The following is a 57,279-nucleotide window of genomic DNA, read 5'->3' as shown; positions in this document are numbered from 1 at the left end:
GCGCGCAAGCGCTGGACGTGGCCGCTCAGCCGAATGCTGGCCCGAACAGAAGGGGGCTTACTCCCCGCAGCCATACGAGCCTTCGAGCGGCGGGTCCGATGGTTACAAGCCCGCGCCGGCCACAGGCCAGAGTATGACCGCAGCCGACCTTATCGACGCAGTTCGTGACGACCAGCAGACGGAACTCTCCCGACTGGGCTCCTCGAAGACGCTGTACGCCGACACCCGCGGCGAGATGGAACCGGACGTGGTACTGGCGGCGGCGGCCGCCCGCGAGCAGGCGGCCCACGAGACGTTCGATGCCTGGAGCGACGACGCGAACGACGACGCGGCCGCGCTGTTTGCCGATGCGGCGGCCGAGACGGCCGAGCGCCGTGACAGCCTCGACGCCGAGCCGGCCGACCGAACGCCGGGGATGCACGACGTACTCGACGACTTCGACGGGACCGTCGAGCGCCTTGGCGGCTTCGTCGGCTGGACGCTCGTCGACAAGAAGGTAAAGGAGCAGTACACCGGCTTCTTCACCGGCCAGGCGGACCCACAGACCGCGAGTACGTTCCGCAGCGCCGGCAGCGACGTGGTGGCCCTCCGCGACGAGGCCGCTGAACTACTTGATGCTGTCTGCGAGGATGACGATGACTGGGACGCCGCGGAGGCGGCTGCTATCGACGTAATCTCGACGGCCTACGACGAGTACTTCGAGACGCTCGAAGACCTCGGCGTGAACCCGAAACCGGTCTGCTGAGGGCGCGTTTCGCTCTGGCTGCTGGCCGTTGGGACGACGCCTCATACTGTTGGCCGTACCGTCGTGACGACATTCGTCACTGCGACATTTTTTACTCGTGTACAGCTGACAGTCTCAGTCGTGGCCACCGACGCTGTCGCCGCTGTCGGGTCGTCGGTTGTCGGCTTCGCCCTGACCAGGCTGTGATGTCGCCCATTCCGCTCGCTCTGGTTCCCGACCGAGGAGGCGGTCGGCCAGCCCGCCGAGCCACTTGTACGCGACGTTGACGTAGAGGCCAACGAGAAACGGGACACCGGTGACGAGCTGTGTCGCCCCCAGGCCAGACGAGCCGATGGCGAGGCTGCCGAACTGATACACGCCAGCGGCAAGGAGCCACGCTGCGGGAATCCGCAGCCCTATCTCGGCGAGCTTTTCGAAATCGGCCCACTCGTCGTACTCGTCAAGCGATGTCATCAGTTTGGTGAACACATACCCCAGTGCACCAAGCGTCGCGTACAGGAACACGGCCAGCGGAACAGTGACACCGGAGCCGTCACCGCCGACTGTCTCAGTGAGGACGCCACGGCCGAACAGACCCGCTGCCATCGCGACGCCGACCACGGTAAAGACGAAAAACACGCCGATAACTGCCCAGTTTCCGATTGACCAGCGGCTTGTGGCGAGTACGTCCTCGCTTTCGCTCGATGGCTCCGTATCTGCCTCTCCCATATCAAATACTTAACAGTAAAAGAGTATAAAATGAACTGACTGTTCAGAACCTGGATAGTGCCGTATCGGCTGCTTACTTCCGGTACTACCGAATCAAAACACGAGGGCGTGATAAATATCTCAACTTTACAATACAAGCATACCAGCCCCACATTCACGTGAACCACGCGGCTCAAGTCCATCCAGCCCGATGTGTAGGTAATGAGCGACACCGGCGGCCCCCTCTCTATCGACCGACCAGATGTCGACCGCGAGTTCCGTGTCGACGCCCCGTTCGACCCCGCGGGCGACCAGCCCGAGGCCATCGAACAGCTGGCGTCGGGCTATCGTCAGGGGATGGACCGGCAGACACTGCTCGGTGTGACCGGCTCTGGGAAGACCAACACCGTCTCGTGGGTCGTCGAGGAGATCCAGCAGCCGACCCTCGTTATCGCTCACAACAAGACCCTTGCAGCACAACTGTACGAGGAGTTCCGCGAGCTGTTCCCGGACAACGCCGTCGAGTACTTCGTCTCGTACTACGACTACTACCAGCCCGAGGCCTACGTCGAGCAGACGGACACCTTCATCGACAAGGACGCCTCCATCAACGACGAAATCGACCGTCTGCGCCACTCCGCGACGCGCTCGCTGCTCACCCGAGACGACGTCATCGTCGTCGCGTCGGTGTCGGCCATCTACGGGCTCGGTGACCCGCGAAACTACATCGACATGTCCCTCTCGCTCGAAGTGGGACAGGAGATCGAACGCGACGAACTGCTCGGTCAGCTGGTCGACCTGAACTACGAGCGCAACGACGTGGACTTCACGCAGGGGACCTTCCGCGTGCGCGGGGACACGCTCGAAATCTACCCGATGTACGCCCGCTACGCCCTTCGCGTGGAGTTCTGGGGCGACGAGATCGACCGGATGCTGAAAGTCGACCCGCTGGAGGGCGAGGTCAAAAGCGAGGAGCCAGCCGCGCTGTTGCACCCGGCGGAGCACTACTCGATTCCGGAACAGCGGCTCCAGCGGGCCATCGACGAAATTGAGAAACTGCTGGACCAGCGTATCAGTTACTTCGAGCGCCAGGGCAACCACGTCGCCGCACAGCGCATTGAGGAGCGGACCACGTTCGACATCGAGATGATGCAAGAGACGGGCTACTGCTCGGGCATCGAGAACTACTCGGTCCACCTCTCGGACCGCGAGACAGGCGAGGCCCCCTACACCCTGCTGGATTACTTCCCCGACGACTTTCTCACCGTTGTCGACGAGTCCCACCAGACGCTCCCCCAGATCCGCGGCCAGTTCGAGGGTGACAAGAGCCGCAAGGAGAGCCTCGTCGAGAACGGCTTCCGCCTGCCGACGGCCTTCGACAACCGCCCGCTCACCTTCGAGGAGTTCGAGGAGAAGACTGACCAGACGCTGTACGTGAGCGCCACGCCGGGCGACTACGAGCGCGACCACAGCGACCAGGTCGTCGAGCAGATTGTCCGCCCGACACACCTCGTCGACCCGGCTGTCGAAATCGCCTCGGCGACGGGGCAAGTCGAGGACCTGTTAGAACGCATCGATAACCGCGTCGACCGCGACGAACGGGTGCTGGTAACGACCCTGACAAAGCGGATGGCCGAGGACCTCACAGAGTACTTGGAGGAGTCCGGCGTGAATGTCGCCTACATGCACGACGAGACGGACACGCTGGAACGGCACGAACTCATCCGCTCGCTCAGGCTGGGCGACATCGACGTGCTGGTCGGCATCAACCTGCTCCGGGAAGGACTGGACATTCCGGAGGTCTCACTCGTGGCGATTCTCGATGCCGATCAAGAGGGGTTCCTGCGTTCGGAGACGACGCTCGTCCAGACGATGGGCCGGGCCGCCCGGAACGTCAACGGCGAGGTGGTGCTGTACGCAGACGAGCGCAGCAACGCCATGCAGTCGGCCATTCAAGAGACCCAGCGCCGCCGGCGCATCCAGCAGCAGTACAACGAGGACCACGGCTTCGAGCCGACCACCATCGAGAAGGAAGTCGGCGAGACGAACCTGCCCGGGAGCAAGACCGAGACCGGCGGCATTTCGAGTGACGGCGCGAGTGACGCCGATGAGGCCACCCGCCAGATCGAACAGCTGGAAGAACGGATGCAGGAGGCCGCGGACAATCTGGAGTTCGAACTGGCGGCGGACATCAGAGACCGTATCCGGGAACTGCGCGAGGAGTTCGACCTCGACGGCGGCGACGACAGCGACGGCGTGCCGGCACCCGGTCCCGAGTTCTGATTTCTCGGTTCACGGCGCCCCCGATACTGGGTAACCGATTTGTACCCAGATGCGAAATGGTACGTATCTCGATGGTAGCGCTGTCGGGGTTGGACTATGTTCGAGTACATCCGTTCCGTGGGTCGTGGCTTCTCGTCGACTGGACTCGTTGTCGCCGGCCTCGGCTTCTTCCTGACCCGGTTCACGGTCACGCTGGCGGTTAGCGACGGCACGATGGCGTTCGTCTTCAGTGGCGTGTTGCCACTGGTGCTCGGTCTGGGGCTGTCCGCGTTCGGTGTCGCTCTTGCCGTTGGTGAGTTCGAACACGCCTTCGTTCGGACGGTCACGCTGTGGTGTCTCGCAGGCACTGGCGCGATGTTCGTCCTCGTTCTGGTGACACTGATTGGTAACGGCAGCATGGGGCCGCTGTCAACCGCGGGGAGCCGGTCGTACCTGTCGAACTTCCTCATTGGGGGCGGTGTCGGCGGCGCACTCACTGGCGTCTACGCCGGGCGGTCGAACCGACAGCAACACGAACTCGAACAGCAGGCTGCCAGGCTGGACCTTGTCAACCGCATCCTTCGAGACAGAGTCCTGAACGCACTGACGGTCATCCAGGGCCGGGTAGAGATTGCGGAATCACGGGACGGTGTCAGCACGGCCGACATCCTGTCAGTCATCGACGACCGCTCGGCCGGCGTCCAGCAGGTCGTCGAGAACATGAAACACATCACCCACGGCGGCGCCGACCTGTCGCTGGACGCCGTGCCTGTGGTCCCATGCGTGGAGTCGGGAGTCGACGCCGTCCGCGAGACACACCCGTCGGCCGACTACGACCTGCGGGCCGACGTGCCCCCGGACCTGCAGGTGCGGGCCAACACGATGCTTGACAACCTCGTCGCGCATCTGGTCGAGAACGCGGTCGTCTACAATGACAGCGACAGCCCTCGCGTCGAGGTTGGGGTCACCGCCACCGAGGACACTGTCGCCATCAGCGTCAGCGACAACGGCCCGGGACTGCCCGAGCGACAACTCGACTTGCTTGCCCGCGGTGAAATCGGTTCCTACGAGGACCGCTCAACCGGCTTCGGGCTGGACCTCGTTCGCTTGCTCATCCGGAGCTACGGTGGGCGGACGGCGGCCACCGTCACGGATGACGGAACGACAGTCACGCTGACATTGCCGCGTGTCTCTGCCGAAGACGGCGTCGTGAGGGCTACGCCCGACGATGTGCTGGGACTCTCGCCACGCCGCCTGAGCGTGGCTGTCGGGGCGTCGCTCGTCGCCGCCGTCGTCATGGGCGTCCCGATGCAGGTCCTCTCCGGGGGCGTCCCGGTCGTCGGGGCGCTGTACGGCGTCGAGAACGCGCTGGTTGGCTGGCTCACACACGGGTTCCACAGCGTCGTCTTCGGACTGGTGTACGCCGCCTTGGTCCGAACCGCGCCAGCCCATCTCCCCGACCGGCTCCGATACTACGGAATCGCCCTCGGCTGGTCGCTCGCACTCTGGTTTGTGGCAGCCGGGCTCGTCATGCCGGTGTGGCTCTCGCTTGTTGGTATCGAGGCGAGCCTCCCGAACCTCAGCGCAGCGGCGCTGCTGTCCCATCTCCTCTGGGGTGGCTCTCTCGCCGCGCTCTACCACTACGGCTGCCGTGTCTGGCCTCCCTGACCCGCGTATGTGACCAACGTCGGTCGCCGAACCCTGCTATCATCCGCACTTGGACTAATACAACCAAAATTGTTTTACGCGCTACTGTAGTTGTATAGCGTGATGTCCCGCGTCTCGCTCCCACACGATGCGAAGGCCGGTCCCACCAAGCCGGAGGTCCGGGCCGTCCTCGCCAGCAAACTCGCTCTCACCGGGTCCGACCACTTTGCGGAGGTCGGTTCCTGTACCGGTGCCGTCACCATCACGGCGGCGCGCCGGGCCGGGCGTGTCACTGCGCTCGAACGCAAGGGGAATCGACTCGACGTGACTCGCAAGAACCTCGCCGCCAACGACGTTGACGCTGATGTCGAATTGCGCGAGGCCGAGGCCCCGGAGGGCTTGCCGGACGACGCCGACGTCCTCTTCCTCGGCGGGTCACGCAACTATGAAGCCATTCTCGACCACGCGGTCGAAACCGGCGTCGACCGAATCGTGATGAACGTCTCGCGGCTCGAAGTCGCCGGCGCGGCGACAGAGGCCTTCCGCGAGCGCGACATTCTGGAAGAGGTTGTCCAGTTTCAGGTGAGCCACGGCTACGAACTCGCCGGCGCGACGAGCTTCAACTCGGAGAACCCGGTGTATATGCTTGTCGGCAGCGCCAGCGAGGACGTTGCCGCCGACGGCGGGTCACCGACTGAGACTGAGGCGACCGACGGAGGCCAGCGATGACACTCTACGGCATCGGCCTCGGCCCCGGGCAGCCCGACCTGGTAACCGTCCGTGGGAAGCGCGCGCTGGAATCCGCCGACGTGGTGTACTCGCCGGGGCGGCTCTCGCGGTCGGTCGCGACCAAGCACGTCCCCGAGGAGCGCATCGGCGACCTCGACTTCCCCATGACACGCGACGAGGAGAAACTCCGGGCGGCCTGGAAGGAAGCCGCCGCCGAAATCGCGCCGACCGCCCGCGACGGCGACGCCGCCTTCGTCACGCTTGGAGACCCGAACGTCTACTCGACCTTTGGCCATCTCCGGCGGACGCTCGCGGCGTTTCACCCCGAAGTCGACCTCGAAGTGGTGCCCGGCGTCAGCGCTATGTCGGCGTTTGCGACCGCGCTTGGCGTCGAAATCACCGCCGGGTCGAGCTTGGCGCTGCGTGAGGCCGACCGCGGCGCGTCGCCGACCGGCCCCGACCGGATGATTCTGTTCAAGGTGACCGACGCGCCGGCCACTCACGAAGGGCTGGTTGAGGCCGGCTATGACGTGGTGTACGGCCGCCGGCTGTTCATGGAACAGGGCGAGACGGTCGTGACCGAAGACCCGACCGATATCGATGAGCGAGACTACTACACGCTAGCCTACGCCGAGAAGCCCGAGACGCGCGTCGAGCAGGCGACCGACGCCTTCCTCGAAGCGGCCGACGAGAGCGGTGTCGTGACCGACGGCGGCGAGAACGGGTCCGGGGAAGTAGTGCGACAGGAGCGCTCTGCAGCCGCCCTTTGCGGCGACGAGGTGCAGCATGACTGACGAGACTGACGAGACGGACCCACAGACGGCAATCGACTCTGTCGCTGGGAACCGAGACGACCGCGTCTACGAGTACAGTGCCGGCGACGAGCAGGAGGGCATTCCCTTCGTCGGAGCCGGGCCGGGCAACCCCCGGCTGCTGACCGTCGCTGGCCGGGAATTGCTGGCTGACGCCGACCTCGTGGTCCACGCCGGCTCGCTCGTCAACAGCGAACTGCTGGAGGAGTACTGCGAGGACGCCGAAACGGTGTCCTCTATCGGCAAGGACCTCGAAGAGCTGATTCCGCTGATGCGGGACGCCTACGAGGCCGGCGACACCGTTGTCCGCCTTCACAGCGGCGACCCTGCCATCTACGGCGCGGCTCTGGAGCAGATGGACGCGCTCGAACACGAGGGCGTCCCGACCTACATCGTCCCCGGCGTCACCTCTGCCTTCGCCGCCAGCGCGACGATGCGAACCCAGTTGACACTGAACGAGGTCGCCAACCACGTCGCCTTTACGCGCCCGCAGGGCAAGACGCTGGACGAGGACGAGGACCACATCTCCGAGTTCGTCGGTATGGGCGATGTCACGACCTGCATCTATCTGGGGACCCACGCCGTCAGCGAGACGATGGACCGGCTGCTCGAAGACGGCCACGACCCCGAAACCCCAGTGGCGGCCATCTACCACGCGTCCTGGCCCGACGAGGACGTCATTGAGGGAACGATAGCCACCATCGGCGAGAAGCTGGCGGACGCGGGCTATCGCGCTTCCGCAATGGTCGTCATCGGTGATGCTGTCGGCGGCGAGGACTACGAGCGGTCGTTCCTCTACGGCGACTGGGCGAATCGCGGGAGCGACGCGGATTCACAGGAGGCTGATGACTGATGAGCACCGACACAGACGACGACTCCGGTTCGCATGGTTGCAAAGCACCTGACTCAGACGGCGAAGTAGCAGAGAATATTGCCATCGTGGCCTTCGAGCGGAAGATGGACACGGCCGAGGACATCGTCGACGGTATCGGCGACCGCTACAAGTCCATCGATATCCTCGAATACCACGGCGACGTGTTCGAGGAGTACTGGGGCGAATACGACTGCTTCATCGGCCTGATGGCGAGTGGCATCGCGATGCGCAAGACGGCCCACTTGCTCGACGACAAGTGGGACGACCCCGCAATCTGTGTCGTCGACGAGGAACTTACGTGGGCCATCCCAATAACTGGCGGCCACCACGGCGCAAATCAGGTCGCTGACGACCTCGCAAGCATGGGCGCGGTGCCGGCGATGACGACCGCAAGCGAGGCTGCCGACAAGCAGGGCGTGGAGAAGCAGGCCAAGGCGCTGGACGCTCACGTGGTCAACGGCGACTCGACCGTGGCGACGAACCTCGCCGTGCTGGACGATGAACTCGGCCCTATCGAGCGCCTTGACGGGCCGAAGGCCGTGCTGGTCGACGACGACGTGACCGTCCTGAAGCGGAACAAGGACGACGGCGTCGTGCTCGGTTGTGGCAGCGTTGCCGGCGCGGATGTCGAGCAGTTCCACGCGGCCTGGAAGCAGGCGCTGGACGAGGCCGACCTCGACCGCGACGATGTGGAGTTCGTCGCAACGGGCACCCGGAAAGCCGACGAGGAAGGCATGCTCGCCGCTGCTGAGGAGTGGGGACTGGGTGTCATCGCCTTCGAGAAGGAGACCTTGGAGGGGTTCGAGGGGCCGACCCCCTCGCGGTCGAAGGAACTCATCGGGTGGCCGGGCATCGCTGAGGCGTCGGCCATCGCCGCCGGCAGCGAACACGACCTGCTGGCCGAGAAGACCCGCTACGACGAGGCTGTGACCGTCGCTATCGGGCGCTAACCTCGCTTTTTGTCAGCCATTGGGTTTTGGTTCCAGCTTTTCGCAACCGAGCAGCTACTGAACTATCCTTAGCAGCGAGTCCACAGCTGTCCCGAGTTCCTGTCACCGTACAACTCTAAACTTATTTATTATGTGCGCCTGTGATGACAAATGGCGCATGACAACACTACTCGAAGACAAGGTGGCGGTCGTTACGGGCGGCGCAAGCGGGTTCGGCCGGGCCATCTGCCGACGGTACGCGGAGCACGGCGCAGACGTTATCGTTGCGGACCGACAGCAGGACCCCCGTGAGGGCGGCAAACCGACCCACGAACTGGTCGAAGCTGAGACCGACCGAACGGCCCACTTCGTCGAGTGTGACGTGACCGACCCCGACGACCTGGAGGTGGCCGTCGCCGCGGCAGAGGAACTGGGCGGTATCGACATCATGGTCAACAATGCCGGCATCTCTGAGATAGCGGATTTCTACGAGACCACGGAGGAGGACTACGACCGGCTGATGGATGTGAACACGAAGGGTGTATTCTTCGGCGCACAGGTCGCAACCGAGGCGATGCGGGAGAACGGCGGCGGCACCGTGATCAATATGTCCAGCTCCGGCGGCATCCGCGGCACCGGCCTGCTGGTCAACTACTGCACTTCGAAAGGCGCAGTTCGGCTGTTCACCTATGCGCTCGCAGACCGCCTGAGCAACTACGACATCCGGGTCAACGCCATTCATCCGGGCTACAGCAAGACCCAGATGTTCGAGGACGAGCGCATCGACGACACGACGAAGATGATGCTGAAGGAACTCATCCCTTCGGGCCGCTTCGGCGAACCCGAGGAGATCGCTGACGTGGCGACGTTCCTCGCCAGCGATATGGCCTCCTACGTCAACGGCGAGAGCGTTGTAGTCGACGGAGGACTGACGAACACCTGACCGAGAGGTACCGAACTGTTTGCGCTGCGATTCGTCGACGTGAGTACGGTTGCACAGCCACCGCTCTCGACTCTTCCCCGAGCTCGTATACAACCAAACTACCCCTTCCCAACACCTGCGCTTGGACTAATACAAGCACAATTGTTTTATGCGAAAGCGGCGTTGTACTCACCATGCGCCACAGTATCGAGATTCGACCGGCGGCCCTCGGAGACTCAGGATGAGCAGTGACGGACGCCAGTCGACAGCGGCCGCGGCCGAGGCGACGCGTCCGGCCGACTACGGGACGCTGTACGTGGTCGGCATCGGGCCGGGCCTCCCCCACGACATGACCCAGCGGGCGAAAGACGTCATCCAGTCCGCTGACTGCATCATCGCCTCGAACCTCTATCAGGAGTTCCTCCGGAAGGACGGGACGCTCCCGCCCCAGTCGGCTGAACTCGACGGCGAAACCGACGACGGCGAAATCGCTGGCGAAGAAGGGGCTGTGCTGGAGCGGCCCGACGGCAGCCGACAGACCCTCATCCGGTCGTCAATGGGCAAGCAGGTCGAACTCGCCCGCGAGGCATTCGAGCGGGTCCGCGCCGGTGAAGACATCGCCCACGTCTCCGGCGGCGACCCGAACGTCTACGGGAAGTCCGACCTGCTGTTTACGATGGCCGATGCCGACGACGCCGACGACGTGCCAATCGAAATCGTCCCCGGCGTGACCGCGGCGCTGTCCGGCGCGGCGAACCTCGGAGCGCCGCTGTCGAACGACTTCTGTACGATTTCGCTGTCCGACAAGTGGCGCGGCTGGGACGAAATCGAAGAGAAGCTCCGGGCGGCCGCTATCTCGGGGTTCGTCGTCGTCCTCTACAACTGCTGGCGCGACTACGAGCGAGCCGTCGATGTTCTGCGGGAGGAGCGAGCGGACGATGTGCCCGCTGCTATCGTCAACGACTCTGGCCGCGGCGAGGCCGGCCGGAACCTCGACGACGAGACGGAGACCATCACCACGCTCGGCGAACTGTCCGAGCACGACGACAAGGTCGGCGGCATGGGTTCATCCATCGTCGTCGGCACCCATGAGACCGAAGTCTGGCGCAACGACTACCAGGAGTTCCTCGTCACCCCGCGCGGCGGGCGTGACGTCGACGATTTCTGACAATGAGCACTGACAACACCACCGACGCAAGTACCGAGACAGAATCGAAGTGTGGCGCAAGCGAGGCTGGCGAGGCGCGCAGCGCCTCGAAGAACGCGAGTAGCGCGGAACGGAGTTCCGCGGACCGTTCGAGCGGGCAAGGCCCGCGAGAAGACGGCACGGCCGCGAGCGAAGCGGAAGCAGAGACCGATACCGCCTCCAAGTGCGGCGCGAGTTCGGCGAGTTCGTCCACAGAAACGACACCGGACACGAGCGACGACAGCGCCTCGAAGTGTGGGGCCTCGTCGTCGTCCGAATCGTCATCCTCGTCCAGCAGTAGTTCCTGCGGCGCGTCCTCGTCCAGTGAGTCGGACGAAGAGGAGGAAGTCGGTGCGACCGTTGACGACTTCGACGCCGAGCCGGGCCAGCTCATCGCCGTCGGCCTCGGCCCCGGCCAGCCGGAGGGGATGACTGCCCGCGCCCGCTCCGCGCTGCTGGACGCCGAACACATCGTCGGCTACACGACCTACGTCGAATTGCTGCCCGACGAGATTACTGAGGGAGCCGACGACATCTACAACACGCCGATGTGCGGTGAAGTGTCTCGAACCGAAGAGGCAATCGACCGTGCGCTGGCGGGCAACGACGTGGCCATCATCGGCAGCGGCGACCCGAACGTGTACGCGCTGGCCGGCCTCGCACTGGAGATAATCGAATCTAAGGGCGCGACGGCGACGATGCTCGATTTCGACGTGGTTCCGGGCGTCCCGGCGGCCCAGTCCTGTGCGGCCCGCGTCGGCGCGCCGCTGGTCAACGACACCGTTTCCATCTCGCTGTCGGACCACCTCACCGACATGCCGACAATCGAGTCCCGGCTCCACGCCGCCGCCAAGGAGGGCTTTACCATCACCATCTACAACCCCTGGAGCCGCAAGCGCCGGGACAACTACGAGAAGTGCTGTGAAATCCTGCTGGAACACCGCGACCCCGAGACCCCTGTCGGCGTCGTCCACGCCGCCGGCCGCGAGGACGAGCAGGTCGAAATCGTCGAACTCGGCGAACTGCCCGAACTCGGCGAAACTGACCTCGTGGACATGACCACCACCCTCCTCGTGGGCAACGAGGACACCTACGTCTGGGACGACCGGATGGTGACCCCGCGGGGCTACGAAACCAAGTACGACTACTAATGTACCGAATCACTATCGACCGCGACGCCTGCGACGGCGTGTTTGCCTGTCTCGTCCGCGACGACCGCTTCGTCGAGGATAGCGAGGGACTGGCGGCCATCGAGACGGACGACCGGACGGCAATCGAAGCCACCTTCGACGACGACCGGCGGGACGATGCCGAGCAGGCCGCTGCGGCCTGCCCGCTCGATGCGATTCACGTGGAGTCCGTCGAGGAGGACGCCGGGGCCGCCGATACACCTGCCGCCACCGACCACGAGGAGGTCCAGCCATGAGCGTTGAAACCGGTGCGCCAAACGATATGCTCGCAGCCCACCCCGAGACGGCGTACTTCTGGGGTCGGGTCACCGGCGACGGCGAGTGCGAGGACGGCTGTATCACTGTCCGGACGAACGACGAAACGGCCGCTCGGCGGCTCGCCTCCATCGCCGGTGCGGAGCGGGCCGACCGCCGCATCGTCGAGCGGGCGTATGCCCACGACACCTCGATTACCCGTCAGGAGGAGGAGTTCACGGTGCAGGTCGTCGGCAGCCTCGCTGACCGCGCGAGCGCCGCGCTTGGCCTCCCGTTCGACGGCGAGTCGGGCGGCTACCGCTTCGACGCGCTGGCCGACTACGACCGCCAGCTCCTCCGCGGCCTGCTCGAAGGCTGTGGCACGGTGTGTTTCAAGTCCGACGACGAGGCGGTCGGTATCTCCTTCGTCCACGAAGACGAGCGACTCCTCCGGACGATACAGACGCTGCTCGACCGCTGTCCGGTCGACGCGCCCTACGACGAGCTCTCGGAGACCTCGTCGGGCTACTGGTTCGGTGTGGCCGACGACGCGGCACCTGTCCTCGGTGACTGGCTGTACGAGGGCAGCGAAGAGACGGGGCTGTTCGCGCCGAGCCGCCGGCGCAAGCTCCAGAAAAGCATTGAACGAGTCCGATGAGTGAAGCTATCACCGCGCCGGAGACGCTGGACGACGAAGCGGTGCTGCTGGTCGGCCACGGCTCCCGGCGCGAGAAGTCGAACGAACAGGTCCGCGACCTTGCGGTCGAACTGGAGGGCCGACTCGGCATCCCGGTCGACGCGGCTTTTCTCGAACTGGCCGAGCCGGCTATCGACGAGGCCATCGCGGGGCTGGCCAGAGCCGTCTCGCAGGTATCGGTGGTCCACCTCTCCCTGTTTGCCGCCAGTCACGTCAAAAACGACGTGCCGCTGGCCGTCGAGCAGGCCCGTGAGGCCCACCCTGAACTGACCATCAACAACGGCGCGCATCTCGGTGTCCACCCGGCCCTGCTGGACTTGCTGGACGACCGCGCGGCGGCCGTCGAGGCCGAACTGGGCGTCGACCGGGAGGAAGACGATGTGGCCGCCGTCGTCTGCGCCCGTGGCTCCAGCGACCCGGACGCCAACGCCGACGTGCACAAGCTCGCTCGCCTGCTGTACGAGGGCCGCGAGTTCTCGCGGGTCGAGGCGTCGTTCATCGGCGTCACCGAGCCGTTGCTCGATGACACGCTACACGACATCGCCAAGACGCGACCCGACGCCGTTGTCGTCATCCCGTACATGCTCGGGGACGGCGTGCTGACCGGCCGCATCAAAGACGGCGCACGCGAGTTCGACGAGGAATACCCCTACGTCGACGCCGCGCCGGGCGAACCGCTCGGGACCGACACGCGCCTGCTGGACGTGCTGGGCGACCGCTGGCAGGAGGCCCGAACCGGCAGCGTCGAGATGTCCTGTGACACCTGCAAGTACAAGGTCGAACTCGACGGCTACGAGGAGGACCAGGGCGGCGCTCGCGCGATGCTCCGGGCGCTGACCCATCAGGCCGAACACGCCGACCGCGAGAACGTCGACGACGACCCGCACGTCCACGACGCCCCGGAAAAACACGTCGCCGTCTGTACGAACCAGACCTGCGCCCAGGACGGCGCGCCAGCGGTCCTCGAACGCCTGCGGCAGGCCGCCCGCGACAGCGACCAGTGCGACGCCCGCATCACGCGGTCGTCGTGTCTCGGCCGCTGTGGCGAGGGGCCCATGGTCGCCGTCTACCCGGACGGCGTCTGGTACGGCGGCGTTGAGGACGAGGACGCCGCCGAGATTGTCTCCTCACATCTGGACCGCGACCGCATCGTAAGCGAACTCGTCGACCAGACCCTTTGAGCACACACCCAATTCATTACACACATGAGCTGCTACGAAATCGAGGCCCTCCGACTGGGTCTCATGAACGTTCTCGGTACCGAAGACGACCACGCGCGCCAGCACGCGGAACAGGAGCTGGAGGGCCACATGACCGGCCCGATAGAGGCCCTCGCCGGCGCGAAGACGCTCGCCGCCATCGAGCGCCACCTCGACGCCGCGCTCGTGGACCTCGAAGAAGAGATCGCCGCAACCCCCGAAGACGACCCCGAGTACGACTACCTCCGGGGTCGACTCGTCGCTGTCCGTGACGCCGAGCGGGCGGTGTCGCGCATCACCATGCAGGGCGAGGATGTCCTCGCCGGGCTCGGTGAGGCCCACGACGTGCTTCACGAGGCCTTCCCGGTCGATGAGTAGCCAGCGCGCCCCGACCGTCGGCCTCGGGGACGTAGCGCCGGCCCGCTCGCGCCATCAGGGCCGCCGCTCGGCGGTCACGCTGACCAGTAGTCTCGCGGTCGTCGGCACCGCTGATGGGGACCTGCAGGCGTTCGACGTGTCGGCGGACGCCGGTCCGCTACACCGGCGCTGGCAGTACGGCACGGATGGCGAACCGAGTGTCGTCGCGGCGGTGCCTTTCGACGGCGGTGTCGTCACTGGCGAACGCAGCGTCCGCGGCGAGATCCGCTGTCACGATGCCGGCGGCGACCTGCGATGGCGGTACGAAACCCGCGGGGACCTCGGCGAGGCCCAGCAGGAGACGCGCTTCTTATTACCTTTCGTCGCCAGCCTCGCCACCGACGGTGACCGCTGCTACGCCGCAGCCCGGCGATACGAACGCCGGACCGACGACGACGGGAACGACCTTCGCCACTTCGAGAGCGTCGTCTACGCCTTCGGAGCTGATGGCTCCATTGACTGGACATACCGGACCGACGGCTCACCCATCTCACTCGATGCTGACAAGAACCGCGTCGCCGTCGCGTACAACCGGTGTCCTGGCGACCACCAGCACGGCCTCGTCGTCCTCGACGCCGACGACGGTGACCCGCGCTGGATGTGGGACCCCGGGACCGACGGCCAGCGCCGTGTCGGCGACGTTGCGCTGCTGGCTGACGGCGCTGTTGTCTCCAGCCACGGCGATTACCGCGGCTACCGGCTCGACAGCGGCGGCCGGGAGCGCTGGCGCGTCCCACTGGCGACGCCGACCGACGTGGCCGGTGACACCGTCTACGCGTACCCGAACCACGTCCACGCGACGGACGAGGGCGCGGTGTTCGTCACCGGCAACACATATCCAGAGGACGGCCGTGAAACGGACGCCCGCCACCCGAACGAGCACACCGCCGCTGGTGTCTCGCTCGATGGTGACCGCCGCTGGGACGCGCCCGTGGGCGGCTTCGCTAGCGGACTGGGAACTGATGGCTCGCTGCTGGCCGTTCCCGGCGCGCAGAACTTCCGGGACCGCGACGCCGACGACCACGCGCTTCGACTGTTCGATGTTGTCGACGGCCCCCTCGACACGTTGGACACCGACGGCGTCGTGACGGCAGCCGCAGTCTCCGATGGGACCGCTGTTGCTGTCGAGGAACCGGTCGTTTACCACGACGAGGGCCACGAACGTGGCGCGTACCGATTGCATCGAATCGAGACACCCGTCGCTGACGCGTCGACGTAGCGATCTCGGCTGTAACGGCACTCCAGACGACTTTTTGCTGTCCCCGGTTTGGCTCCGATTACTGTGTTATGTGGTGTCAAACTAACCGTTCGATAGCCGTAGCGTCTCGGTATAGGAGCCCAGTATGGCTGATAACACAGACCCGGACCACGAGGAGGCACAGCCGGCGGCGGACTACGAAGCCGACGACGACAGCACCGTCGATGACAGCGCCGACGACAGCGCCGACGACAGCACCGTCGACGACCGCCCAACCGAGCGCGAACGGGAGTTCGCGCAGATGCAGCGCCGGCTCAATGAACGGGAGATGGGCCTCGATCAGCGGAGCGCAGAGCTCGACCGGCGCGAAGAGAAGAGTGACGCCCGCGAGGAGGAACTCGACCGGCAAGAGGCGGAACTGGACGAACGGGAGTACCGGCTCGATGAACGCGAAGCCGCGCTTGACGACCGCGAGACCGACCTCGACAAGCGCGAGGCCGAACTGACAGAGTACGACGCGCAGCTTTCCGAGCGCGCCGCGGAACTCGACGAGCACGAGGAGACGCTGAACACCTACCTCTCAGAACAGATGTCAGACCTAGAGGAGACGGTCACCGGGACGATGTACGACGCATTGGAGCGGTACGAGAACCGGTCGGCTGGTCGGTTCGGCCCGACCGGTACGATGCTCGTCGGGCTGGCCGGCGTGGCGCTCGTCGTCGCCGGAATCGGGTTCGGCGCACTGGCGTCGGCTGGTACGGCCCCGTTCAGCGCCGGCGGGACGACGGCGAACCTCGTTATCGCCGCGGTCGTCGCTATCGTCGGGCTGGCGCTGAATCTCGGGACGGTTGCCGGAAAAATCTGAATCGTGTCGTTCCGTCAGTCTGCTGTCGCTGGATAGTCCAGCTCGTCCGCAGCCGCGGTGTCGTTCTCGCCGAGCCACGTGTGTACACCAGCGATGGTGGCCCACAGCACTAGCTGGCCGAACACGACCGTCCAGCGGTAGGCCGCGACGAGCGCGGCAGGCACGTCACCGTGGACCGGGTTTGCCGGTGCGAGCGCGACCGGAACTGCGAGCAGTGCGAGCGGCAGCGCCATGGCTCCGAGTCGAATGGCGGTGTGGTGGCGCGCTGTCCGCTGATACGCGAGCCCGGCGAGCACTGCGACCAGCGCCCCCAGTGCCATCAGGCCGGCGTACCAGGCGAGGCGCGTCTCTGTCCCAAGCGCCTGCTCGACGCCCGGTGGCTGTGGCGGCAAGACGAGCCACGGCGCGCCGGAGACGGTGAGAAAGCCGGCTCCCGCAAGCGCCAGTCGCTTCGTCGCGCCCGAGCCGGGAATCGCGGGTTCGAGGAAGAAGTACGCCATGCCGAAGACGGCGACGCCGAACAGCAGGCCCCAGAGGACGCCGCCGCCGATGCTTACGACGGTCGTCGTGAGTTCGGAGACGACGGGGCCGCCCCCGCCGTGGCTGTGCTCGAATGTCTCCAGTCCAGCGGTGAAGGCGTTCCCGACCGTCGCGATGAACAGGCCGTAGACCAGCCCGCCGGCCACGCCGGCCATCGCGCCGCGTTCGAGGTAGTCAGTCGCCATCAGTGGCAGGTGATGCCGGCGCTGTGGCGGAAGTTGTGCAGTGAGTCGTGCAGCATTGGGTCCTGCACGAACAGCAGCGTGAAGCCGAGCGCCGCCACCAGCGCGACGGCGATGGCGATCTGTGGGCCAGTCAGGGATGCTCTGGCGCGTTCGATACGGTCGTACACGCTATCCGTCGCGTGTTTGGTATCAGTGTCATCCTGCATTGAAATCTCGTTTGTCTTAAGAACAAGTAAGATTGTAAAACTTCCGCCTGATACAGCGCCGACCAAGAGCTACTGGTCGCTGGCGACGGCATCGACGCGCTCCGCGGTCAGCGCGTCCAGTGAGACCACTGACGCGTCCGTTTCCTCTGCAACGAGGTCAAGTAATCCAGCACGGCCCGCTTCGCCGGCATTCACGACGATGGTCCGGGTGGCTGCTTCACCGAGCGTTCGCGCCGCGGTTCTGGTCGCTGCGACCGGACTCCCGTCGGCGGTGTTCGCCCGCCCGTCGGTTACGACGATGACGACGCCGGCATCCGGGTCCGCCCGGTCGAGCACTTCGCAGGCGGCCGTCAGCCCGTCCGGCAGTGGTGTCCGGTCGCCTGTGGGGAGGTCTTTCAGGTGGCGTGCCGCCAGCGAAACGCTGTCAGTGGGCGGGAGTACCACGTCCGCGCCCTCGCCGGCGAAGGTGACGAACGCGACTTCGTCGCGGGCCTGATAGGCGTCTTTCAGCAGTTCCAGTACTGTGCCTTTTGCGGCTTTCATCGCCGGGCGCATCGACGCGCTCGCGTCGACGGCGAACACCACCAGCGTCTCGGCGTCGCCTGCACGAACGGACTTCCGAAGGTCACGTGACTCGACACGGCCGCTCCCGCGACTGGCCGCCGCCCGGACCGACGCTGCGGCGTCGACCTCATCGTCCCGGCCGGCGCGCTCGGTTCGGACCGTTGCACCGCGTTTCGTCCCTGTCGCGCTCGCACGGCCGCTTGCGCTCCCACCGTCTGTGTCGACCGACGGGGCATCCACGTCGGGTGCGCCGCTGTCGCCGACTGTGGCGCGGGACTGGCCCGGCAGCAGCGGGGTGGCGTTTTCCGGGTCGTCGGACTGGTTGGACTCTCCCTCCCCACCGTCGTCTCCGGCCGCTCCTTCGCCGTCGCCGGCCTCTGCTTCCTGCCGCTCGCCGTCGCTGTCGGCCGAAGCGGGCGTCGGCTGCTCGCCGCGCTCGCCTGACTCGTCGTCGCCGTCCTCGCCGGATTCTCCGCTGTCGTCCGGGCGCTGCTCCTGCTGTTCGCTTCCGTCCTCACCGCCTTCGGAATCGGCTCCGTCGTTTACTGACTCGTCGCCGGCCCCCGCTTCCTCGTCGCTGTCCGCGTCACCCCCCTCCTCACCGCTTTCTTCGTCATCGGCGGACTCCTCCTCAGCCTCGCCCTCCTCGTCCTCGAAATGGTCGTCGAGCACGTCGTCCACGTCCGGCGCGTCCTCGAACGGTCGAGAAGTGAGCCGGTGAGGGAGCGCAAACTCGGCGGCGCGTTCGATATCTGATTCGAGCACTGTCGTCCGCCCGTCCAGCGCGGCGAAGGTTCTGGCCGCCCGCGCTGTAGCGATATCGCCGCGGTGGCCGTCGAGGCCGGCGTCCCGGCAGAGTTCGGCGATCTGTTCGCGGAACTCGCGGGCGAGGTCGACCTCCGGAAGCAGGTCGCGGGCGGTCCGCAGGCGCTCGCCCGGGTCGCGGTCGGGTTCGCTCTGCATCTCCTCGTCGCCGCCCTCCCCGAGCGCCTGGTCGATGATAGCAACGCGGTCGTCAAGGTCCTCGCAGGCGCTGACTTCAGTCTGCAGGGCGAAGCGGTCCCGCAACTGCGGGCGCAGGTCGCCTTCTTCGGGGTTCATCGTCCCGACGAGCGTGAACTCGGCGGGGTGGGTGACGGTGACGCCGTCGCGCTCGACCCGGTTCTGGCCGCTCGCAGCAGCGTCGAGCAGCACGTCGACGAGGTGGTCGTCCAGCAGGTTCACCTCGTCCACGTAGAGGATACCGCGGTTTGCCCGGGCCAGCAAGCCGGGGTCGAACTCGTGGTCGCCGTCGAGCGCGTCGGCCACCGACAGCGTCCCGACGACGCGGTCCCGGGTCGCGCCGAGGGGGAGCGTGACGAGTGGAACCGAACGAGTTTCGACCGGCGGGTCTGAGCGTGTCCGGCAGTCTTCGCATTGCTCGTCGGGCCGGTCTGGCGGACAGCCGTAGGGGCAGTCCGCGACCGCGCGCTGCTCGGGCAGCAGGTTGGCAAGCGCGCGCACCGCCGTCGACTTCGCTGTCCCCTTCTCGCCGCGGACCAGCAGGCCGTCGAGGTCGTCGTCCGTCGCGACCGCGAGCAGGCCGTCCTTGAGGTCGCGCTGGCCGACGACGGCCGCGAACGTCGGTCCCTGCGAAGCTTTTTTGCCCGCGCCGAATACAACCATACTTGTATTAGTGCAAACGGAGATTTAATAACGTTATGCCACAGCTAGGACTCTACACCGCGACGGAGAACGAACTCGGGGCCGTCCAGCGGGCCGCGGGCGAGGTCGACGCCGACCTCGTCGTGCGCTCGGAGAGCGACCTCGACGACGAGCCAGCGGTCGAGGCGTTCGTCGACGAACTGACCGACGCCGACGCCGTCGTCCTCTGGCTCCACGGGGCCGAGGACAGCATGCCCGGCTACGAGATGGCCGTCGAGCGGTTGCGCGAGGCCGGCGTCCCGCTCGTGGTGAAAGCGACGGGCGACGCCTTCGCCTTCGAGGACACGTCGGTTCCGGAAGAGCACCGCGACACCGTCTACGACTACCTCGAGAAGGGCGGGGCGAGCAACGTCGCCAACTGCCTCCGCTACCTCGTGGCGCAGTACGGCGACGCCGACCCCTCGTACGACGAGCCGGTGACACTCCCGACGGAGGGCGTCTACCATCCCGACCATCCGGGCGCGAGCATCGAGGACCTGCGGGCGACGTTCGACCCGGCGAAACCGACCGTCGCCGTCTGGTTCTACGAGTCCCACTGGACCCACGAGAACACCCGCTACGTCGACGCGCAGGTCCGGGCCATTGAGGCCCACGGGGCGAACGCGCTCCCGATATTCTGTGAACCGGCGACCGACGCCGAGGGCCAGTGGAACGCCGAACAGGTCACTGAGGAGTGGCTCCTCGATGCTGACGGCAACCCGCTGGTCGATGCAGTCTGCTCGTCGTTCATGTTCTCGCTGTCGATGGACGAACGCGGCCGCAGCGCCGACGACGAAGGCCAGAGCGCCGAGGACGTGTTCCTCGACAAACTCGGCGTTCCGGTCATCCAGACCGTGACGACGATGCGCTCCCGGTCCCGGTACGACAGCAGCGATACGGGCGTGATGGGCTTCGAACTCGCGCTTTCGGTCGCGCTGCCGGAGTTCGACGGCAACGTCATCACCCACCCCATCTCGGGTAAGGAGCGGACCGACGACGACGCCGATATCGGGAGCGCGCCGAAACAGCACTTCCCCATCGACGACCGCATCGACCACGTCGCGCGGCTGGCGGTCAACTGGGCCGAACTGCGCCACACCCCGAACGACGAGAAGCAGGTCGCCGTCGTTCTGCACAACTACCCGCCCAGCGACGACGGTATCGGGACCGCCTTCGGGCTGGATTCGCCCGAGAGTACAGTGAATCTGCTGGAAGAGCTGGACAGTCGGGGCTATGACCTGAGCGACACGATGCCCGAGAGCGGCCAGTCGCTTGTCGAGCGCTTGACCGCCCAACTGACCCTCGACGACCGCTGGGTCGCGCCCGAGGACGTGCGCGAGCTGAGCGTCGACACCGTCTCGCCGACCCAGTACGGCGAGTGGTTCGAGATGCTTGACGACGACTTCCGTGAGAACGTCGTTGAGGAGTGGGGCGACCCGCCCGAGCGCCCGTTCGCAATTCCCGGCGTGGAGTTCGGAAACGTGCTCGTGACAGTCCAGCCCCCACGCGGGTTCGGCATGGACCCCTCGAAAGTGTACCACGACTCGGACCTCCAGCCGCCCCACGACTACGTCGCGTTCTACCGCTGGCTCCGCAACAGCTACGAGACGGACGCTGTCGTTCACCTCGGGACTCACGGCAGTCTGGAGTGGCTGCCGGGCAAGACTGTCGGGCTGGACGGCGAGAGCGCACCGGACCAGCTCATCGACGACATCCCGAACGTCTACCCGTACATCGTCAACAACCCCGGCGAGGGGACCCAGGCGAAGCGGCGCTCCTACGCCGCCATTGTCGACTACCTGACCCCGGTGATGGCCAATGCCGGGACCTACGACGACTTGGCCGACCTGGAAGAACTGGCCGACCGCTACCGCGAGGCCGGCATGGAAGACGCCCGGACCGACGACGGCGAGCACCTCGCCGAGCAGCTCCGCCAGACCGTCGACGAACTGGACCTCGCCGTCGAACTCGGCATCGCCGGCGAAATCGACGAGAAGGCCGACGTACGTGGCCCTGACGAAGCCGGGTCGACGCTCGCTGAGGGTGACGTGGCTGGCGACGACCTCGACATTGACGCCCTCGTCGAACGGGTCCACGAGTACCTCACCGACGTGAAGACGACGCAGATCCGGAAGGGGCTGCACACGATGGGCGAGCCGCCGGCCGACGACCGACTGGTCGACTACCTGGTCGCGCTTACGCGGCTGGAGAACCCCGGTGCGCCGTCGCTCCGCGAGAGCGTCGCGGGCGTGCTCGGTGTCGACTACGACAAACTCCGCAACGCCCCCGGCGAGTACGACGAGACGCTGGGGATGACCTACGCGGAGGCCGCCGACCACGTCCACGAGACCAGCAAAGACCTCGTCCGGACGCTGGCCGAACACGAGTTCGACGTGCCCGAGAGCGAACTCGAAGACAACACGTCGGAGGTGAACATGAACCTCCTCGTCGTGGACATCGAACCGCTCGGGGACGCTCGCGTGCGGTCGGGCGCTCACGAGGACCTGCGCGAGGCGCTGGCGTACATCTGCGAGGAAGCGGCCCCGCGGGTGGCCGGCGCAGCCGACGAGATCCCGCGAACCGCCGACGCGCTGGCTGGTGAGTACGTCCCGCCGGGCGGCTCCGGTGCGCCGACCCGCGGCGGCGTTGACCTGCTCCCCACGGCCCGGAACTTCTACACGCTCGACCCGCGGAAGGTCCCGGCCAAGACGGCCTGGGACGTGGGCAGCGAGGTCGCCGACGGCGTGCTGGAGCGCCACGAAACGGACGAGGGCGAATACCCCGAGGAAATCGGTGTCGTCGTCTGGGGCACGCCGACGGTCCGGACCCGCGGCGAGACAATCGCACAGGTGCTCGCGCTGATGGGCGTCGAACCGGTCTGGTCCGACGCCGGCCGCGTCGAGGACATTGAGCCGATTCCGCTCGAGGAACTCGGCCGCCCGCGCATCGACGTGACGACGCGCGTCTCCGGCCTGTTCCGGGATGCCTTCCCGGCGGCTGCGGGGGTCGTCCACGACGCCGTCGACGCCGTCGTCGACCTCGACGAGCCCCACGAGATGAACTACGTGAAGAAACACGTCGAGGAGGAGACCGACGACCTCGTGGCCGACGGCATGGACGAGGGCGACGCCGAGAGCGCGGCGAAACACCGCGTGTTCACCACCCGCCCCGGCGGCTACGGCGCGGGCACGAACAAGGCCGTCGACGAGGGCAACTGGGACGACCGCTCGGACCTCGCCGACGTGTACGTCCAGTGGGGCGGCTACGCGATGGGGTCACGCGGCCGAGTGAGCGACGCTCACGACGCCTTCGAGCGCCGTCTATCCTCGGTCGACGCGACCGTCAAAATCGAGGACACCGCCGAACAGGACGAGTTCGACTCCTCGGACTGGTACGCGTTCCACGGCGGGTTCATCTCCGCTGTCACGGAAATCGCCGGCGAGGAGCCGAACTCCTACGTGGGCGATTCCTCGGACCCGGACAACGTCGACGTGTACACCAACGAGGAGAAGGTCCGGAAGGCGATGCGCGCCCGCGTTCTGAACCCCTCGTGGCTCGACTCGATGGAGGAACACGGCTACAAGGGCGCTGGCGACCTCTCGACGACGGTCGACGTGGTGCTTGGCTGGGACGCCACGACCGACGTGGTCAGCGACACCCTCTGGGAGGACGTGGCCGAGCGCTACGCCTTTGACGAGGAGCGACAGGACTGGCTCCGGGACGTGAACCCCTGGGCGCTGGATTCGATCACCGACACGCTACTCGAAGCTATCGACCGCGGGCTCTGGGACGCCGACGACGAGACCCGGGACCGCCTGCGGGACCTGAATCTGGAAGTTGACGGTGACCTGGAGAGCCGAGCGACGGGGGGTCCGGAGCGAGGCTCTCCGAACGAGCGAGCGGGGAGCAGTGCGACCCGCGAGCAGGACGAGGAGGTGACTTCAGATGACGACTAACACGGACGATGCGACAGACGGTGACGCGAACAGCGACGACGGCTTCGAGGAGTACGCCGACCTCGGCGCGACCACCTCGAACGCAATGGACATCGCGGAGACGTCGATGGACCGCGTGCGCGAACTCGTTCCGGACGAGACGCTGGCCGATCGGATTCGCCAGAAGTCCGTCCACGCGACCGGCGACCCCGAGTTCCAGCACCTCGTTCGCTTCACCGGAGCGGACGACGACGAGCCGGTGCGGGCCGGTGCGCAGGCAGTGCTGGACGAACAGCCTATCGTCACCGATATCACGATGGTCAAGGCCGGCATCACCGGCCGCGGCCACGACTGCCCAGTTCAGAAGGCCATCGGCAACGGCGCTGAGCTGGCCGCCGAAACCGGGATGACACGCACGGCCGCGTCAGTGCTCGAACTCGACAAACAGGGTGTCTACGACGGCGCTATCGCCGTCGTGGGAAATGCCCCGACAGCGGCGCTCGCGCTTGCAGATTGCATTGAGGACGGCACTCGGCCGGCCGTCGTCGTCGCCACGCCCGTCGGCTTCGTCAAGGCTGCTGAGAGCCGGGAACGGCTCCGCGAGGTCGCCGCCGAACATGGCGTCCCGACCATCACGAACGTCGGCCGCCGCGGCGGGAGCGGGCTGGCCGCCGGGCTGACGAACGAACTGGTGCACGTCGCGTCGGACGTGCGGGAGGGCGACGTTTCGCTGGATGACTGAGAACGACGACTACGACCTCGATTCGGGACCAGACCCAGCCGATATTGCGGCGAGCGCGCCCGAGGACCCCGACGCGGACGGGCCGGTCCACGCCGTCGGCATCGGCCCGGGCAACCTCGATTTCCTGACGCCGCGCGGCGAGGAGGCGATCCGCGAGGCTGACGTTGTCGTCGGCTTCGAGACAGTCGTCGAGTTCGTCGCCGACCGGACCGATGCGGACCTCCTGACCTGTGGTTACCGGGACGAACTCGACACGCTGGACGCCTTTGCCGAGCGCGTGGCCGGCGGCGAGCGCGGGACTGCGGTCGCGATGGGCGACCCGAACCACTCTGGCTACCAGTTCGTGGGGAAGGTCCAGCGTGCCGTCGACCGTCCGGTTCGTATCGTGCCGGGCATCTCCTCGCTCCAGATCGCTGCCAGCCGTGCTCGGACGCCGATGGAGGACACGACATTTGTCACGCTGCACAAGAGCGGCGACCTCTCATCCGATCTCGACCGGCTTCGGAACGATGTGGGCGACCGACACCTGCTCGTGCTGCCGCGCCCCTTCGACCTGATGCCCGAAGACATCGCAGCCGAGCTGTTGGATGCCGGCGGCGACCCCGAGCTACCGGCGCTGGTCTACGAGCGGCTCACCCACGATGACGAGGCTCGGACCGCAACGACGCTCGGCGACCTTGCGCAAGATGCTGGCGGCAACAGCAAGGACGACACCCGGTTCTCGGATCTTTCGGTGTTTGTCGTGCGGCGGGAGTGAGGTCGTACTGCGACAGTCGCTATTAGCTGACCGCAGCCGACCCAGCCTGCCGCTGCCTGTACTCGTTGATCAAACGGAACGCGAGTACGTACCCGACAGCCGCGAACACCACGGCCAGAATGACGTTTCCTGTCCATAGTCGGACCAGCACGTCGCTACCCATCGAGACAGAGACACCGTCAAACGACAGGCCGGGCACCGGCCCTAGAATCTGGTTCCCGAGCCAGAAGCTCGACGCGTACACGCCCCACTTGACCGGCGGATTGAGTATCAGCACGGACGCGAACAGCGCGACCTTGCTGAGCTGTTTGAACAGGTACGCGAGGACGAGGAAGGCGATAAAGCCGGTGCCAAGCGTCGGTAGTGCGGTGAGGAACACGCCGACGCTGAAGCTCATCGCGACTTCTCGCGGCGAGTGGTCTTCTATCAGCGCAGCCACCAGTTTCTCTTTGACCTGCTCCCGCGTCTGCGCTACTCGTCGGCGTACCATCTATGTGCCAGAACGTACCGTGGGTACAAATCGCTTCCTCTCGTTCTGAGTCCGCGGTTTTGCCGCTGCGACAGCCCTAATCACCCTCGCCGTCGGTCGCCATCGGCCGGTTTGTTGCGGCCAGCGTCGCCTCGAAGGTCTGCGGTGTGCGTGTGTCGGCCATCGTCCGCGCCGTCTCGACGGCGGTCGCGACGGCCTCGGTGACGAGCGGGTGGTCACCCAGTGTGTCGGTGTAGGCGAGCCCGCCTCTATCGAGGTCGAGTTTGGCGGGGATCTGTGACTCGGTCGCGTCGGTTGGCGCGAGAAAGAGCGGCACGGCGACAGCGTGGTCGTGGGCGAGGTTGTACCTGACACATTCGACAGCCGGGTTCTGGAGCAGATAGCACGGTTCGACCTCGCCGAAGGCCGAGCGCTCGCGCAGGCGCTCGGCGTGGTACTCCGTCACCTGCCGCTGATACGGTTTGCCGCTGGAGCCGAAGGCGACGAGCGCGACGGAGGAGTCAGCGGCTTCCGGGACCGCAGCGGCGGCACGGTCACGGATCGCTTCGGTCAGTAGCGGGCTGCGACCGACTGGTTCACAGTAGTGCGTTTCAGCGTCGATTTCGTCGAGTGCCGCCGGCACGTCTGTGACTGTTGAGTGGTCGTGCGCGACGGTCATCGGCAGCGCGAACACGCGGTCGGCATCGATGGCTACCAGTTCGTCGCGTAACTCCCGACGGGGTTCGTGGTCGTAGGTCAGCACCGTCACGTCGGTTGCTACGCCGCGCTCGCGCAGGCGGCGAGCGTGTGTCTCGAAGGGCGTAGCGCGTGACGTGTCCCGACCGATGAGCAGGAGTGTGTCGTGTGGCATTGGTAGCTCCCAACGCTAAAACAAGCTGAGTTGTTTTAGCGAAAGTTGGCTTGCCTGAACGTTGGCAGGAACCCACTAATACCTTTGGGTCCCGCCTATCGGGTGCCGGCGACCCGCTAACTGAGGTCCGGGCACAGAGGCTTATACGCAGTCGAACGCAATCCCGGCGTATGGACGTGACCGAGAGTGACCTGCCCGGCGTCGGAAAGAAACACGAGGTAAACATCGGCGGTGGACAGCAACTGGTCGTCGTGACCCACAACACGGGCACTCGCGAACTGTACCTGAAAGAGAGCGCGGACGCCGACTCCGAGAAACTCCTCGAACTCTCGGACCGGATGGCCCGACTGGTCGGCACGATACTCGAAGGCGCGTACTTCCAGCCGGTCGAATCCAGCCACGTCGAGACGATGCTGTCGGAAGGGACGCTGCTCGAGTGGTACGCGGTCGAGGCGGACTCGCCACTGGTCGGCGAGACACTGGCCGGTGCTAACGTCGGGCAGCGAACCGGCGTCACCGTTGTCGCGATACAGCGCGGCGACGATGTCATTCCCGGCCCCACGTCGACCGTCGAAATCGAGGACGGCGACACTGTTGTGGTTATCGGCGAACGCGACAACTGCGAGTCATTTGAGAAGCTCTTGGCCGGGGACCTGTAGATGGTCAGAACCGAGTCGCTGGGGGGCTGCTGTCGTGGCTGACCTGCTCGGCATCGGTGTGTTGTTCGCCGCCGTTGCAGCCGCTACGCTCGTCGCGGTGTGGCTGAACAAGTCGGTGATCCCGTTGTACATTGTCATCGGGATGGTACTGTCGCCGTCTGTCGCGGGGCAGGTTACCGTCGCTGGCTACGGTCTTCCGGTTGTCGAATCCTCGGAGTTTATCGAACTCGGCGCGGAGCTCGGTATCGTCTTTCTGCTGTTTTTCCTTGGCTTGGAGTTCAATCTGGACCGGCTGCTGGACAGTTGGGAGCGCATCACCAGAGCGGGGACTATCGACCTCGGCATCAACTTCGGTGTCGGGCTCGTGCTCGGGTTCGCGCTGTTTCGGGACCCGCTTGCGGCCTTTCTGGTCGCCGGCATCGTTTACATCTCCTCGTCAGCTATCATCACGAAGTCGCTTATCGACCTCGGCTGGATCGCCAACGACGAGGCCAACCCAATGCTCGGGACGCTCGTGTTCGAGGACCTGTTCATTGCGGTGTATCTCACAATCGCCGCCGCGCTCGTCACCGGTGGGTCCGACCTCGGGGCCGCCGCGACCTCTGTCGGCGTCGCGCTCTCATTCATCGTCGCGCTCCTGCTGCTGGCCCGTTACGGGACGCCATGGTTTGAGCGGGCCTTACAGACGACCTCGAACGAGTTCACTGTGGTGCGGGCCGTCGGCATCACGGTTTTCATCTCCGGGCTTGCCCTCGCTATCGGCGTTAGCGAGGCCGTCGCCGCGTTCTTCATCGGGATGGCCTTCGCCCCGACCACTCACACGCACAAGCTAGAACGACTGCTGGAGCCCCTCCGCGACACGTTTGCGGCGGTGTTTTTCTTCTGGATCGGCGTCGAGACCGACCCGCGACTGTTCGCCGGCGTCGCAGGGCTCGTCGTCGCCGCTATCGTCGTCACGACGCCGACAAAAATCTTGTCGGGCTATCTGAGTGGCCGTGCGTACGCCCTCACCCCGCGCCGGTCAATGCGCGTCGGCCTCGGGATGGTCACTCGTGGTGAGTTCTCCCTGATTATTGCCGCCGTTGCCCTGACCGGGGCAGGCACGTCACTGTCGACCGAGTTGGCAAACGCCGTCTACTCGTTTACCGTCGCATACGTCCTTCTCATGAGTATTCTCGGCACAATGCTGATGCAGTACTCGGCTCCCTTCGAGGCGTTCGCGACGGCTCGGTTCGGAGCGGAGTAACGACAAAAACGAAGGGCGGACCTACAGTTCGCTGTCGGGAACGACCACGACCTTCCCGAAGCCTTCGCGGTCCTCGATTATCTCGTGTGCCCGGGCGATTTCGCTCATCGGCAGCGTCTCGCGGACTCGCGGCTCCATCTCTCCCTGCCAGACCAGATCCAGCACTTCATCAGCCTGCCCTGGGGTGGCCATCGTCGAGCCGATGACCTGCAACTGATTCCAGAAGATGCGGTTGATGTCCGTTTCCGGGTTGCCGCCAGTCGTCGCCCCGCAGGTGACGACCCGGCCACCCTTGACGAGGCTCTTGAGCGAGTCCTGCCAAGTCTGTGCGCCGATGTGGTCGACGACCATGTCGACGCCGCGGCCGTCGGTCAGGTCCCGAATCTCGCCCGCGAAGTCCGTCTCCTCGTAGTTGATTGTATGGTCCGCACCCAGTTCTTTGGCGTAGTCGAGTTTCTCCTGGCTGCTGGCGGTCGCGAACACCTCAGCGCCGGCGTGGTCGGCAATCTGGACGGCCGCGTGGCCCACACCGCCAGACGCACCGAGCACCAGTACCGACTCGCCGGCCTTCAGGTCGCCGCGGTCGCGCAGCATCCGCCAGGCGGTCTGGAACACCAGCGGCGATGCGGCGGCTGTCTCCCAGTTGACGCCCTCGGGGACTGGGGTGAGATTCTCCGCCGGCACGGCGGCGTACTCGCTGTGGACACCCCGGACGTGCTCGCCGATGATGTGGAAGTCCGGTGCGAGTGTCTGGTCACCCTTGCGACTGAACTCGTCGCCGCCGCCGCTCTTGCCGGCGAGGACGGCCACCCGGTCGCCCGGTTCGAACCGCGAGACACCGTCGCCGACCTCGTCGACAACACCCGCGGCGTCACTGCCCGGAATGTGTGGCATCTCGAGGTCGATGCCGGGAAGCCCGCGCCGCGTCCAGATGTCGAGGTGGTTCAGCGCGGCCGCCTTCACGTCGATGACCACCTCATCGCGGCCCGGTTCGGGGTCGGGAAACTCGCCATACTCAAGCACATCACGGTCGCCGTGACTGTCGAACTGAACGGCTTGCATCGTCATCACTTCCCGTGGCTTGGTTATAAACGCCAGCCTCCCGGACGATACTGAGCGTGGTTGCTCCTCTGGCGGTATTCAGCCTGTGCGTATATAGCCTTATAGCCTTCTACTTTAAGATTATTTGCATACATAATGGGATAAGTGTCTACAGTGAAACCGCTCTTACCGTTTTCCACTCTCTACGTGGCTAGATATACCAGAGACAAACTTAGAAAATGAGTATGTACCTCTCGAAAATACCTTATTCGGATAGATGGATGTACTTCTTGGTATTACAGACCTATCTGCGGTTGGTGTGTGCTACTCTCAACCATTGCTGGCCTGATGAGGAGCATACTTACCGCTCGAATCCGTTCTATATGCCACCAATGGCACACACTTCAAACACACCCGTCGGCCGCTTTTGGGGCGCTTCGACACCCGATTGCGTGGGTCCTCGCTGCAGAGCAGTGGTGACCGACCGATGAATCTCTCACTCGTTATCGTCGCGACGATGACCGGCGTCGCTACCGGCGTCGTGTTCGGACTGCTGGATGTTCCCATTCCGGCCCCGCCGAACCTCGCCGGTGTTATGGGAATCCTCGGAATCCTCGTCGGCTATCGCCTCATCGAGTACTTCGATGTCGGCGTCAGCCTGCTGTCGTTGCTGAAAGTCTGAGCAACGACACGGCGTTTTTCGAACCGAATCGTACTCTCTCCCATTCTCAGAACGACGGTGACGGCAGTAACTACACCGCTGCCGTCAGTGGTCTGCGTGCTCGGTTCCGTTGTGCTGGTGAGTGCTTTCGGTCCCGCTGTGGTCGGTTTCAGCGTGGTCGTGGTCGCGCGTGCGGCGGCCGTGGTACGTGTCGAGCGTCCGTTCGAGCAGCGCGGTCCGCGTCTCGTGGCCCTCGGCGACCGGTTCGACCCACCGCGATTCGGTTCGCCAGTAGCCCATCACGTCGCCGGACGGCTCGATTACCTCCGCGTCGAGGCCTTCGACCCCCCAGTCGTCCGTGTACGCCTGGATGAACGAGACGACGACCGTCTCGATGCCGGCCGCGAGTTCGTGGCTGCGCGTGCTCTTCGTGACGTAGGTCAGTCTGATGCGACTGTCTTCGACGGCGAGGGAGTCAATATCGACGAACCACTCGCGCAGGTGGGATTCGAACGCGGCGAGTTCGGTGTCGGCAGCGATATCGGCTTCGTCGTCACTACCGTCGTGGCTGTGTCCATCGCCGTGGTCGTGACCGCCGTCTGTGTGCGTGTGGCCGTGCGCCTCGTCGTGGTGTGCCCCATCGCCTGCCTGTGCGGGCGTTTCACTTGTCTCGGACGTTGCCGCCGAGCCGCCAGCTCCGGTCTCGCCCGGCTGGCCGTTCTGTGTACCGCCGAGGCTGCTACAGCCGGCGCTGGTCACCGCAGCCAGCGCGAGGGTTCCGAGGAACCCACGCCGACTCCGTCGCTGGCTGGTGTCCCGCATGGCTCAGGTCCTCCGCCGCGTTGCGAGCAGCGCTGCACCGATGAGTGCAAGCAGCGTGACGACGGCGGTGAACCCGGGTCCGGACGCGGCGGTCGTCTCTGACTCCGCGGTTGCAGTGTCATCCACCGCCGTTGCTGCTGACTCGCCCTCGGTGTCTGGCGCGGCAGTCGCCGTGGCTCCGCCGGACTCGCCGTTGCCGTCAGTCCCGGATTCGGCTTGCTGACCGGCCGAAATCCAGACTGGGCTAGTCAGCGCTCGGTCGCCGTCTTCGTCGACGACACGGAAGGCGACCCACGCGTTCCCGTCGATATCAACGTCGGTGCTCATGGTGTCGTTCGTGCCGTCGAGCGTGACGTTCGAAACGGTCGTGCCGTTCCGAATGACCTCGGCGTAGGCCAGTTCGTCGAGGTTCCGGACCGTTGCGGACGCCTCTACGGACGACCCGGCGGTCGTGTTCACGGTCTCGCCAGGCATCCTGTCCTCGACGGTGAACTCGACGGCCGGACCGTACGTCGCGTACGTGTGCCCGTCTTTCACTGACTGGGCCCACTTCTCGGGCGTGACGGTCCCTTCGACGTATGCCCGGGTGCGGGCGCTCCCGTATTTCGCCGGGAAGCACTGCGAACAGTGGTCGTCGCTGACCCCGGTCGCGGTGATGTCGTAGCCGTTGTTCCAGAGGGTGAACAGCCCCTGCACGCTCGCGGCGTCGGACTCGCCGTACGGGCCGTTGTACGCCTCGATGGCGTCGACCATCGGGAGGTACTCCTCGTGCTGTCCGGGCGCGCTGTCGAGGCTGACGAAGCGGTCACCCGGATGGTTGATCTGGAACACCGTCGCGTTGTGTCGGCTGCGGGACTCCTCGATGAACTCCACGAGGGTCCCGTCGGAATCAATCATCTCCTCGCCGTGCAGCGGATAGGGGTTGAAGTGCCCGAGGTCGCCCGTGGTGATCTCCTCACTCCGGACGAACATGATGTCGCGCTCCTGTGCCTGTGACTGCATCGACCCCCAGCCGCCGATGGCGTTGTGGTCGGAGATGAACACTGCGTCAACGCCCGCCGATTTCTGAATGGCGACGAAGTTGTCGATGGGCGTCTTGCCGTCGAAGCTGACGCTGCTGTGGGCGTGGGGGTCGATGCCGACCCAGTTGCGTTCGCTTGGGTCGAGTTCCTCGGTGAACGTCGCGTTGACGCTGACCGATTCGCCGGGCGTCACCGAGATGTTCTTCTCGACCGGCTCGGCGATGTAGCCCGTCCCGTGGTTGAACACCAAGGTGTAGTTACCGGGCGGGAGCTGGAACGAGGCCGTGCCGGCCGGCGTCGTCCGGGTGTAGACGGTCTGGACCGCGGTGCCGCCGTCGAGCACCGTAATCCGGGCATCGGCGGGGCTGACCTCGCCCTCGTCGTCTATCGTTGCGGTGACGTTGACGGGAGCCGGTCCTTCTAGCGAGTCGAAGTCGGCGGTTGTCGCTTCGCCGCCGCTGACGGTGACGGACTTGGGCTCTGATGCTGCGAACCCGCTGGCATCGGCCGTCAGCGTGTACTCGCCGGCGGGGAGTTCGAGTTCGTACGTTCCGGTCTCCGAGCCGACGGTGTAGGTGAACGCACGGTCGTCCTTCGAGGCGGTGACTGTAGCCTGTGAGACGGACTCGTTGTCCGTACTCTCGATGCTGCCGGTCACCGTCCCTGTCTCGGTTCCCTGCTGCTTGTTGTAGTACTCGCTGGTCGCGCTACTTGACCCATCTTCGCCGACGAAGAAAGCGAACTCCGCTGACCGCGTTTCGCCGGGGTCGAGGCGGTGTTCGAGCCACGGGTCAACCCAGGTTGTGGACCCCGTGTACGAGGTAAATGAGCCGTTCCCGCCCCAGACGCCGTAGCTCACGCGGTCACCGGTGAGCGCGGCCCAGGGCTGGTCGAGCGTGTCGGCACTCACTGGTGGCGAGCGCGTCTCTTCGATCGTTCCCGAGCCAGGGAGCCAGGTCGACTGCCCCTCGGAACTCAGTGCGGCCCCGCTCTGGAGGCGCTCGGAATCGTTGATCGGGAGGCGCTGGTCGCCGCCGTTTTCCATCGTGGTGTTGATCCAGATGTGGCTGGAGTTGGCTGGCAGCGTGTACGTCGTCGTAATCGAGACGTTCGGATTCGTGCTGACGTGGCCAGTCGCGGTGACGACTGCCGCGCCGTTTGGCCCGGTTGCGTTCTGGCGCTCGAAGGACTCGTAGACGGGCCACGTCCCGAAGTTGTTGAACGCGAACTCGGCGACACCGATCTGGTCGGTCGTCAGCCCGTACGCGTTGGCGTCGTAGATACCGCCCGGCAGCGTGCCGAAGGGTCCGTTCGTCTCGGTACCGATGGCGGCGGCGACTTCGCTGTTTTTCAGCACAATCGTCTCGTTTGCTGGCGTCTCGCCGCCCTTGACTCGCTCGCCGGTGACGGCGACCGGCCTGTCCGGTCGCTCGACGTGGCCCGACGAGGCCAGCCACTTCACCGTCCGGAAGAGGAACGGCCGCGTATCGGTTTGCTGGTGTTCGGCCTGCCACTCGTCGGTGAGATACGTCGTGAGCGACTTCTGACTGCCGAAGGCGACGACGCGGCCGTTGTCACCGATATCCCACGTCGCGGCCGCACCAACGATGCGCTCGCCACGGGGGTACTCCTTCTCTGTCGTGGAGTAAGTGTACTCGTAGGTATCGCTGTCACCGTACAGCAACGGGGCCTGCGTCCCGTTGTCCGTGTCGGTCACGTTGAGACTGACGCCGTCGTACTCCACGGTGTCCACGTTGTTCATTATCGGATGTTGGCCCGTGTTGTGGAGCACAACTCGCCACTCGTAGTCTTCAACTGTCTTGTTGGTCGGGTCCTGAATGTTCCGGAGCCACTTGTCGCTCTCGCCGTTGAAGTGGAGCCCGTACGGGTCGGTGATGTCGTTGAGCTTGCCGGCGTGACCCTGTAGCGGTGAGGTCCAATCCCCGACGACGAACAGGCTGCCGCCGTTTCTGACGTATTCGTCGATCGCATCCTGTTCGGCCTCGCTATAGGCCGTCTGAGGGACGGGAATAACGACCACGTCGTAGTCCGACAGCCCGTTCGCGGCCGAACTGTTCCACGAGGTCAGCCCGCCGGTCGTCGACCGTTTCGTGTCGACGTCGTACCCGCGTTCGCTGAGTCGGTTTGCGAACTTCGTGAACGTCGAGCCCTGATGACTCCCGTCGATCAACACGTCGACCCCGGCCCCACTGTTGTTGAGATCGACCGAATTATCAGGCACTGGACAACTACTGTCAAGCTGACAGGTCGCCCCACCAGCTGCGGCTGTCTGTGTCGCTGTCTGGCTATTCGCCGTTACCAACTCGTTTTGCTCGCTCGGTACAGCAGCGGCACTTCCAAGGAAGCCGGTGCTGACCACCGACAGAACGAGTAGTACGCTGAGTAGTACTGGTCGTATGTGATTTCTGTCCATCACTTCCCGTACAGTATTATGACTATATAGTTAAAATTTGTGATAGACGCACTATTTCCGGATACTGACTGTTGTCTGTAACGAACGACCAACTTCGCCTCGTCCCTTCGAACCGTGGCTCGGATTTCGACTCTGGGGATGGGCCGACTCTTTGCTGTCCCCTGCTATCACACCGCCTGGCCAGTATAAGACGGCGTTGACGGACACACCTGATCTGTCGGCCACACATTCCGACACACCGATTGTGGTAGCGACGATGGCCCGACAGATCGTCCACAGGTCTGTCTACAGCGGTGCTTCCGTGTTACATCCGGTACGTACCAGCCTTTAAGACCCGATGGGCGGAATTTCGGAGGTATGTCACGCAAAGTCTTCTTTGATACGGACCCTGGCTGCGACGACGCGGTCATGCTGGCGATGGCGCTCGGTCACGATGCAATCGATGTTGTCGGTCTCTCGACTGTCTGCGGGAACACGACTATCGAGAACACGACGCGAAACGCCCACGCGATACTGGGCCTCGGTGGCTACGACGTTCCGGTGTCCCGGGGCTGTGGTCGCCCGCTCGTCGACGACCTCACGACCGCCGAGTGGATTCACGGCGAGAACGGGCTCCACGGCGACATCCCCGACGCCGACGGCAACACACGGGATATCCACGGGGCCGATGCAATCGTCGAAGCCGCCCACGAGTACGGCGACGAACTGACGATCGCGGCCGTCGGTCCGCTTCCAAATCTGGCGATTGCACTGGCCAAGGAGCCGCGGTTACCCGACCTCGTTAACGATATCTATCTCATGGGTGGGGCGGCGATGACGACCGGGAACGTGACGCCGATGGCCGAGGCCAACTTCCACAACGACCCCGCGGCGGCCAGCCGCGTCCTGCAGGACGCCACCACGCGGATGGTCGGGCTGGACGTGACCAACCGCGCCACCGTCTCTCCCGAGTTCATCGAGGAGTTCCGCACGGCCGATGGCATCCGAGGGACTGTCGCCCAGTGGCTCGACTACCGGCCCGACTCCGGAACCTACCCACTGGCCGACGCGCCGGCCATCCACGACGCCGCTGTCGTCGCCGACATCATTGACGAAACGGTGCTCACCTTCGAGGAGTACCACATTGAGGTAGACACGACCGGCGGTCCCTGCCACGGGGCCGTCATCTGTGACGAGCACGGCACGACCGACAACGACCCCAACAATCGTGTCGCTGTCGACATCGACGTCGACCGATACCGGGACATCCTTGAGACGGGCCTCCAAGCCTACGCGACGCAGTAGCGGCCGCTTGCTGTGTCGGTTCTGCTATTACAACGCCCTGATAACACCCGTGAAACTGTCTTCGGGGCGAAAATCCGATGAGCCGACAGCCTGAAGCCACGGAAACCAGACCACTGAGGCGCGGACTGCTCCACCGCTGCAGCACGAGTGTGTCCGAACTTGCGCTACTGTGCTATTGCCGACCGAATGCCAATATGGCACAAGTCTGTGATTCACTTTGTACAATATTACCACACCAGCGTCTGTGTGGATTATTTGTTGTAGTTCCGTCAAATTAGCACCCAGCAAACATTTTATATAAACGTTCAATCTAATGTATGCTGTGTCACGAAGCAACAAAGAAGACCTAGAAGCCGCTTCAGCGGACCGATCGGAGAACGATACGACGAACACACCAGTCGACCGGCGGAAGTTCCTCTCGGCTACTGCTGCACTCGGCGTTGCGGGAATCGCCGGCTGTGCTTCCAGTTCCGACAACGGCACCGAGCAGACCGACGAAGCATCTACAGATGCTGAGGAGACCACGACCTCATCTGGCACGGCCGAGAGCACATCTGAACCTGCAACGGGCGAGGTGACGCTCGTCCACGACACCCACGTCCACGGCAGTTATGGCGACCTCGAAGAGGCGGCGAACATCGCTACCTACTTCGACCTGATGAATCAGATCGCGGACAACAACGACCACTCAATAAAGGTCGGATCCGGCGACGACCTGGCCACCTCTATTCTCTCCGCACAGTTCGACGGCAAACACATCGTCGACGCGTTCAATGAGGGCGGGCTGGAGTTCGACACGTTCGGGAACCACGACTTCGACAGAGGGCCGGACGTGTTGCGGGACCGCATTTCCGACAGCGAGTTCCAGTGGGTGAGCGCGAACGCCCGCAACGCACAAACGGGCGACGTGTTCGGCGCTGAACAGGGAGCGAGCCAGTACGAACTCGTTTCGGCCGGCGATGTGACTGTCGGGCTCACGGGCATAATCAACGTCGAAGCGCCGACGATCACCACCATGGGCGAGACGACGGAGGTCCCGGGCCTCGAAGCCCCGGTCGAGGAAGTCGTGACCGAAATGCGGGACGACGGCGCTGATCTTGTCGTCGTGCTGTCCCACGTGGCAAGCCCGGCCGCCGTCGAGCTCGCGGAGTCTGTCGACGGTATCGACGTCATCGTCGGCGACCACGCCGCGACGTTCTCCGAGGAGCCCCAAGTCGTGAACGACACGGTGCTTTCGTTTGTTGACGACGAGTACGACTACCTCGGCGAACTGACGCTCACTGTCGAAGACGGGGAGCGAACCGACCACAGCCTGACGGTGTACGACACCGCTGCCGCGGTTGATGAGGGCCGCGTCGAACCGCACCCAGGTGTGTTCGAAGTCGCGGAAAGCTACGAAAGCAAGCTCAGCGACGAGCTCGACGTCGTCATCGGAGAGACAACCGTCCCACTCGATGCCCGCGAGGACACTGTGCGTTCCGAGGAGTCAAACTTCGGGAATTACATCGCCGATGCGCTCCGCAGCCACGGCAACGCGGACGTCGCAATCCAGAACGGTGGGGGTATCCGGACCGACGAACTCTACCCCGAAGGGGACATCACGAGACGAATGGTCTACAGCGTCCTCCCGTTCGGGAACAGCCAGGTGACCATCGAGGTCACCGGTGAAACGCTGGTCGAGGCACTGGAGCTCAGTTCGACCGGCGGGGGCGGATTCCTGCAGGTGAGCGGTATGCGCTACACATACGACCCGGACAAATCGAAGGGCGACCGCGTCACGGAGGTAACAGTCGGTGGTGAGCCACTCGACACCGAAGCGACCTACACCGTCGCAACGAACGGCTTCACCGCCACAGGCGGCGACAGCTACACGATGTTCCAGGACGCCCCGAGGATTATCGACGCGAACGAGGGCGAACTGCTGTCGGTCATCGTCGAGGACGCAATCGAGGAGGACGGGACGATTTCGCCGTCGGTCGAAGGCCGAATCAAGACAGAGTAGCTACGAACATGGATTCGCTTGGCCGACCATGATTGTCTCGCCGCTGTGTGCGGCGTGTCCTACACTGGGCCGCATCGCCGTCGTGCGCTCTCTCGGCGTCGGTCGTCTGGCATCCCAGCGCCCGCCTTCCGTGCGATGGTTGTAGCCGGGTTCCGTCGTCTCGGCGGTAGCAGATTCTCTCCCGATGTGGCACTCTGGCCCGGAGTTGCATCTCGATCGTAGCTGACAGTACACGGCCAGGCCATGTCTGGCGTGAGAACTGTCGTCTCCTCGCTGTGTCCCCGAGTAGCCCCCTACGTCCCGTCTCCGAGCGTGAGCGTCGTGTCGTCGAACTCCAGAAACGCAGTCTGGTAGCCGCGATGTCGCGCGACCTGTGGCGGGGCCCCGACCGAAAGCGTCACGTCGTCACCCATCGCGATAGCAGGGAACGGGGCACCGTAATGATACCCCAGTTCGGGGTGAATGGCTGCCTTCAGTGGCTCGCGGACCTCCTCGCCGGCGTTGGCCACAGTTGCTCGGAGACCCATGAACGGGAGGGGATACTGGTTGTACGGCGTTCGAGCGGACACGGCGAGATACGGACCAGAGCTGTCGATTCCGGCCGGAGCCCTACGCAGCACCTGCACCACAAATTCCGCAGCACCACTTTCGATGATCCCGCCGTGTTCACCCGGTAGCGACGCTGCATCCGCCAGCCTTCCGTCGGGCTGCATATCCGTCTCCATCGGTTCGAGCGCCCCCGCTTGTCCCGCCTCGTCGACGAACCGCTCGCGAATGTTGTTCGTGATGTCGGTTCTGAACAGCAGGTCGAACTCGGCGTCCACCGCGTCGGTGAACCGCCCGCGATACTCCCCTAACTGCCGCGCTGAGACCGGGTCAAACGAGAGTTGCACCGTGTACTCTCCCTCCTCCGGAAACGCGACGTTGTCCCCGAAGTGTGGGCCCATCTGCTGGGACAGCATCGGCCACAGCGACTTTTCGGTCACACTGTCGCCGCTCGCGGCATCTCGAACCTCGACAGGCGGGCTACCCAGCGGGATGCGCTGGTTGTACTCCGGGTCCCACACGGTTGCCATGAGATGCAGTCCCTGCCCGTCCTCAATCTGTACGTAACTCTTCTCCTTGCCAGTTAGTATCCAGAAGTCGTGAAGCAGTGTATAGGACATCGCCACCATATACGGTCCTACCTCCGCCATACCGACCATCCGCATCCCGTCTTGATGTGCCGGGATGTGCACTAATGGCCGTTCCTGGGCAGACGCTGTCGGGAGCTCATTTCCCCGTCCCTGTTCGGTTCCCTCGGGCGTCGATTCGGTACCGCCAGGTGCAGCCTCGGACGGGGTCTCGTCCGCGGCGTCATCCCCCGTTGCACAGCCGGCGACACTCACCCCAAGTGCTACCCCGCTCGTAGCGATGAAGTCCCGGCGCGTCGGGTTTCTCCTGGGCGACATGGTATCCCTCTGCTCTCGGAAAGGATAAAAAACCTTGTCAGGATAGACCGTCGCCGTCGTTCGGGCGGACTGTGGGGCCGGCTGGGTCACGACGGACGGGGGAACGAGCGTTTCGAGCGGGGCGGGAGCAAGTAGTTCCCGCGTCGAACCGTCGTAACGTATTGCAGTATCCCGTTGTTGTTCTTCGTACCGACGCCGCCGACATTCGCAACGTCGTCGCCGTTCATGGCGTTCCGGGTCCGGATAAAGTCCGTTATGCCCTCCTGAAGACTGAGGAAGTGTACTCCGGTTTGGCCATCGTTTACCGTCGCGAAATCGCGCCGGAGGAGCCGTGGGTCACCGCCCTCATCTCGTGCACGCGCGAGTTTCTGTGCGTGCCCGACCACTCCCTTCTCAAATGCGTCGTCCTCGACTCGGTCAGCGACGCCAGTCTCCGCTACGAGCGACGAATCACCGAGGTTGTCGCCCACGCCTTCGACCAGGTTCTTCGCTGCGTGCGTCGCCGAGAACATCTTGGCGACGCGCTGTTCCCGGGAGTCTTGGTTGTACCACTGTTCCAGTTCCGTGTGTAGCAGTGAGAGGTGTTGCGTGGTCCCGCCCGCGAACGGCCCCTCCGCGATCGTTACGCTGTCTTCCGTCGCCTGATTCTGTCGAAACCCCGATTTGAAACCCATGAACAGCGGTGCATCTTCGGGGACCGCGCCGTCCGGAACGCCATCCACGTCGTCGTGTTCCGCCGGGAGCCCCGCACCGATAAACCCTGTCCGTCGGTCGATCAACTCGACCGTCCCGTCTATGGTTTCGGTGACTTCGCTCCCGTTTGCGGTCTCCAGCTCACCGAACAGCGCTTGCTTGGCCTCCAGCACCGCCGAAGCGCGGTCGCTTGCCAGATGAACGAGGAGATCCGGGGTATCGAACGACGGGTCCTCGAAAGGGGCCAGCGCCGCTGGCTGTGGCAGGTCGACCAACTCGGAGAGCGGTTCGTCATACCGGTCGAAGTACGCTGGGGAGTAGCCGACAGTAAACAGAAGCCCGTCAGACCCCCACCGATACGTCTCCTCTAGCTCGCGAAACGCGTTCTCCGCTTGTGTCCGGTCGCCATCATTGACCGGTCCGTCGCCAACATAGTCGGCCAGCAACAACACATGGTGCCGAGCCGGCACCGGATTCCCGTGCTCGTCGGTTCGAGAGAACTCGTTCCACGCGTGCTGTCGACTCGGTAGTTCAGCCTCCGATTCGGTGCCAGCCGGCCGGTCGGTACCGCGGTCTGTCCCTCCCGCCTCCGTTGGCTGCCCCTCCAGGTCGAGGCAGGCTGCGAGCCCTGTCGACCCTCCGAGGGCGACGGCTGCGCGGAGCGTTTCCCGGCGGGTCAGGGTCCTGTCTCCGTCTGTCATCAACTACTATCCGTTCGGACGATTCCGGCATAAGTATTCGCCTGGGACCCAACAGGACGACGCTCGGCGGCCTGTCCCCGCGAACGACGGGACGGCTCGCTACTGCGGCAGTCAAAACGGACGGAGTGCGCTTACCGGGAAAAACAGTGCCGCTATTCGTAGACGTGGACGCTTCCGGTAGTGTTGTCCTCGATGTAGTCCCAGTCGTACTCCACGCCCAGGCCGGGACCGTCAGGGACGCTGACCGTCCCGTCGTCGTCGACCGCATCCATCAGGTCGGAGTAGCCGCCCTCGTACACCGGCGGCTGGGTGTTCTGGCAGTCCGGGTGGACCAGCGCCATCTCGTAGTAGTTCGAGTTCCGGCAGGCGGCGATGCAGTGGCGCTGGGCGGGACCGGGCGCGTGGAACTCCACGTCGAGCCCGAACGCCTCGGCCATGCGGGCCACCTTGATCGCGCCGGTGATGCCCGCGTCGTACTCGGGGTCGGCCCGGAGGAAGTCAGTCGCCTCGCTTGCGGCGAAGTCGGATTTGATTTCCAGTCCGCGGATGTGTTCAGTCTGGAGGATCGGCGTGTCGAGCTTCTGTGCCAGCTTCTTGTGGGCGTGCTGTGAGATACCGCCGTCACGGAACGGGTCCTCGTACCAGAAGAAGTCCTGTTCATCGAGCGCCTGACCCAGTTCCAGCGCGTCGGCGAACGTCTCCAGTTCGCAGGCCGGGTCGTGCATCAGGTCCATCTCGTCGCCGACTGCTTCGCCGACAGCGTGAACCGCTTCGACTTCGCGGTCGAGGCTTCGAGAGTCGTCGCCGCCGCCCCAGCCGTGGATTTTGAAGCCGCCGAAGCCCTCGTCGCGGCACTCCTCGGCGAAGTCGGCGAAGGCTTCGGGCGAGTCCAGCCCCCCCGCATCGTCGCCGTGGTACGTCGACGCGTAGGTGGGAATCTGCTCGCGGTAGGTTCCCAGCAGTTCGTGAATCGGCGCGTCGTAGTACTTGCCGGCGAAGTCCCACAGCGCGATGTCGATTGGGCCGATGCCCATCCGGTCGTACTTCCGGAGCGCGCGCTTGCATTCGGACCAGTGCTTCTCGCGTTTCAGCGGGTCTTTGCCAATAAGATACTGGGCAATGATGTTGTACTGGGCGGCTGCCGGCGAGTTGCCGCCGACGTACTCGCCCGTAATTCCCTCGTCAGTATGGATCTGGACGCCGAATAGTTTCCGCGTGGTTGTCTCGCCAGGCGCATAGACTAGATTGAAGCCGTGCTTGTCGGTCCCCACGTCCTCGAGAGGGTACTCGAACTCTCGGCTTTCGATCTTCGTTATTGTTGGCGACATTTGCCGGACATACTGTGGTGGGGGTATTAAAGCTACCCCGCGACAAATCCGCGGTATCTGCTTGAGCAACCGACACCGCGGGGACCGGACCCACGGTCTCACTCAGTCCAGCGCGTCAAGACGGCGAATACCGGGCTCACTTAGCCGAACCGAACAGCCGATATACAGCGGTTCGATGACTCGGGGGTAGTCAAACGACACCGCGTGTTCGTGGAGCACCTTCGGGTCGCCCGCTTCGCCCTGCCACATATCGTGATGGGAGGGGAGCAACCGGGATAGCTGGAGCTGGTTTGCGGCCTCGATGATCTCGTTTTCGTCCATATACCACTTCGTTCTGACACCGGAGTCGGGCTCGGGCTCGTAGATGGAGCCAACAGTGCCAAACGCCAGTGCGCCAACGTCAATGTCAAACTGCTCGCCCACGTCGGAAAACGCCTCGGCGGGCCGGCTATCGCCGGCGTGGAAGAACGTCCCGGCGTCGTGCTCGATGACGTACCCCACCGGTTCGATGGCGTCAGAGTCGTTCGTCCCAGTAACGTGCACGGTGAAATCACCGACAGCGAACTCGTCACCGACAGCGATTTCATTGCGCTGCTCGTCGGGCACTCGCATCTCACCGTCGTAGTCCGGGGAGTCATACGATGCCGACGGCGCATACAGGTCCGCCCCGAGGTCCTCGACCAGCGGGCTGTACGACGGCGGGTGCATATGGTCAATGTGTTCGTGTGTGACGAGCGTGGCATCACACTGGGTCGCGTCGGCGGGGTCCATCGGCACCGGAATCATGCGGATGAGGTTCGGCGGGTCGCCAGTCCCGAAGTAGGGGTCGATGTACAGCGTCGTCGACTGCGAGCGGAGGACGAAGCCGTTACAGCCGAGATACCAGATCACGACGCCGTCGCCGGGGTCTGTTGCTTCGATCTCGTCGCGGACGAACCAGTCGTCCCACGTTGACTGAACCATGTGCCGAACTATACCTGGCCGGGTCAAAAAATCTCGCACCGGTTTCAATCGAGTCTGACTGTCGACTCCGTCTCGGATGCTTCGTAGACGGACTTGATCGTGTTGATATCGACGAGGCCGTGTTCGCCGTCGGCGTAGGGCTCAGTGTCGGTCAGCAGACAGTGGGCGAAGTACTCGAACTCCTCTTCCATCTGGTCGATCTGTTCGAAGTCGATCTCGACCGTCGTCCCCTCGTGAGACAACTGGAGCGCGCGGTCGTCCCAGGGGTAGAAGGCCGGTTCGACGCGGACCTTGCCCTCTGTCCCGAGTACGGAGATGTGGCTGTCAAGATGTGCGTTCTGGCTGGCGGTACACACCGCGTACACGTGGCCGGGGAAATCTACCTGGAACGCGCCGTGTTCGTCTGGCACATCGGCGAACTCCTCTTGCACAGAGGCAACGGTCCCCCGGACTGCAACGGGGTCGGCATCCAGCAGGAATCGGCTCGTGTTCAGCGGATAGATGCCGATATCCATGACGGCACACCCTCCGGACAGTTCCCCGTCCAGCCGCCACTGGTCAGGGTCGGGAACGAGTTCGAGAATGGGTTCGGTCATGTTGCCGTGGACGAACAGCGGTTCGCCGATGTACCCCTCGTCGATGAGGTCCTTCGCTCGCCGGACGGCTGGCTCGGTGTGCATTCGGTAGGCGATCATCAGCGTCGCGTCGTGCTCGTCACAGACCTCGACCATTCGCTCGGCGCGCTCGATGGTGGCCTCCATCGGCTTCTCACAGAGGATCGCCTTGTCAAGTTCTGCCGCCGTCTCGACGTACGGGAGGTGGAGCGCGTTCGGGGTGACGATGTAGACGGCGTCGTACGCGTCGCTTGCGGCGCCGTCGTGGAACTCCTCGTACGTAATCGCGTGTTCGACTGTCTCCGAATCAGCTGCCACGTCCGCCGCTTTCTCGCGGTCGCTGCTGACCAGCACAGTCGTTTCACAGAGGTCCCCTGCGTCGACGGCGGGCATCGCCTGTTCGGTGGTCCACCAGCCGACGCCGATCATCGCAAACCGAACTGGGTTGTCGGTCGCTGTCTGTTCCTGCCAGTCTCGACGGTCGAATCCTCCCGTGAGCGCGTCAACGTTCATACCACTGTCGTCAATTGGCTGGATATTATCTTTTGTGTTGGCACGCCCACATCAGCCCACCGTTCCAGTGTAACGAATGATAGTTCATATCTTAAGTAAGTGTTTCCCGAAAAACGGTACAACTGTTCAGTATGGTAGAACAAGACACTAGTCTCAGCCACAGGTCTTCGATACCGGTTAGTCGATAATTCGAGTGGAAAATACCGTTTTACGGGCCGCCTGTGGTCTGTCTTCGTCCACGAACTCCGGTCTTGGTATCGAGAATAACGACAGTACAACCGTTATGGAGTGTGTTCCATCATTATGAACGACCATCCGTGAGCGGAGCACCGCGGTTCGTTTGACAGGGACCGATTTGAAACTCCGTTCCACTTGTTGTGTTCACTATGGAAAGAACGGACGCTATGACTGCCGACGACGAAACGGTGCTGTGCCCAACCGAATAGCGGTCTCGTTTCTCGCCACACTCAGGCGGGTCCAGCTATGGCAGTAGCGGCAGCGAATCCCCCCGGCTACCGGGGCGCTACTAACGAGAGTGGAGCGTCTGTATGGGACAGACAGCGCCGGTGCTAGAACCGTTCCACCATCGTCGGTCGGTTGGGCTACGAGCACGACTTTGCACGCTCTGGCGGTTGACAAGAAACAGGAGGTAGCGATTAGTACCATATAGAAAATCTGTAACAAAAAACCACTTCGCGTTAGCGGCGGTGGCCGCCTCGATTAGCTGTTGCGGTACACCGTCTTGATGTAGCTGAAGAACTCCAGACCGGCGTCACCCTGCTCGCGGTAGGTGTTCGTTGAGGAGCGCTTGAGGCCGCCGAAGGGAACGTGCAGTTCCAGTCCGGTCGTCTTCTCGTTGACTTTGACCACGCCAGACTCGGACCGCTCGATGAATTCGTTTTCCTCTTTGATTCGGTCGGTTACGATGCTGGCCGAGAGGCCGTAGTCGATGTCGTTTGCAACCTCGACACCCTCATCGAAGTCGGAGACGGACATGACGGCGAGCACCGGCCCGAACACCTCTTCTTGTGCGATGCGCATATCCGGCTCAACGTCGGAGAAGACGGCCGGCGAGATGAAGTTCCCGCCGTCGTACTCCCCACTGGTGAGTTCCTCGCCGCCCGTTTCGAGGGTCGCTCCCTCCGACTGTGCGACATCGATGTACTCTAGGCTCCCCGCGAGCTCGTCCTCGCTGACGTGGGGACCCATGCCGGCCCGGTCAAGCCCGTCCCCGATTTCGAGGGACTCGGCGTAGTCGACAATGGCGTCGAGGAACTCGTCGTACACGTCCTCATGGACGATAGCCCGGGAGGTCGCTGTACAGGCCTGGCCCGTCCCGCCGAAGGCGCCGGCTCCGACGATGTCAGCCGCTTTGTCCACATCGGTGCTCGGCATGACGACGGTCGGGTTCTTCCCGCCCATCTCCGCCTGTGCGCGCTTTCCGTTGCTCGTCGCCTGTTCGTAGACGTGCTCGCCGACCGAAGCACTGCCCGTGAACGACACCACGTCGACATCGTCGTGGGTGGTCAGCTGCTCGCCGACCTCGCTCCCGGGGCCACAGACCAGATTGATAGCGCCGTCCGGAATCCCGGCCTCGTCCAGCGCCTCGACGATCATCGCGCCGACGGTCGGTGCCTGCATCGCGGGCTTGATGACGACAGTGTTGCCGACCGCAAGTGCCGGTGCGATCTTCCAGGCTGGAATCGCGATGGGGTAGTTCCACGGCGTGATGAGCGCCGCAACGCCCATCGGCTCTTTTTTCGTCTGCAGCCCGGCACGGCCGCCGCTGGGCTGTTTGACGGTGCCGCCGAAGTCACGGGCCTTCTCCGCGTAGTAATAGAAGATATCAATCGCACGCTGTACCTCGCCCTCGGCTTCGCCGAGCGGCTTCCCCTCTTCGCGGGTCAGCGTCTCTGCAAGCTCGTCTTTCCGAGATTTCAGGATTTCACCGGTCTCACGCAGGATTGCACCGCGCTCCGGACCGGGCATTTCGCCCCATTCGTCTGTCGCTGCTGCCGCGGCTGCAACCGCTTCGTCCGCGTCCGCCGCCGAAGCCACCGGAACCGTGCTGACGACGTCAGTCTCGTCTGCTGGGTTTGTGACCTCCTGTGTCTCTCCGCTACCGGTCCACTCACCGTCGATATAGTTCTCATACGTCTGCGTCATACGTTTAATTCATCTCATTCCCAATACTTACGCGTTTCCCATGCTTCGCTGTGCCGCGTCGTTTGACGGTATGGAACGACCGGCTGATGTCGGTGTGTCACGGCGGCAATGCTGAATAACACGCACCGTCGCCAGTGTAACCAGCGTCACCGGTCCAACTCGGATCTGATAGCTGAGTTATAACGGAATCGCAATCGAACCTCTCTAAAATAGCTACCGCTGTCAAAACAGCAAACAACACAGAATCTGTGTGTTGGCAGATCTGTCTCATCGTTCGTGACTGCTTTGCGATGTCTGTGACGCGGAGATACTGTTCTCTCGGCCTTACTGTGTTTCCCGTGACGATCGAATTCTGTTATCGTGACACTATGATTGATTGTTACCTGACTGCTTTTGGTATATAAACCTATCCCATAGTATAACATGTGTATGTGTGTTATCGGTCTGCTGTTTACAGTCGTACTGCTGGAGCGGTCGTCGCTGGTGAGGAAATCCCCCGTGATTTAATATAGCGATATTGAGTTTATCGAGTAAAACACACCGACCAGCGAATCATAGTCAACGCGCTGTAGCCCGCCTAGTTCGCCCGAAATCGGTCAAAAACCTCCTCTACCGACACTATTGAGCACTCGACTTCGATCTCGAAAATATAATATCAAGAAGACAAATATGATAGTAAAATCTGAGTTACTATTCCTATAATTTGCCATTTGGCACTACTCGGCGACACCGTCCCCGTTCCCGGGATTAAACACGGGCCTACTCGTTGCCCACTCTTTCGAGCAGCGCGCCAACAACTGCGCTCTTCCGGTGTGAAACCAGCAGATGGCAGTAAATATCGTCTTCACTGTCCGCACCACAGTTACACAGTGGACATCCGTATGTGTGGCTCTTTGCCGCCTCGGTCGCTCGCTCCGGGATGCTCGCTTGCATATGTGAGCGCATGATCCGTGCCGAACATAGCGGTTTCTAGGACAACTATGTCGCTCTCAATGCGTATATAGAGCCTCTCTCACGGCCGGACTCTCTTCGGAAGCAACACTATCCGGCGACACAGGCTCATCTTCGGTCCAGCGCCGCGATAAGTCCACAGTCTGCGGACCTATCTTGCGCACCGAACGAGACTTTTGTCGGCCATACAGGCCGCCAAAACCGACATGCTGCGAGCAGCACCTGCCGTGAAAACAATCGCCTTCTCAACTATATTAATCTTATATGCTCTCTGAATGCACCTATATGGGCATGAAATGGCTGGTTTGAATATACCATGTCGCTCCCGGCCGCCGCTCAGCGACGCAGCTACCGACGGCTGCTCGGCCGCTCGCTTGATTTCGTGAAATTACCATACTGCGCTCGGTCCTGTAGCCGCTGCATTCGCCCGTCTATCGGTGGATGCGTCGACAGGAGGCGCGAAAGCTCGTTATCCGCTTCACTGTGAACGTATACCTGTCGCAAGAGACCGGGGTCCGGCGTCGATGCCTGCTCGATCTTTGCAAGGGCCCGGGCAAGCCCAACGGGATTCCCCGTTATCTCGACTGCGCGGTCGTCGGCCGCCAACTCACGACGTCTAGAGTAGCCGAGTAGCAGTAGCGTCACGGCGAAGCCGAGACCGGCAACGACCTGTAGCGAGTACCGCTGTGCCCGACCAAGCCAGGAGCGCGACCACGACGATGGGTCGCCACGCAGCAATGCGAGCGAACGGGCGATGCCACCGGTTAGCACCACGATGGGGAACAACGCGAGGCCGATGAGTCCGACAAGCGTCTGGACGAAACTGTACGCGACAGTCTGGACCAGTGCGTCACGGGTTTCTAGATGCGCGAGTTCGTGTGCCAGAAGTCCCTCGAATTCCGCTGCGGACAACAGCCGGAACAGCCGCCTGTCGACGACGATAGTGCCAGTGCCGCCACCGATGGCGAACGCGTTTGGGACTGGCAGCTCCGCCAGTAGCAACGTCGGCGTCTCGACGTTCATCTGATCGACAAGCGCATCGAGACGATGGTAGGCCTCTGGTGCACGCGCCCGCGGGAGTTCGACCGCATTGAGGGATCGCTTGAGCTGTGCCGTTGCAGCCCAGTAGTTCACGACACCGAGTGCAATCGCTGTCCCGAGAACGACTAGAGCGGCCATTAGCGGCGACGGGCGGCTGTCCCACACTGGCAGCAGTAGCAGATACCCGACGTATGCCGCCGTAAAGTAGACCAGCAGCGAAAACAGGCCGACGATGGCCATGAGTAGGCGTCGGGTCACAGCCATGTTCGGCAATAGGTCGCTGCGTGAAAAAATCGCTTCGGTGGCGTCACCGCTGTTCCGTTGTTGGATGCTGATGGCAGTTCCGTAGTCCTCGGGCTATTTGATATAGCGACATTAGATTTACTCCGGCTACAGCACGCGGGTCGATACTCGGCCGGAACGGCGATAGAACAGTGCTTCAGGACTTGAAACCGGTGGTGGCTGTTGAGCGGCGCACGGTAGCCGACACGCCTTTTTCACCGCCACACAGACAATCCAGTATGCGAATCGCACGACTTCTGACCGAGGATGGGCCAGTCACCGGCGAATACGTTGACGGCGTCGTCCACGCTGACGATGGCCAGTACGTGGTCGGCCGCGATGGACGACTGCTCCCGCCGTGTGAACCGACTGCGCTGTACTGCGTCGGCCGGAACTACGCCGCTACCAATGACCAGATGGATTACGACCGCCCAGAGGAGCCGGACTTCTTCATCAAGCCTCCGACAGCGCTACTCGCCCACGAGCAGAACATCCCCTACCCGCCGTTTACTGACGAGCTGACCTACGCCGGTGAGCTCGCTGCGGTCATCGGCGAACGGTGTCACGATATCGACCCGGCTGACGTTTCCGACGCGGTCAGGGGATACACGATACTGAACGACGTTGATGCGCTGGACCAGCAGGGCCGAACCGCACGCAAGGCCTTCGACGGGTCCGGGCCCCTGGGGCCATGGATCGAGACTGATGTCGACCCCACCGATATCGATATGTACACCGACATCAACGACGAGCGCCGGCAGTCTGCCAACACCAGCGAGATGCTGTTCGGACCTCATGAGGTGGTCGCATACCTCTCGAAGCGGTTCACGTTCCGGCCCGGCGATGTCGTTGCGTTCGGCAGTCCGGCCAATCCAGGCACGGTTGCGCCCGATGACACAATTGAGATAACTTACGACGGCGTCGGGACGCTCCGCAACTCGGTTGTCGAACCGTAACGTCATCCGACCGCTGAAATCGTAGCGTAGCGGCTTTCTTCGACGCCTATACCCCAGAATAGTGGATTTGGGCGCTGGGCAGTGATAAACTATTATCTGCTATACGAAATTACTGTAGCCGAGTCCGAATCGTCTCCGCGGTTTGCTCGCCGATACCGTCGATAGCCGTCAGTTCTTCGTCGGAGGCCGCTCTGACGCTGTCCACGCTACCGAAGCGTCGGAGCAGTCGTTTCCGCGTTTCGGGGCCGATGCCGGGCACGTCGTCAAGCGTCGTCGACACCTCGTCACGTAGTGTCTGGTGGTACTGGACGGCAAAGCGATGGGCTTCGTCACGCACCCGCTGGAGCAAGTGGAGTTGCGGGGCGTCATCGTTCCAGTCGTACACGCGGTCGGGTGTGATGACCAGTTCCTCGTCCTTCGCGAGCGCGATGGCCGGCACGTCCCAGCCGGTCTCGGCGAGGGCGTCGCGGGCTGCCCCGAGCTGGCCGTCGCCGCCGTCGATGAGTAGCAGATCCGGATCAGGTCGGTCGTCCCGCCCTTCGACGGCACGCGTAGCCCGCCAGCGGAGGAGTTCCCGCATATTCGCGTAGTCGTCGTTTTGCTCGGTGAGCTTCTTCCGACGATAATCACTCTTCTCTGGCGTTTCGTCGACGAACGTAACGTTCGAGCCAACAGCCGACCGTCCTTGGGCGTGGCTCACATCGAAGCCCTCGATACGGCTCGGGTGGTCGATACCCAGTGCATCGGCCAGACGACCGCTCTCGTCGTCGGTCCCACCGCGCTGGCGGGCATTCTTCAGCGCGAGGTCGACCAACGTCGCTTCCCGACCGGCCCCGGGCACGCCGAGCGTGACGCCCTCGCTCTCAAGCCACGCTTCGATGTCCGGGTCGGCAGGGGCTTCGGCACAGAGAATCCGGTCGGGGAGCTCTCGCTCGGCGTAGTACTGCGGGATGAACGCCCGGTACACGCCGGCAGTCCCTTCGCCATCCGGTGCTTCGAGTGTATGCCGGTCCCGTTCGACGAGCTTGCCGCCCTCGGCGTGGAGCCGGGCGACGATGGCGCGCTCGCCCTCGATGGCAGCCCCGAGCACGTCTGTTGTCTGATACCCCCCAGAGTCGCTGACGGCGGTATCTCCCTCTCCGTGGAGCGCCTCGACGGCCCCGAGCTTGTCCCGGAGGTTTGCGGCGCGTTCGAACTCTTGGTTCTGTGCAGCGGCCTCCATCTCGCGGCGCAACGGGTCCGCCAGAACACCGGTTTCACCCTCGAAGTACCGCGTGACCGCTTCGGCGTCCTCAGCGTAGTCGGCTTCGCCGATTTCGCCGGTACAGGGCGCGGTACAGATGCCCATTTCGTAGTCGAGACAGGGCCGGTCCCGGTTGCTGTACTTGTGGTCGGAACAGCCCCGCAGGCCGTACGCTTCCCGCAGGGCCTTCACCACTGTTTCCACCCGTCCTTTGTCGGTGAACGGCCCGTAGACGGTCGCGCCGTCCGCGGGGTCGCGCGTCACCTCGATTCGGGGGACGGGATGGTCAGTCAACTGGACCAGCGGATAGGATTTGTCGTCTTTCAGCCGGACGTTGTACGGCGGCCGGTGTCGCTTGATGAGGTTCGCTTCGAGCAACAGCGCCTGTGTTTCGGTGTCGGTGACGGCGAAGTCGATGGTTTCGGCCCGTTCGACCATCTTGGCGATGCGTTCGCTGCGAGGGTCGGCGTAGGAGCGCACGCGGTCGCGCAGGTCGACGGCCTTCCCGACGTAGAGGACCCGACGTGTGTCGTCCCGGCCCTGTTCGAACAGGTACACGCCGGGCTCTCGTGGCAACGACCGCGCGCGCTCTCGAACCTCGTCGGCGTCCATTAGCGCAGGGTTGGTACTCGGCGGGGTTGAACGTCACGGGAGCGGGTCGTCTGGCGCTGACTGGGGCGCACTTCCGGCATCAGCAGGCGGAGCCTCCGGAACGATGGCAGCTTCGATCCGGTCGACGACGCTCTCGTCGTCTGGTGCAGTCAGCTCGACATCGTCGCCACCGGCGACACGCACGACAAGCAGGCGGTCGCGGCTCCAGAGGTAGACGCCGAGGACGACGGCGGCAAAGGCCAGCGCGAGGCCACCGAACAGCCGCATCAGGTCGTCTAACTGGGCCATCAACGTCAGCATCGTCTGGAGCATTCCCAACATTCCGCCGATGCCGACGGCGCTCGCGGCCCCGCCGCTGTCCAGTGAGACGTTGCCGACGAGGCTATCGAGGCTTACGGTCATCCCGGCGGCTACCAGCACGATACCGACGACCAGCGCCTTCACGCCGAGTTCGAGGAACGACCAGTCGCCGCTCGTGGTAACGTCGACGCCCTCGACGTTGGGGCGGTCGACCTGCCGACAGTTCGACCCCTCACGGTCGGGCGTGAACACGAGGACGCGGTGGCTCGTCACGACGACGCCGCCACGGTCCAGCCGAACGTCCGCTTCGATCACCTCGCCGTCGTACAGGAGGCTCTCGGCCCGTGCGACCCAATCCATACATCTCGTTTACCGCGGACACGTGTATATTCTCCCCCCGTAACCGCTAACTGTGCGCCCTCGAACATGACAGTATGACCGCCGATCCCCGCTGCCCTCACTGCTCGGAGAAAGTCAGTGCGACCGCGACGTGGTGTATGCACTGTGGCCGGGACTTCGATAGCCCGGTCGACGCCGGAACCGGGACGACAGTTCTCGATGCCGGCGGCAGTCAGACCACGTCGGACCTCGAAGCGGCGCTCAACGCCGGTGACCTCGACGGTATCCAGAACGCGCTCACCCGGAGCGACAACGGGCCGACAATCGTCGGCGTCATCCTCGCCGGTATCGCCCTGTTCACCCTCCCACTCGTCTCGCCGCCGGGTGCTGCGCTGTATCTCCTCGTCGTCGCCGGCGTTGGAGCAATCGCCGCGACACAGTCGACGTTCGATGCGGCGCTCAGAACCGGCGGGAAGGCACTCGCGCTCGCGCCCTTCCTGCTGGTGTTTATCGACGTGTTCCTCGGATATCTGTTCAGCGGCATGGTAGCGACCAGTGCGACGGTTCTGGTTGGTCCGGCGATTTATGCTGGGCTGGTCATGTACGGTATCCGCTGGTATCGTCGTCGCTGAGCGGGTTGCGCTGGCTCAGTTGCGAGTCGGCGTGCATCTCGACCAGCGTGTCGGCGACTTGCTCGACCGCTTTCTCGGCGACGGCCGCTCGCTGGACATCTGTGAGCGGGGTGTGGCGGCGCATGGTCGAATGTGGTTATTCAACTGATAAATACTTCGTGGAAGGTACAACCGCCATCTGTGTCTTTTCCTCGTGAGCCGTCCGCTCTTCTCAGGCCGCACGCCGGTTCGCTTCGCCCGGTATCAAAACTACCATGCCCCCCCGATTCGAGAGTGTACCTACTACAGGTGGTTCTGTGACCGAAAAACGCGAATACAAAGACGATTATCAGGACAAGACGCTGTATCTCCCGGGGCCGACAGAGGTGCGCGAGGACGTTATCGAGGCGATGGCCGAGCCGATGTTCGGCCACCGGATGGACCGGATGACGGACCTCTACACCACCATCGTTGAGGACACGAAGGAGTTCCTCGGCACCGACAACGACGTTATCGTGCTCACGGCGTCTGGGACGGAGTTCTGGGAGTCGACGACGCTCAATCTGGTCGAGAACAGCATGCTCGTGCCGACCTCCGGCGCGTTCAGCGAGCGGCAGGCCAACGTCGCCGAACGCCTCGGCAAGGACGTCGACCGCATCGAATACGACTGGGGCACGGCGGTCAAACCCGACGATATCCGCGACGCGCTGGAATCCGGCGACTATGACGCCGTCGGGGCCGTGATGAACGAGACCTCGACCGGCGTCCGGAACCCCATTGAGGAAATCGGCGACGTGGTCGCAGAGTACCCGGACACCTACTTCATCGTCGACGCCATTTCCTGCCTCGGCGGCGACCAGATCGATATTGAAGGCCACGGCATTGACGCCATCTTTACGTCCACGCAGAAGGCCTTCGCCATGCCGCCCGGGCTGGCCGTCTGTGCCGTCAGCGACGCTGCCTACGAGCGCGAACTGGAGAAAGAGTCGGCGTCGTGGTACGGCGGCTTCCAGCGCTGTCTGGACTACTACGACCGGAAGGGCCAGACCCACTCCACGCCGGCGACTCCGCTCATGCTTGCCTACCGCAAGCAGATGAAGCATATGCTTGATGAGACCCACGACGCCCGTGACCAGCGCCATCAGGAGATGGCCGAGTACACACGCGAGTGGGCCCGCGAGCACTTCGACCTCTATCCCGAGGAAGGCTACGAGTCCCAGACGGTGACCTGCATCGAGAACACGCAGGACATCAACGTTGCCGAGACGGTCGAAGCCGTCTCCGAGGAGTACGACATGGTGTTCTCCAGCGGCTACGGCGATATCAGCGAGGAGAGTTTCCGTATCGGACACATGGGCGAACACACCGTTGAGAGTATCAAAGAGCTAACCGACGCAATCGAAGACGTGGCCGATCTGTAGCTCAGGCGAAAACCGGCAAAAGACGGGACTACGTGTCGATTTAGGAGCGTTCGCTGCCACAAGTTGGTGTTTTCACAGTTTGATAATGCTGGGAAGACTATATTACTGTTTGCTACTTTGCTATAGATAGACGAACCATATGAGTAAAAGCAACAGGCGGAGTAGGGACAGCGACACCTCAACACCGATGAATGTGACCAGAAAACAGTTCGACTGGAGCGAGACGCGGCCGAGCGCGGCAGTGACTGAGTACATCTCCGCCATGACCGGCCGAGAACAGACTGACTTCGCACCGCTGTACGAGACTATCGACCCTGAGGCGCTCGATTCGCTCGTTGACTCATCAGGCCGCTCGACACCTGTCAGTATCTCGTTTGAATATGCCGGTCACTCGGTCACTGTCCGAAGCGACGGGGAACTTGTCATCAAGGCTCCCAGTTCCAGTATCGGCCGATAACTACAGTTTCTATGGCCCTTACACTCTTTTCTGCCGCTTTTTTCAGCCTCTCCGAGTAGTTCAACTGCTAAGTCTGTCTCTGGAGTGTCGTTTCGATGGTTCTGGCCGGTCTGTCGGTCTGCCACAATACGTGTCCCCGCTCGACACGAAGTGCCTTTTGCCGGCTCTGAGATACGGAGCAGAGCCGTTTTTGTACGCGAGACGTAACACTCCTTCAGTATGACCACTGCCGAGGATGTCGCCGGGAACCCCTATATTTCAGACCCGCGGACTGACTTCGAGTCCGTTGAGGATGTCGACGCCGAGACCGCCCGCGAGCAAGCCGACCAGTTACGCGAGGCGCTCCGCTATCACGACTACCGGTACTACGTCGAGAACGACCCAGTCATCGGTGACCGGGCTTACGACGCGCTGTTCTCCCGGCTTCAGAGACTTGAATCGGCGTTCGATCTTGACACTGACGGCAGTCCGACCCAGCGCGTCGGCGGCGAGCCACTGGACGAGCTCCCCGATGTCGAACACGTCGCCCGGATGGGCTCTATCGATCAGGGCGGCGAGGAAGCGGACGTACGGGAGTTCGACAGCCGAGTCCGCAATGGCCTCGACGGCGACGTGCAGTATTTCTGCGAACCAAAGTTCGACGGCCTCTCTGTCGAGATTGTCTACGAGGACGGCGTCTACCAGCGAGCCGCGACGCGTGGCGACGGCGAGGTCGGCGAGGACGTGACCGAGAACGTCCGGACCATCTCCAGCGTCCCACAGCGACTCCGCGGTGACTACCCCGACTTCCTGGCTGTCCGGGGCGAGGTGTACATCCCACGGGACGCTTTCACGGCGTTCAACCGCGAGCGCGTCGAGCGCGGCGAGGACCCCTTTGCGAACCCCCGCAACGCCGCCGCCGGGACGCTCCGCCAGCTCGACCCGTTGGTGACCGCAGAGCGCCCGCTGTCGATATTCTTCTTCGGCGTCCTCGACGCCTCGGTCGACTTCGAGAGCCACAGCGAGCTGCACGAGCGGTTCCCCGAGTGGGGACTCCGGGTCTGTGACCGGACTGCCGTCGTTGACGACATCGACGCCGCCATCGACTACCGAAACGAGCAGCAGCAGGCCCGCGACGACCTCGATTACGAAATCGACGGCGTCGTCATCAAGGTCGACGACATGGACGCCTGCGACGACCTCGGGTCGACCGCCCGCGCCCCACGGTGGGCCTTCGCCTACAAGTTCCCGGCCCGCAAGGAGGAGACGACGGTGCGGGACATCGTCGTGCAGGTCGGCCGGACCGGACGGCTCACCCCGGTCGCGCTCATGGACCCCGTCGAGGTCGGCGGCGTCACCGTCTCCCGTGCCTCGCTGCATAACCCCTCGCTCATCGCCGACCTCGGCGTCGACGTGGGCGACCGCGTCCGCATCAAGCGAGCCGGCGACGTCATCCCGGATGTCGTCGAAGTGCTTGACGACGACGGCGACGGCCATTTCGAGTTCCCGGAGACCTGTCCGGCCTGTGACAGCCCCGTCGAACACGATGGCCCGATGGCGTTCTGCACCGGTGGCCTCACCTGCCCCGCCCAGCGCGAGCGCAGCGTCGAGCACTACGCCAGCCGCGACGCACTGGATATCGAAGGCGTCGGCGAGAAGGCCGTCCAGCAACTCCTCGACGCCGGTCTTGTCTCGGACCCCGCGGACCTGTACGACCTCACCGTCGAGGACCTCACCGGTCTGGAGGGCTGGGGCGAGACCAGCGCCCGGAACCTCGTTGATGGGATGGACAGCGCTCGGGAGCCGCCACTTGCGGATTTCCTCGTCGCGCTGGGTATCCCCGAAGTCGGGACTGTCACGGCCCGAAACCTCGCACAGGAGTTCGGCACGTTCGAGGCGATACTCGACGCTGCCGACGAGGGCGACACCGACGCCTTCGAGGCCGTGCCTGACGTTGGTCAGACCGTCGCCCGCTCTATCGTAGAGTTCTTCGAGGGTGAGGGGAACCGCGCCGTCATCGACCGCTTGCGCGACCACGTCGACCCGCAGGCCGCCGAAGAAACTGGCGGTGATGCACTGTCGGGCCAGACGTTTGTCTTCACTGGCTCGCTCGACGGCTACACCCGCAGCGACGCGCAGGAACTGGTCGAGCGCAACGGTGGGTCAGCGACGAGCAGCGTCTCCGGCAACACAGACTATCTGGTGCTTGGCGACAACCCCGGCCAGCGAAAACAGGACGATGCAGCCGAACACGGCGTCGAGACGCTCACCGAGGACGAGTTCGAAGAACTACTGGACGACGCTGGTGTGCTGTGAGAGGCGGGTCGAACGGTCCCGAGTGAACCGCTGTCGGCCTAGCGATAGCTTCGGACGTACGCTCGGACCAATCAGTCACGCTATCATCCGTCTCGTGTCCGGTCCGTTGTTGACCCTATCTATTTTGTTCGCGTATTGTTATAGTATTTGGAAGACTATGGACTTCGCCGCTGAGACAGTCCGCGTTCTTCACGTCGACGACAATCCGGACCTCGTGGACGTGACGGCGACGGTGCTCGAACACGAGGACGACCGATTGTGTGTCGAGACCGCGACAAGTGTCGATGCGGCGATGGAGCGGCTCTCCGTCGAGCGCTTCGACTGTATCGTCTCGGACTACGACATGCCGGACCAGAACGGAATCGAGTTCCTCGAAGCCGTTCGTGAGGGCCACGGTGACCTCCCATTCATCCTCTATACCGGGAAAGGCTCCGAAGAAATCGCGAGCGACGCGATCTCTGCTGGCGTGACCGACTACCTCCAGAAGGGGCCAGGCACCGAGCAGTACAAACTGCTCGCGAACCGGATTTGCAACGCCGTCGACGCGAGCAGGTCCCGGCGAGAGCTTGACGAGCGAACCCGGCGATTGGAGTCGCTCATCAGCAGCCTTCCGGGGATGGCCTATC

General features: G+C 63.9%; 50 protein-coding genes and 1 other RNA gene (2 of these 51 only partly in view). 31 read left to right on the top strand and 20 right to left on the bottom strand.

The annotated features are described in order from the left end of the window. An RNA gene (gene rnpB, locus G9C82_RS07935) (RNase P RNA component) lies at positions 1-72 on the top strand; it begins 409 nt to the left of the window's first position. A 61-nt stretch (positions 73-133) separates the two neighbouring features. Further along, the gene (locus G9C82_RS07930) at positions 134-745 is read left to right on the top strand and encodes a rubrerythrin family protein (RefSeq protein WP_127013802.1); all 612 of its coding nucleotides are present in this window, start codon (positions 134-136) and stop codon (positions 743-745) included. Positions 746-859: 114 nt separating this feature from the next. On the opposite strand, the gene G9C82_RS07925 is transcribed toward G9C82_RS07930, so the two are convergent. Further along, positions 860-1,453, bottom strand: coding sequence for a hypothetical protein (locus tag G9C82_RS07925; protein WP_127013801.1), 594 nt, complete (start codon positions 1,451-1,453; stop codon positions 860-862). A gap of 201 nt (positions 1,454-1,654) precedes the next feature. Here G9C82_RS07925 and uvrB point away from each other — a divergent pair, with 201 nt between their 5' ends. From uvrB to G9C82_RS07850, 15 genes are all read left to right on the top strand, one after another. Then, positions 1,655-3,715 (top strand): excinuclease ABC subunit UvrB, encoded by a 2,061-nt coding sequence (gene uvrB / locus G9C82_RS07920; RefSeq protein WP_127013800.1) that lies wholly within the window; start codon positions 1,655-1,657, stop codon positions 3,713-3,715. A gap of 96 nt (positions 3,716-3,811) precedes the next feature. Beyond that, complete coding sequence (locus G9C82_RS07915; RefSeq protein WP_127013799.1) at positions 3,812-5,362, top strand: sensor histidine kinase KdpD; 1,551 nt, start codon at positions 3,812-3,814, stop codon at positions 5,360-5,362. A gap of 102 nt (positions 5,363-5,464) precedes the next feature. After that, positions 5,465-6,070, top strand: coding sequence for a precorrin-6Y C5,15-methyltransferase (decarboxylating) subunit CbiT (gene cbiT / locus G9C82_RS07910; RefSeq protein WP_004964957.1), 606 nt, complete (start codon positions 5,465-5,467; stop codon positions 6,068-6,070). Next, positions 6,067-6,864: a cobalt-factor II C(20)-methyltransferase gene (locus tag G9C82_RS07905; protein WP_127013798.1), complete on the top strand. Its 798-nt coding sequence runs from the start codon at positions 6,067-6,069 to the stop codon at positions 6,862-6,864. Before cbiT ends, G9C82_RS07905 begins: the two co-directional genes overlap by 4 nt. Then, positions 6,857-7,735, top strand: coding sequence for a cobalt-precorrin-4/precorrin-4 C(11)-methyltransferase (locus G9C82_RS07900; RefSeq protein WP_127013797.1), 879 nt, complete (start codon positions 6,857-6,859; stop codon positions 7,733-7,735). The genes G9C82_RS07905 and G9C82_RS07900 overlap by 8 nt, the downstream gene beginning before the upstream one ends. Next, complete coding sequence (cbiG, locus tag G9C82_RS07895) at positions 7,735-8,706, top strand: cobalt-precorrin 5A hydrolase (protein ID WP_127013796.1); 972 nt, start codon at positions 7,735-7,737, stop codon at positions 8,704-8,706. The genes G9C82_RS07900 and cbiG overlap by 1 nt, the downstream gene beginning before the upstream one ends. A 157-nt stretch (positions 8,707-8,863) precedes the next feature. Next, positions 8,864-9,628, top strand: coding sequence for an SDR family oxidoreductase (locus G9C82_RS07890; protein ID WP_127013795.1), 765 nt, complete (start codon positions 8,864-8,866; stop codon positions 9,626-9,628). Between the two features lie 220 nt (positions 9,629-9,848). Beyond that, positions 9,849-10,775: a precorrin-3B C(17)-methyltransferase gene (locus G9C82_RS07885; protein WP_127013794.1), complete on the top strand. Its 927-nt coding sequence runs from the start codon at positions 9,849-9,851 to the stop codon at positions 10,773-10,775. 2 nt (positions 10,776-10,777) lie between these two features. Beyond that, on the top strand, positions 10,778-11,944 hold the full coding sequence (gene cobJ / locus G9C82_RS07880) for a precorrin-3B C(17)-methyltransferase (protein ID WP_127013793.1): 1,167 nt from the start codon (positions 10,778-10,780) through the stop codon (positions 11,942-11,944). Beyond that, on the top strand, positions 11,944-12,219 hold the full coding sequence (locus G9C82_RS07875) for a ferredoxin (RefSeq protein WP_127013792.1): 276 nt from the start codon (positions 11,944-11,946) through the stop codon (positions 12,217-12,219). The genes cobJ and G9C82_RS07875 overlap by 1 nt, the downstream gene beginning before the upstream one ends. Then, complete coding sequence (locus tag G9C82_RS07870) at positions 12,216-12,875, top strand: hypothetical protein (RefSeq protein WP_011224564.1); 660 nt, start codon at positions 12,216-12,218, stop codon at positions 12,873-12,875. The genes G9C82_RS07875 and G9C82_RS07870 overlap by 4 nt, the downstream gene beginning before the upstream one ends. Further along, entirely contained in the window at positions 12,872-14,095 is a 1,224-nt protein-coding gene (locus tag G9C82_RS07865) for a CbiX/SirB N-terminal domain-containing protein (RefSeq protein WP_004964930.1), read from the top strand. Before G9C82_RS07870 ends, G9C82_RS07865 begins: the two co-directional genes overlap by 4 nt. A 24-nt stretch (positions 14,096-14,119) precedes the next feature. Beyond that, entirely contained in the window at positions 14,120-14,491 is a 372-nt protein-coding gene (locus tag G9C82_RS07860; RefSeq protein ID WP_004964927.1) for a DUF3209 family protein, read from the top strand. After that, entirely contained in the window at positions 14,484-15,749 is a 1,266-nt protein-coding gene (locus tag G9C82_RS07855; protein ID WP_127013791.1) for a PQQ-binding-like beta-propeller repeat protein, read from the top strand. Before G9C82_RS07860 ends, G9C82_RS07855 begins: the two co-directional genes overlap by 8 nt. Positions 15,750-15,873: 124 nt before the next feature. Beyond that, positions 15,874-16,593 carry an Rnase Y domain-containing protein gene (locus G9C82_RS07850; protein WP_127013790.1) on the top strand — a complete coding sequence of 240 codons (720 nt, stop codon included), beginning with the start codon at positions 15,874-15,876 and terminating at the stop codon, positions 16,591-16,593. Positions 16,594-16,607: 14 nt separating this feature from the next. Here the strand turns inward: G9C82_RS07850 and G9C82_RS07845 are convergent, their stop codons facing one another. From G9C82_RS07845 to G9C82_RS07835, 3 genes are all read right to left on the bottom strand, one after another. After that, positions 16,608-17,318, bottom strand: coding sequence for a CbtA family protein (locus tag G9C82_RS07845; protein WP_127013789.1), 711 nt, complete (start codon positions 17,316-17,318; stop codon positions 16,608-16,610). Next, on the bottom strand, positions 17,318-17,524 hold the full coding sequence (locus G9C82_RS07840; RefSeq protein ID WP_007189686.1) for a CbtB domain-containing protein: 207 nt from the start codon (positions 17,522-17,524) through the stop codon (positions 17,318-17,320). Before G9C82_RS07840 ends, G9C82_RS07845 begins: the two co-directional genes overlap by 1 nt. Before the next feature lie 69 nt (positions 17,525-17,593). Beyond that, on the bottom strand, positions 17,594-19,753 hold the full coding sequence (locus G9C82_RS07835) for a VWA domain-containing protein (RefSeq protein WP_127013788.1): 2,160 nt from the start codon (positions 19,751-19,753) through the stop codon (positions 17,594-17,596). Between the two features lie 35 nt (positions 19,754-19,788). On the opposite strand from G9C82_RS07835, the gene cobN reads away from it, so the two are divergent. The 3 genes from cobN to G9C82_RS07820 are packed head-to-tail and all read left to right on the top strand — an operon-like array spanning position 19,789 to position 25,205. Further along, positions 19,789-23,727: a cobaltochelatase subunit CobN gene (gene cobN / locus G9C82_RS07830; RefSeq protein ID WP_127013787.1), complete on the top strand. Its 3,939-nt coding sequence runs from the start codon at positions 19,789-19,791 to the stop codon at positions 23,725-23,727. Next, complete coding sequence (locus G9C82_RS07825; protein ID WP_127013786.1) at positions 23,717-24,448, top strand: precorrin-8X methylmutase; 732 nt, start codon at positions 23,717-23,719, stop codon at positions 24,446-24,448. Before cobN ends, G9C82_RS07825 begins: the two co-directional genes overlap by 11 nt. Then, positions 24,441-25,205, top strand: a complete 765-nt coding sequence (locus G9C82_RS07820) for a cobalt-precorrin-7 (C(5))-methyltransferase (protein WP_127013785.1) — start codon at positions 24,441-24,443, stop codon at positions 25,203-25,205. Before G9C82_RS07825 ends, G9C82_RS07820 begins: the two co-directional genes overlap by 8 nt. A gap of 22 nt (positions 25,206-25,227) precedes the next feature. Here G9C82_RS07820 and G9C82_RS07815 read toward each other — a convergent pair whose 3' ends face one another. Next, positions 25,228-25,695, bottom strand: coding sequence for a DUF2062 domain-containing protein (locus G9C82_RS07815; RefSeq protein ID WP_007189682.1), 468 nt, complete (start codon positions 25,693-25,695; stop codon positions 25,228-25,230). Positions 25,696-25,771: 76 nt separating this feature from the next. Then, positions 25,772-26,545 carry a CbiX/SirB N-terminal domain-containing protein gene (locus G9C82_RS07810; protein WP_007189681.1) on the bottom strand — a complete coding sequence of 258 codons (774 nt, stop codon included), beginning with the start codon at positions 26,543-26,545 and terminating at the stop codon, positions 25,772-25,774. A 170-nt stretch (positions 26,546-26,715) separates the two neighbouring features. On the opposite strand from G9C82_RS07810, the gene G9C82_RS07805 reads away from it, so the two are divergent. Together G9C82_RS07805 and G9C82_RS07800 are read left to right on the top strand one after the other, a co-directional pair. Then, positions 26,716-27,204 (top strand): cation:proton antiporter regulatory subunit, encoded by a 489-nt coding sequence (locus tag G9C82_RS07805; RefSeq protein WP_004964894.1) that lies wholly within the window; start codon positions 26,716-26,718, stop codon positions 27,202-27,204. Positions 27,205-27,238: 34 nt separating this feature from the next. Next, positions 27,239-28,450 (top strand): cation:proton antiporter, encoded by a 1,212-nt coding sequence (locus G9C82_RS07800; protein ID WP_127013784.1) that lies wholly within the window; start codon positions 27,239-27,241, stop codon positions 28,448-28,450. Positions 28,451-28,471: 21 nt separating this feature from the next. Here G9C82_RS07800 and G9C82_RS07795 read toward each other — a convergent pair whose 3' ends face one another. Further along, positions 28,472-29,512 (bottom strand): zinc-binding dehydrogenase, encoded by a 1,041-nt coding sequence (locus G9C82_RS07795; RefSeq protein WP_127013783.1) that lies wholly within the window; start codon positions 29,510-29,512, stop codon positions 28,472-28,474. A 466-nt stretch (positions 29,513-29,978) separates the two neighbouring features. Here G9C82_RS07795 and G9C82_RS07790 point away from each other — a divergent pair, with 466 nt between their 5' ends. Further along, positions 29,979-30,173 carry a XapX domain-containing protein gene (locus G9C82_RS07790; protein WP_004518274.1) on the top strand — a complete coding sequence of 65 codons (195 nt, stop codon included), beginning with the start codon at positions 29,979-29,981 and terminating at the stop codon, positions 30,171-30,173. A gap of 84 nt (positions 30,174-30,257) precedes the next feature. Here G9C82_RS07790 and G9C82_RS07785 read toward each other — a convergent pair whose 3' ends face one another. Beyond that, positions 30,258-30,974 (bottom strand): hypothetical protein, encoded by a 717-nt coding sequence (locus G9C82_RS07785; protein ID WP_127013782.1) that lies wholly within the window; start codon positions 30,972-30,974, stop codon positions 30,258-30,260. A gap of 3 nt (positions 30,975-30,977) precedes the next feature. Next, entirely contained in the window at positions 30,978-34,430 is a 3,453-nt protein-coding gene (locus G9C82_RS07780) for a CehA/McbA family metallohydrolase (protein WP_127013781.1), read from the bottom strand. A 357-nt stretch (positions 34,431-34,787) separates the two neighbouring features. Between G9C82_RS07780 and G9C82_RS07775 the strand changes: the two genes are divergently transcribed. Both G9C82_RS07775 and G9C82_RS07770 read left to right on the top strand, forming a co-directional pair. Continuing rightward, positions 34,788-35,714 carry a nucleoside hydrolase gene (locus G9C82_RS07775; protein WP_127013780.1) on the top strand — a complete coding sequence of 309 codons (927 nt, stop codon included), beginning with the start codon at positions 34,788-34,790 and terminating at the stop codon, positions 35,712-35,714. A 313-nt stretch (positions 35,715-36,027) separates the two neighbouring features. Further along, entirely contained in the window at positions 36,028-37,716 is a 1,689-nt protein-coding gene (locus tag G9C82_RS07770) for a bifunctional UDP-sugar hydrolase/5'-nucleotidase (protein ID WP_127013779.1), read from the top strand. Positions 37,717-38,009: 293 nt separating this feature from the next. Here the strand turns inward: G9C82_RS07770 and G9C82_RS07765 are convergent, their stop codons facing one another. From G9C82_RS07765 to G9C82_RS07730, 8 genes are all read right to left on the bottom strand, one after another. Then, complete coding sequence (locus G9C82_RS07765; RefSeq protein ID WP_233425841.1) at positions 38,010-39,167, bottom strand: iron transporter; 1,158 nt, start codon at positions 39,165-39,167, stop codon at positions 38,010-38,012. Between the two features lie 86 nt (positions 39,168-39,253). Beyond that, positions 39,254-40,561, bottom strand: coding sequence for a Tat pathway signal protein (locus G9C82_RS07760; protein ID WP_127013778.1), 1,308 nt, complete (start codon positions 40,559-40,561; stop codon positions 39,254-39,256). 152 nt (positions 40,562-40,713) lie between these two features. After that, positions 40,714-41,889, bottom strand: a complete 1,176-nt coding sequence (locus G9C82_RS07755; protein WP_127013777.1) for a mandelate racemase family protein — start codon at positions 41,887-41,889, stop codon at positions 40,714-40,716. 102 nt (positions 41,890-41,991) lie between these two features. Continuing rightward, a complete protein-coding gene (locus tag G9C82_RS07750) occupies positions 41,992-42,852 on the bottom strand; it encodes an MBL fold metallo-hydrolase (RefSeq protein ID WP_127013776.1) in 861 nt (286 codons plus the stop codon). Positions 42,853-42,896: 44 nt separating this feature from the next. Then, positions 42,897-43,979 (bottom strand): D-xylose 1-dehydrogenase Gfo6, encoded by a 1,083-nt coding sequence (gene gfo6, locus G9C82_RS07745; RefSeq protein ID WP_127013775.1) that lies wholly within the window; start codon positions 43,977-43,979, stop codon positions 42,897-42,899. 720 nt (positions 43,980-44,699) lie between these two features. After that, entirely contained in the window at positions 44,700-46,145 is a 1,446-nt protein-coding gene (locus G9C82_RS07740) for an aldehyde dehydrogenase family protein (RefSeq protein WP_127013774.1), read from the bottom strand. Positions 46,146-46,904: 759 nt separating this feature from the next. Beyond that, complete coding sequence (locus G9C82_RS07735; RefSeq protein ID WP_164734747.1) at positions 46,905-47,078, bottom strand: hypothetical protein; 174 nt, start codon at positions 47,076-47,078, stop codon at positions 46,905-46,907. A gap of 366 nt (positions 47,079-47,444) precedes the next feature. Continuing rightward, positions 47,445-48,401: a M48 family metallopeptidase gene (locus tag G9C82_RS07730; protein ID WP_127013773.1), complete on the bottom strand. Its 957-nt coding sequence runs from the start codon at positions 48,399-48,401 to the stop codon at positions 47,445-47,447. Between the two features lie 257 nt (positions 48,402-48,658). Between G9C82_RS07730 and G9C82_RS07725 the strand changes: the two genes are divergently transcribed. Further along, a complete protein-coding gene (locus G9C82_RS07725) occupies positions 48,659-49,375 on the top strand; it encodes a fumarylacetoacetate hydrolase family protein (RefSeq protein WP_004964836.1) in 717 nt (238 codons plus the stop codon). 109 nt (positions 49,376-49,484) lie between these two features. Here G9C82_RS07725 and G9C82_RS07720 read toward each other — a convergent pair whose 3' ends face one another. Both G9C82_RS07720 and G9C82_RS07715 read right to left on the bottom strand, forming a co-directional pair. After that, positions 49,485-51,230: an excinuclease ABC subunit C gene (locus G9C82_RS07720; protein WP_127013772.1), complete on the bottom strand. Its 1,746-nt coding sequence runs from the start codon at positions 51,228-51,230 to the stop codon at positions 49,485-49,487. A 33-nt stretch (positions 51,231-51,263) separates the two neighbouring features. Further along, the gene (locus G9C82_RS07715; RefSeq protein WP_127013771.1) at positions 51,264-51,890 is read right to left on the bottom strand and encodes a hypothetical protein; all 627 of its coding nucleotides are present in this window, start codon (positions 51,888-51,890) and stop codon (positions 51,264-51,266) included. A 137-nt stretch (positions 51,891-52,027) separates the two neighbouring features. Between G9C82_RS07715 and G9C82_RS07710 the strand changes: the two genes are divergently transcribed. Further along, positions 52,028-52,501, top strand: coding sequence for a hypothetical protein (locus G9C82_RS07710; protein WP_127013839.1), 474 nt, complete (start codon positions 52,028-52,030; stop codon positions 52,499-52,501). Here the strand turns inward: G9C82_RS07710 and G9C82_RS07705 are convergent. Beyond that, on the bottom strand, positions 52,467-52,625 hold the full coding sequence (locus tag G9C82_RS07705) for a hypothetical protein (protein ID WP_164734746.1): 159 nt from the start codon (positions 52,623-52,625) through the stop codon (positions 52,467-52,469). The genes G9C82_RS07710 and G9C82_RS07705 overlap by 35 nt on opposite strands. Positions 52,626-52,797: 172 nt before the next feature. Between G9C82_RS07705 and G9C82_RS07700 the strand changes: the two genes are divergently transcribed. The 4 genes from G9C82_RS07700 to G9C82_RS07685 all read left to right on the top strand — a co-directional run. Next, entirely contained in the window at positions 52,798-53,901 is a 1,104-nt protein-coding gene (locus G9C82_RS07700) for an alanine--glyoxylate aminotransferase family protein (protein WP_127013770.1), read from the top strand. Positions 53,902-54,088: 187 nt separating this feature from the next. Next, a complete protein-coding gene (locus tag G9C82_RS07695; RefSeq protein ID WP_004964826.1) occupies positions 54,089-54,358 on the top strand; it encodes a HalOD1 output domain-containing protein in 270 nt (89 codons plus the stop codon). Between the two features lie 219 nt (positions 54,359-54,577). Further along, positions 54,578-56,653 carry an NAD-dependent DNA ligase LigA gene (ligA, locus tag G9C82_RS07690; protein WP_127013769.1) on the top strand — a complete coding sequence of 692 codons (2,076 nt, stop codon included), beginning with the start codon at positions 54,578-54,580 and terminating at the stop codon, positions 56,651-56,653. Between the two features lie 157 nt (positions 56,654-56,810). Continuing rightward, positions 56,811-57,279, top strand: the 5' end (the start) of a protein-coding gene (locus tag G9C82_RS07685) for a PAS domain S-box protein (RefSeq protein WP_127013768.1). The gene runs 1,730 nt beyond the window's last position; 469 of the gene's 2,199 nt are visible here — the first part of the coding sequence; its start codon is at positions 56,811-56,813; its stop codon lies off the right edge, out of view.

Source organism: Haloarcula sp. R1-2 (genome assembly GCF_011627385.1).
Taxonomy (GTDB): domain Archaea; phylum Halobacteriota; class Halobacteria; order Halobacteriales; family Haloarculaceae; genus Haloarcula; species Haloarcula marismortui.
The sequence above is the reverse complement of the archived record's forward strand: the minus strand, read 5'-3'. Positions and strand labels throughout refer to the sequence as shown.

Excerpts from the sequence above, each read along its gene's own strand:
- G9C82_RS07780 (WP_127013781.1), bottom strand. The coding sequence starts at position 34,430 with ATGGACAGAAATCACATACGACCAGTACTACTCAGCGTACTACTCGTT.
- G9C82_RS07915 (WP_127013799.1), top strand. The coding sequence starts at position 3,812 with ATGTTCGAGTACATCCGTTCCGTGGGTCGTGGCTTCTCGTCGACTGGA.
- G9C82_RS07750 (WP_127013776.1), bottom strand. The coding sequence starts at position 42,852 with ATGGTTCAGTCAACGTGGGACGACTGGTTCGTCCGCGACGAGATCGAA.
- G9C82_RS07775 (WP_127013780.1), top strand. The coding sequence starts at position 34,788 with ATGTCACGCAAAGTCTTCTTTGATACGGACCCTGGCTGCGACGACGCG.
- G9C82_RS07765 (WP_233425841.1), bottom strand. The coding sequence starts at position 39,167 with ATGTCGCCCAGGAGAAACCCGACGCGCCGGGACTTCATCGCTACGAGC.
- G9C82_RS07850 (WP_127013790.1), top strand. The coding sequence starts at position 15,874 with ATGGCTGATAACACAGACCCGGACCACGAGGAGGCACAGCCGGCGGCG.
- G9C82_RS07770 (WP_127013779.1), top strand. The coding sequence starts at position 36,028 with ATGTATGCTGTGTCACGAAGCAACAAAGAAGACCTAGAAGCCGCTTCA.
- cbiT (WP_004964957.1), top strand. The coding sequence starts at position 5,465 with ATGTCCCGCGTCTCGCTCCCACACGATGCGAAGGCCGGTCCCACCAAG.
- G9C82_RS07710 (WP_127013839.1), top strand. The coding sequence starts at position 52,028 with ATGCACTGTGGCCGGGACTTCGATAGCCCGGTCGACGCCGGAACCGGG.
- G9C82_RS07900 (WP_127013797.1), top strand. The coding sequence starts at position 6,857 with ATGACTGACGAGACTGACGAGACGGACCCACAGACGGCAATCGACTCT.
- G9C82_RS07820 (WP_127013785.1), top strand. The coding sequence starts at position 24,441 with ATGACTGAGAACGACGACTACGACCTCGATTCGGGACCAGACCCAGCC.
- G9C82_RS07715 (WP_127013771.1), bottom strand. The coding sequence starts at position 51,890 with ATGGATTGGGTCGCACGGGCCGAGAGCCTCCTGTACGACGGCGAGGTG.
- G9C82_RS07870 (WP_011224564.1), top strand. The coding sequence starts at position 12,216 with ATGAGCGTTGAAACCGGTGCGCCAAACGATATGCTCGCAGCCCACCCC.
- G9C82_RS07845 (WP_127013789.1), bottom strand. The coding sequence starts at position 17,318 with ATGGCGACTGACTACCTCGAACGCGGCGCGATGGCCGGCGTGGCCGGC.
- G9C82_RS07810 (WP_007189681.1), bottom strand. The coding sequence starts at position 26,545 with ATGCCACACGACACACTCCTGCTCATCGGTCGGGACACGTCACGCGCT.
- G9C82_RS07835 (WP_127013788.1), bottom strand. The coding sequence starts at position 19,753 with ATGGTTGTATTCGGCGCGGGCAAAAAAGCTTCGCAGGGACCGACGTTC.
- cobN (WP_127013787.1), top strand. The coding sequence starts at position 19,789 with ATGCCACAGCTAGGACTCTACACCGCGACGGAGAACGAACTCGGGGCC.
- G9C82_RS07725 (WP_004964836.1), top strand. The coding sequence starts at position 48,659 with ATGCGAATCGCACGACTTCTGACCGAGGATGGGCCAGTCACCGGCGAA.
- cbiG (WP_127013796.1), top strand. The coding sequence starts at position 7,735 with ATGAGCACCGACACAGACGACGACTCCGGTTCGCATGGTTGCAAAGCA.
- G9C82_RS07855 (WP_127013791.1), top strand. The coding sequence starts at position 14,484 with ATGAGTAGCCAGCGCGCCCCGACCGTCGGCCTCGGGGACGTAGCGCCG.
- G9C82_RS07930 (WP_127013802.1), top strand. The coding sequence starts at position 134 with ATGACCGCAGCCGACCTTATCGACGCAGTTCGTGACGACCAGCAGACG.
- G9C82_RS07825 (WP_127013786.1), top strand. The coding sequence starts at position 23,717 with ATGACGACTAACACGGACGATGCGACAGACGGTGACGCGAACAGCGAC.
- G9C82_RS07815 (WP_007189682.1), bottom strand. The coding sequence starts at position 25,695 with ATGGTACGCCGACGAGTAGCGCAGACGCGGGAGCAGGTCAAAGAGAAA.
- G9C82_RS07805 (WP_004964894.1), top strand. The coding sequence starts at position 26,716 with ATGGACGTGACCGAGAGTGACCTGCCCGGCGTCGGAAAGAAACACGAG.
- G9C82_RS07860 (WP_004964927.1), top strand. The coding sequence starts at position 14,120 with ATGAGCTGCTACGAAATCGAGGCCCTCCGACTGGGTCTCATGAACGTT.
- G9C82_RS07755 (WP_127013777.1), bottom strand. The coding sequence starts at position 41,889 with ATGTCGCCAACAATAACGAAGATCGAAAGCCGAGAGTTCGAGTACCCT.
- uvrB (WP_127013800.1), top strand. The coding sequence starts at position 1,655 with ATGAGCGACACCGGCGGCCCCCTCTCTATCGACCGACCAGATGTCGAC.
- G9C82_RS07720 (WP_127013772.1), bottom strand. The coding sequence starts at position 51,230 with ATGGACGCCGACGAGGTTCGAGAGCGCGCGCGGTCGTTGCCACGAGAG.
- cobJ (WP_127013793.1), top strand. The coding sequence starts at position 10,778 with ATGAGCACTGACAACACCACCGACGCAAGTACCGAGACAGAATCGAAG.
- G9C82_RS07840 (WP_007189686.1), bottom strand. The coding sequence starts at position 17,524 with ATGCAGGATGACACTGATACCAAACACGCGACGGATAGCGTGTACGAC.
- ligA (WP_127013769.1), top strand. The coding sequence starts at position 54,578 with ATGACCACTGCCGAGGATGTCGCCGGGAACCCCTATATTTCAGACCCG.
- G9C82_RS07925 (WP_127013801.1), bottom strand. The coding sequence starts at position 1,453 with ATGGGAGAGGCAGATACGGAGCCATCGAGCGAAAGCGAGGACGTACTC.
- G9C82_RS07890 (WP_127013795.1), top strand. The coding sequence starts at position 8,864 with ATGACAACACTACTCGAAGACAAGGTGGCGGTCGTTACGGGCGGCGCA.
- G9C82_RS07875 (WP_127013792.1), top strand. The coding sequence starts at position 11,944 with ATGTACCGAATCACTATCGACCGCGACGCCTGCGACGGCGTGTTTGCC.
- G9C82_RS07760 (WP_127013778.1), bottom strand. The coding sequence starts at position 40,561 with ATGACAGACGGAGACAGGACCCTGACCCGCCGGGAAACGCTCCGCGCA.
- G9C82_RS07865 (WP_004964930.1), top strand. The coding sequence starts at position 12,872 with ATGAGTGAAGCTATCACCGCGCCGGAGACGCTGGACGACGAAGCGGTG.
- G9C82_RS07730 (WP_127013773.1), bottom strand. The coding sequence starts at position 48,401 with ATGGCTGTGACCCGACGCCTACTCATGGCCATCGTCGGCCTGTTTTCG.
- G9C82_RS07785 (WP_127013782.1), bottom strand. The coding sequence starts at position 30,974 with ATGCGGGACACCAGCCAGCGACGGAGTCGGCGTGGGTTCCTCGGAACC.
- G9C82_RS07695 (WP_004964826.1), top strand. The coding sequence starts at position 54,089 with ATGAATGTGACCAGAAAACAGTTCGACTGGAGCGAGACGCGGCCGAGC.
- gfo6 (WP_127013775.1), bottom strand. The coding sequence starts at position 43,979 with ATGAACGTTGACGCGCTCACGGGAGGATTCGACCGTCGAGACTGGCAG.
- G9C82_RS07740 (WP_127013774.1), bottom strand. The coding sequence starts at position 46,145 with ATGACGCAGACGTATGAGAACTATATCGACGGTGAGTGGACCGGTAGC.
- G9C82_RS07790 (WP_004518274.1), top strand. The coding sequence starts at position 29,979 with ATGAATCTCTCACTCGTTATCGTCGCGACGATGACCGGCGTCGCTACC.
- G9C82_RS07885 (WP_127013794.1), top strand. The coding sequence starts at position 9,849 with ATGAGCAGTGACGGACGCCAGTCGACAGCGGCCGCGGCCGAGGCGACG.
- G9C82_RS07905 (WP_127013798.1), top strand. The coding sequence starts at position 6,067 with ATGACACTCTACGGCATCGGCCTCGGCCCCGGGCAGCCCGACCTGGTA.
- G9C82_RS07735 (WP_164734747.1), bottom strand. The coding sequence starts at position 47,078 with ATGCAAGCGAGCATCCCGGAGCGAGCGACCGAGGCGGCAAAGAGCCAC.
- G9C82_RS07795 (WP_127013783.1), bottom strand. The coding sequence starts at position 29,512 with ATGCAAGCCGTTCAGTTCGACAGTCACGGCGACCGTGATGTGCTTGAG.
- G9C82_RS07705 (WP_164734746.1), bottom strand. The coding sequence starts at position 52,625 with ATGCGCCGCCACACCCCGCTCACAGATGTCCAGCGAGCGGCCGTCGCC.